Origin of the sequence: Sphingopyxis microcysteis (assembly GCF_012274265.1) — a bacterium.
Lineage (GTDB): Bacteria > Pseudomonadota > Alphaproteobacteria > Sphingomonadales > Sphingomonadaceae > Sphingopyxis > Sphingopyxis microcysteis.
The window spans coordinates 447,079-502,081 of the sequence record NZ_JAANYY010000004.1; the positions used below are offsets into that span (position 1 = coordinate 447,079).

At 65.1% G+C, this 55,003-nt stretch carries 58 protein-coding genes (1 of these 58 cut by a window edge); 40 read left to right on the top strand and 18 right to left on the bottom strand.

Features of this window, described 5'->3' with window-relative positions; genetic code table 11:
• Window positions 1–92 precede the first annotated feature (92 nt).
• From G9408_RS13555 to fghA, 8 genes are all read left to right on the top strand, one after another.
• Window positions 93–707: a superoxide dismutase gene (locus G9408_RS13555; RefSeq protein ID WP_168454506.1), complete on the top strand. Its 615-nt coding sequence runs from the start codon at window positions 93–95 to the stop codon at window positions 705–707.
• A gap of 214 nt (window positions 708–921) precedes the next feature.
• Window positions 922–2,301, top strand: coding sequence for an L-serine ammonia-lyase (locus tag G9408_RS13560; protein WP_168454507.1), 1,380 nt, complete (start codon window positions 922–924; stop codon window positions 2,299–2,301).
• A gap of 22 nt (window positions 2,302–2,323) precedes the next feature.
• Complete coding sequence (locus G9408_RS13565) at window positions 2,324–2,830, top strand: hypothetical protein (protein ID WP_210423368.1); 507 nt, start codon at window positions 2,324–2,326, stop codon at window positions 2,828–2,830.
• Window positions 2,831–3,837: 1,007 nt separating this feature from the next.
• Window positions 3,838–4,950: an S-(hydroxymethyl)glutathione dehydrogenase/class III alcohol dehydrogenase gene (locus G9408_RS13570; RefSeq protein WP_168454509.1), complete on the top strand. Its 1,113-nt coding sequence runs from the start codon at window positions 3,838–3,840 to the stop codon at window positions 4,948–4,950.
• 128 nt (window positions 4,951–5,078) lie between these two features.
• Entirely contained in the window at window positions 5,079–5,939 is an 861-nt protein-coding gene (gene purU, locus G9408_RS13575; protein ID WP_210423369.1) for a formyltetrahydrofolate deformylase, read from the top strand.
• Between the two features lie 51 nt (window positions 5,940–5,990).
• Entirely contained in the window at window positions 5,991–6,368 is a 378-nt protein-coding gene (locus G9408_RS13580; RefSeq protein ID WP_120217120.1) for a VOC family protein, read from the top strand.
• Window positions 6,369–6,389: 21 nt separating this feature from the next.
• Window positions 6,390–6,893, top strand: a complete 504-nt coding sequence (locus tag G9408_RS13585) for a prolyl-tRNA synthetase associated domain-containing protein (protein ID WP_168454511.1) — start codon at window positions 6,390–6,392, stop codon at window positions 6,891–6,893.
• The gene (gene fghA, locus G9408_RS13590; protein WP_168454512.1) at window positions 6,890–7,738 is read left to right on the top strand and encodes an S-formylglutathione hydrolase; all 849 of its coding nucleotides are present in this window, start codon (window positions 6,890–6,892) and stop codon (window positions 7,736–7,738) included. The genes G9408_RS13585 and fghA overlap by 4 nt, the downstream gene beginning before the upstream one ends.
• Window positions 7,739–7,912: 174 nt before the next feature.
• Here the strand turns inward: fghA and G9408_RS13595 are convergent, their stop codons facing one another.
• The 5 genes from G9408_RS13595 to G9408_RS13615 form a co-directional block, all read right to left on the bottom strand.
• Window positions 7,913–8,890 (bottom strand): quinone oxidoreductase family protein, encoded by a 978-nt coding sequence (locus G9408_RS13595; RefSeq protein WP_168454513.1) that lies wholly within the window; start codon window positions 8,888–8,890, stop codon window positions 7,913–7,915.
• A 163-nt stretch (window positions 8,891–9,053) separates the two neighbouring features.
• Complete coding sequence (locus tag G9408_RS13600; protein ID WP_168454514.1) at window positions 9,054–10,883, bottom strand: DEAD/DEAH box helicase; 1,830 nt, start codon at window positions 10,881–10,883, stop codon at window positions 9,054–9,056.
• Between the two features lie 67 nt (window positions 10,884–10,950).
• Window positions 10,951–12,129 carry a BaiN/RdsA family NAD(P)/FAD-dependent oxidoreductase gene (locus tag G9408_RS13605; RefSeq protein ID WP_168454515.1) on the bottom strand — a complete coding sequence of 393 codons (1,179 nt, stop codon included), beginning with the start codon at window positions 12,127–12,129 and terminating at the stop codon, window positions 10,951–10,953.
• 118 nt (window positions 12,130–12,247) lie between these two features.
• The gene (locus G9408_RS13610) at window positions 12,248–12,427 is read right to left on the bottom strand and encodes a hypothetical protein (RefSeq protein ID WP_168454516.1); all 180 of its coding nucleotides are present in this window, start codon (window positions 12,425–12,427) and stop codon (window positions 12,248–12,250) included.
• On the bottom strand, window positions 12,424–12,900 hold the full coding sequence (locus G9408_RS13615) for a GreA/GreB family elongation factor (protein WP_168454517.1): 477 nt from the start codon (window positions 12,898–12,900) through the stop codon (window positions 12,424–12,426). The genes G9408_RS13610 and G9408_RS13615 overlap by 4 nt, the downstream gene beginning before the upstream one ends.
• Before the next feature lie 162 nt (window positions 12,901–13,062).
• Between G9408_RS13615 and G9408_RS13620 the strand changes: the two genes are divergently transcribed.
• From G9408_RS13620 to G9408_RS13660, 9 genes are all read left to right on the top strand, one after another.
• Entirely contained in the window at window positions 13,063–13,356 is a 294-nt protein-coding gene (locus tag G9408_RS13620) for a BufA1 family periplasmic bufferin-type metallophore (RefSeq protein WP_168454589.1), read from the top strand.
• A gap of 5 nt (window positions 13,357–13,361) precedes the next feature.
• Window positions 13,362–14,228, top strand: coding sequence for an MNIO family bufferin maturase (bufB, locus tag G9408_RS13625; RefSeq protein ID WP_168454518.1), 867 nt, complete (start codon window positions 13,362–13,364; stop codon window positions 14,226–14,228).
• On the top strand, window positions 14,221–14,922 hold the full coding sequence (locus G9408_RS13630; RefSeq protein ID WP_168454519.1) for an HvfC/BufC N-terminal domain-containing protein: 702 nt from the start codon (window positions 14,221–14,223) through the stop codon (window positions 14,920–14,922). Before bufB ends, G9408_RS13630 begins: the two co-directional genes overlap by 8 nt.
• The gene (locus tag G9408_RS13635; RefSeq protein ID WP_168454520.1) at window positions 14,919–15,377 is read left to right on the top strand and encodes a DoxX family protein; all 459 of its coding nucleotides are present in this window, start codon (window positions 14,919–14,921) and stop codon (window positions 15,375–15,377) included. Before G9408_RS13630 ends, G9408_RS13635 begins: the two co-directional genes overlap by 4 nt.
• Window positions 15,374–15,895 (top strand): sigma-70 family RNA polymerase sigma factor, encoded by a 522-nt coding sequence (locus G9408_RS13640; protein WP_168454521.1) that lies wholly within the window; start codon window positions 15,374–15,376, stop codon window positions 15,893–15,895. The genes G9408_RS13635 and G9408_RS13640 overlap by 4 nt, the downstream gene beginning before the upstream one ends.
• A 1-nt stretch (window position 15,896) precedes the next feature.
• Entirely contained in the window at window positions 15,897–16,547 is a 651-nt protein-coding gene (locus G9408_RS13645) for an NrsF family protein (protein ID WP_168454522.1), read from the top strand.
• A gap of 59 nt (window positions 16,548–16,606) precedes the next feature.
• Window positions 16,607–17,374, top strand: coding sequence for a head GIN domain-containing protein (locus tag G9408_RS13650; protein ID WP_168454523.1), 768 nt, complete (start codon window positions 16,607–16,609; stop codon window positions 17,372–17,374).
• A gap of 43 nt (window positions 17,375–17,417) precedes the next feature.
• Complete coding sequence (locus tag G9408_RS13655; protein WP_168454524.1) at window positions 17,418–18,128, top strand: head GIN domain-containing protein; 711 nt, start codon at window positions 17,418–17,420, stop codon at window positions 18,126–18,128.
• Window positions 18,129–18,212: 84 nt separating this feature from the next.
• Window positions 18,213–18,593 carry an SCO4402 family protein gene (locus tag G9408_RS13660; protein ID WP_168454525.1) on the top strand — a complete coding sequence of 127 codons (381 nt, stop codon included), beginning with the start codon at window positions 18,213–18,215 and terminating at the stop codon, window positions 18,591–18,593.
• 44 nt (window positions 18,594–18,637) lie between these two features.
• Here G9408_RS13660 and G9408_RS13665 read toward each other — a convergent pair whose 3' ends face one another.
• The gene (locus G9408_RS13665) at window positions 18,638–19,441 is read right to left on the bottom strand and encodes an SDR family oxidoreductase (RefSeq protein WP_168454526.1); all 804 of its coding nucleotides are present in this window, start codon (window positions 19,439–19,441) and stop codon (window positions 18,638–18,640) included.
• A 110-nt stretch (window positions 19,442–19,551) separates the two neighbouring features.
• Between G9408_RS13665 and G9408_RS13670 the strand changes: the two genes are divergently transcribed.
• The 4 genes from G9408_RS13670 to G9408_RS13685 all read left to right on the top strand — a co-directional run bounded on the left by G9408_RS13670 (window position 19,552) and on the right by G9408_RS13685 (window position 24,013).
• Complete coding sequence (locus tag G9408_RS13670) at window positions 19,552–20,067, top strand: hypothetical protein (RefSeq protein WP_168454527.1); 516 nt, start codon at window positions 19,552–19,554, stop codon at window positions 20,065–20,067.
• A gap of 471 nt (window positions 20,068–20,538) precedes the next feature.
• A complete protein-coding gene (locus tag G9408_RS13675; protein ID WP_168454528.1) occupies window positions 20,539–20,811 on the top strand; it encodes a hypothetical protein in 273 nt (90 codons plus the stop codon).
• 107 nt (window positions 20,812–20,918) lie between these two features.
• A complete protein-coding gene (gene secA, locus G9408_RS13680; RefSeq protein WP_168454529.1) occupies window positions 20,919–23,654 on the top strand; it encodes a preprotein translocase subunit SecA in 2,736 nt (911 codons plus the stop codon).
• Window positions 23,654–24,013, top strand: coding sequence for a winged helix-turn-helix domain-containing protein (locus tag G9408_RS13685; RefSeq protein WP_168454530.1), 360 nt, complete (start codon window positions 23,654–23,656; stop codon window positions 24,011–24,013). Before secA ends, G9408_RS13685 begins: the two co-directional genes overlap by 1 nt.
• Here the strand turns inward: G9408_RS13685 and G9408_RS13690 are convergent.
• The gene (locus G9408_RS13690) at window positions 23,990–24,436 is read right to left on the bottom strand and encodes a hypothetical protein (protein ID WP_168454531.1); all 447 of its coding nucleotides are present in this window, start codon (window positions 24,434–24,436) and stop codon (window positions 23,990–23,992) included. The genes G9408_RS13685 and G9408_RS13690 overlap by 24 nt on opposite strands.
• Window positions 24,437–24,500: 64 nt before the next feature.
• Between G9408_RS13690 and G9408_RS13695 the strand changes: the two genes are divergently transcribed.
• The 6 genes from G9408_RS13695 (at window position 24,501) to G9408_RS13720 (ending at window position 30,722) form a co-directional block, all read left to right on the top strand.
• A complete protein-coding gene (locus G9408_RS13695) occupies window positions 24,501–25,235 on the top strand; it encodes a sulfite exporter TauE/SafE family protein (protein WP_168454532.1) in 735 nt (244 codons plus the stop codon).
• 188 nt (window positions 25,236–25,423) lie between these two features.
• Window positions 25,424–26,821, top strand: coding sequence for a circularly permuted type 2 ATP-grasp protein (locus tag G9408_RS13700; RefSeq protein ID WP_171005326.1), 1,398 nt, complete (start codon window positions 25,424–25,426; stop codon window positions 26,819–26,821).
• Between the two features lie 130 nt (window positions 26,822–26,951).
• Entirely contained in the window at window positions 26,952–27,893 is a 942-nt protein-coding gene (locus tag G9408_RS13705) for an alpha-E domain-containing protein (protein ID WP_120217100.1), read from the top strand.
• 11 nt (window positions 27,894–27,904) lie between these two features.
• Entirely contained in the window at window positions 27,905–28,708 is an 804-nt protein-coding gene (locus G9408_RS13710; RefSeq protein ID WP_168454533.1) for a transglutaminase family protein, read from the top strand.
• A gap of 48 nt (window positions 28,709–28,756) precedes the next feature.
• Window positions 28,757–29,488, top strand: coding sequence for a peptidase (locus G9408_RS13715; RefSeq protein ID WP_137871364.1), 732 nt, complete (start codon window positions 28,757–28,759; stop codon window positions 29,486–29,488).
• A 46-nt stretch (window positions 29,489–29,534) separates the two neighbouring features.
• Window positions 29,535–30,722, top strand: a complete 1,188-nt coding sequence (locus G9408_RS13720) for a serine hydrolase domain-containing protein (RefSeq protein ID WP_168454534.1) — start codon at window positions 29,535–29,537, stop codon at window positions 30,720–30,722.
• A 98-nt stretch (window positions 30,723–30,820) separates the two neighbouring features.
• On the opposite strand, the gene acs is transcribed toward G9408_RS13720, so the two are convergent.
• The gene (acs, locus tag G9408_RS13725; RefSeq protein ID WP_408021881.1) at window positions 30,821–32,788 is read right to left on the bottom strand and encodes an acetate--CoA ligase; all 1,968 of its coding nucleotides are present in this window, start codon (window positions 32,786–32,788) and stop codon (window positions 30,821–30,823) included.
• A gap of 101 nt (window positions 32,789–32,889) precedes the next feature.
• On the opposite strand from acs, the gene amaB reads away from it, so the two are divergent.
• Window positions 32,890–34,389, top strand: coding sequence for an L-piperidine-6-carboxylate dehydrogenase (amaB, locus tag G9408_RS13730; protein ID WP_210423370.1), 1,500 nt, complete (start codon window positions 32,890–32,892; stop codon window positions 34,387–34,389).
• Here amaB and G9408_RS13735 read toward each other — a convergent pair.
• From G9408_RS13735 to G9408_RS13755, 5 genes are all read right to left on the bottom strand, one after another.
• Entirely contained in the window at window positions 34,386–36,500 is a 2,115-nt protein-coding gene (locus G9408_RS13735; RefSeq protein ID WP_168454536.1) for a beta-propeller domain-containing protein, read from the bottom strand. The genes amaB and G9408_RS13735 overlap by 4 nt on opposite strands.
• A 72-nt stretch (window positions 36,501–36,572) precedes the next feature.
• The gene (locus G9408_RS13740) at window positions 36,573–38,069 is read right to left on the bottom strand and encodes an acetyl-CoA acetyltransferase (protein WP_168454537.1); all 1,497 of its coding nucleotides are present in this window, start codon (window positions 38,067–38,069) and stop codon (window positions 36,573–36,575) included.
• 7 nt (window positions 38,070–38,076) lie between these two features.
• Window positions 38,077–38,871 carry a crotonase/enoyl-CoA hydratase family protein gene (locus G9408_RS13745; protein ID WP_168454538.1) on the bottom strand — a complete coding sequence of 265 codons (795 nt, stop codon included), beginning with the start codon at window positions 38,869–38,871 and terminating at the stop codon, window positions 38,077–38,079.
• A 201-nt stretch (window positions 38,872–39,072) separates the two neighbouring features.
• A complete protein-coding gene (gene fsa, locus G9408_RS13750) occupies window positions 39,073–39,723 on the bottom strand; it encodes a fructose-6-phosphate aldolase (RefSeq protein WP_168454539.1) in 651 nt (216 codons plus the stop codon).
• 88 nt (window positions 39,724–39,811) lie between these two features.
• Complete coding sequence (locus G9408_RS13755; protein ID WP_168454540.1) at window positions 39,812–40,261, bottom strand: DUF1801 domain-containing protein; 450 nt, start codon at window positions 40,259–40,261, stop codon at window positions 39,812–39,814.
• A gap of 58 nt (window positions 40,262–40,319) precedes the next feature.
• Between G9408_RS13755 and radA the strand changes: the two genes are divergently transcribed.
• From radA to G9408_RS13775, 4 genes are read left to right on the top strand one after another with little or no spacing between them, the layout of a single operon-like run.
• A complete protein-coding gene (gene radA, locus G9408_RS13760) occupies window positions 40,320–41,693 on the top strand; it encodes a DNA repair protein RadA (protein WP_168454541.1) in 1,374 nt (457 codons plus the stop codon).
• A 10-nt stretch (window positions 41,694–41,703) separates the two neighbouring features.
• Entirely contained in the window at window positions 41,704–42,234 is a 531-nt protein-coding gene (locus tag G9408_RS13765) for a CvpA family protein (protein WP_210423371.1), read from the top strand.
• A complete protein-coding gene (locus tag G9408_RS13770; protein ID WP_168454542.1) occupies window positions 42,231–42,659 on the top strand; it encodes an iron-sulfur cluster assembly scaffold protein in 429 nt (142 codons plus the stop codon). Before G9408_RS13765 ends, G9408_RS13770 begins: the two co-directional genes overlap by 4 nt.
• On the top strand, window positions 42,656–44,530 hold the full coding sequence (locus G9408_RS13775) for a monovalent cation:proton antiporter-2 (CPA2) family protein (protein WP_168454543.1): 1,875 nt from the start codon (window positions 42,656–42,658) through the stop codon (window positions 44,528–44,530). Before G9408_RS13770 ends, G9408_RS13775 begins: the two co-directional genes overlap by 4 nt.
• 131 nt (window positions 44,531–44,661) lie before the next feature.
• Here G9408_RS13775 and aroB read toward each other — a convergent pair whose 3' ends face one another.
• Both aroB and G9408_RS13785 read right to left on the bottom strand, forming a co-directional pair.
• On the bottom strand, window positions 44,662–45,765 hold the full coding sequence (gene aroB / locus G9408_RS13780) for a 3-dehydroquinate synthase (RefSeq protein ID WP_168454544.1): 1,104 nt from the start codon (window positions 45,763–45,765) through the stop codon (window positions 44,662–44,664).
• On the bottom strand, window positions 45,753–46,343 hold the full coding sequence (locus G9408_RS13785) for a shikimate kinase (RefSeq protein WP_168454545.1): 591 nt from the start codon (window positions 46,341–46,343) through the stop codon (window positions 45,753–45,755). The genes aroB and G9408_RS13785 overlap by 13 nt, the downstream gene beginning before the upstream one ends.
• Before the next feature lie 126 nt (window positions 46,344–46,469).
• Between G9408_RS13785 and G9408_RS13790 the strand changes: the two genes are divergently transcribed.
• The 4 genes from G9408_RS13790 to G9408_RS13805 all read left to right on the top strand — a co-directional run bounded on the left by G9408_RS13790 (window position 46,470) and on the right by G9408_RS13805 (window position 51,859).
• On the top strand, window positions 46,470–48,284 hold the full coding sequence (locus G9408_RS13790) for a hypothetical protein (protein ID WP_168454546.1): 1,815 nt from the start codon (window positions 46,470–46,472) through the stop codon (window positions 48,282–48,284).
• Window positions 48,285–48,310: 26 nt separating this feature from the next.
• On the top strand, window positions 48,311–49,240 hold the full coding sequence (locus tag G9408_RS13795; RefSeq protein ID WP_168454547.1) for a tyrosine recombinase: 930 nt from the start codon (window positions 48,311–48,313) through the stop codon (window positions 49,238–49,240).
• 10 nt (window positions 49,241–49,250) lie between these two features.
• On the top strand, window positions 49,251–50,198 hold the full coding sequence (locus tag G9408_RS13800; RefSeq protein WP_168454548.1) for an acetyl-CoA carboxylase carboxyltransferase subunit alpha: 948 nt from the start codon (window positions 49,251–49,253) through the stop codon (window positions 50,196–50,198).
• A gap of 149 nt (window positions 50,199–50,347) precedes the next feature.
• Window positions 50,348–51,859, top strand: a complete 1,512-nt coding sequence (locus G9408_RS13805; RefSeq protein ID WP_168454549.1) for a M48 family metalloprotease — start codon at window positions 50,348–50,350, stop codon at window positions 51,857–51,859.
• 58 nt (window positions 51,860–51,917) lie between these two features.
• Here the strand turns inward: G9408_RS13805 and G9408_RS13810 are convergent, their stop codons facing one another.
• Both G9408_RS13810 and G9408_RS13815 read right to left on the bottom strand, forming a co-directional pair.
• A complete protein-coding gene (locus G9408_RS13810; RefSeq protein WP_168454550.1) occupies window positions 51,918–52,085 on the bottom strand; it encodes a Flp family type IVb pilin in 168 nt (55 codons plus the stop codon).
• 146 nt (window positions 52,086–52,231) lie between these two features.
• Window positions 52,232–52,402: a Flp family type IVb pilin gene (locus G9408_RS13815; protein ID WP_120217082.1), complete on the bottom strand. Its 171-nt coding sequence runs from the start codon at window positions 52,400–52,402 to the stop codon at window positions 52,232–52,234.
• 65 nt (window positions 52,403–52,467) lie between these two features.
• Between G9408_RS13815 and G9408_RS13820 the strand changes: the two genes are divergently transcribed.
• Window positions 52,468–52,896 carry a (deoxy)nucleoside triphosphate pyrophosphohydrolase gene (locus tag G9408_RS13820; RefSeq protein ID WP_171005334.1) on the top strand — a complete coding sequence of 143 codons (429 nt, stop codon included), beginning with the start codon at window positions 52,468–52,470 and terminating at the stop codon, window positions 52,894–52,896.
• On the opposite strand, the gene G9408_RS13825 is transcribed toward G9408_RS13820, so the two are convergent.
• Complete coding sequence (locus tag G9408_RS13825) at window positions 52,893–53,684, bottom strand: methyltransferase domain-containing protein (protein WP_235957802.1); 792 nt, start codon at window positions 53,682–53,684, stop codon at window positions 52,893–52,895. The genes G9408_RS13820 and G9408_RS13825 overlap by 4 nt on opposite strands.
• A gap of 102 nt (window positions 53,685–53,786) precedes the next feature.
• On the opposite strand from G9408_RS13825, the gene G9408_RS13830 reads away from it, so the two are divergent.
• The 3 genes in view from G9408_RS13830 to G9408_RS13840 are tightly spaced (at most 3 nt apart) and all read left to right on the top strand, a layout consistent with a single transcriptional unit that may run on beyond the window.
• Window positions 53,787–54,650 carry a ComF family protein gene (locus G9408_RS13830; RefSeq protein ID WP_168454552.1) on the top strand — a complete coding sequence of 288 codons (864 nt, stop codon included), beginning with the start codon at window positions 53,787–53,789 and terminating at the stop codon, window positions 54,648–54,650.
• Between the two features lie 3 nt (window positions 54,651–54,653).
• Entirely contained in the window at window positions 54,654–54,914 is a 261-nt protein-coding gene (grxC, locus tag G9408_RS13835) for a glutaredoxin 3 (RefSeq protein WP_137871500.1), read from the top strand.
• A 2-nt stretch (window positions 54,915–54,916) separates the two neighbouring features.
• Window positions 54,917–55,003: the 5' end (the start) of a DUF1178 family protein gene (locus G9408_RS13840; RefSeq protein WP_168454553.1), read on the top strand. The gene runs 387 nt beyond the window's last position; the window shows 87 of its 474 coding nt (coding positions 1–87); the start codon lies at window positions 54,917–54,919; its stop codon lies off the right edge, out of view.

A 55,003-nucleotide genomic window follows, 5' to 3' on the forward strand; every position in this document is an offset into this window, starting at 1 on the left:
CGAGAAAATTTCCCCGCGCAAACCTTGCAACCTGCCGCCCCGATACCGAGTTTAACCCCTCATCCCCTCTGATAAACATAATGGAGACTGCCATGACGATCGCCCATCCGCCCCTGCCATACGCTCAGGATGCGCTGGAGCCGCATATCTCGGCCGACACGCTGGCGACGCACCATGGCAAGCATCACAAGGCCTATGTCGACAAGACCAACGCCGCGATCGAGGGTACCGAACTTGCCGACAAGAGCCTCGAGGAAATCATCCACCACGCCGAAGGATCGGGCAACAAGGGGCTGTTCAACAACAGCGCCCAGTCGTGGAACCACGCTTTTTACTGGGAAAGCCTGAGCCCGACCAAGACCGAGCCCAAGGGCGACCTCGCCGCCGCGATCGAGCGCGATTTCGGGTCGCTCGACGAACTGAAGAAGAAGCTCAAGGACACCGCGGTCAACCATTTCGCGTCGGGCTGGGCATGGCTCGTCTCGCGCGACGGCACGCTGTCGGTGACCGACACGCACGATGCGGGAACCGAGCTGACCGCGGGCATCAAGCCTTTGCTCGTGATCGACGTGTGGGAACATGCCTATTACATCGACCGCAAGAATCTGCGCCCCGCCTATGTCGATGCGGTGGTCGACGAACTGCTCAACTGGGATTTCGCGGCGGAGAATTTCGCGCGCGAGGCGACCTGGACCTATCCGGCCTGACCTGAATATCCTCCCAGCGGCGAAGCCGTGGGGAGGGGAACCGTCGCCGGAGGCGATGGTGGAGGGGCAGAGACGGTAGCGTTATCGCCCCTCCGTCAGCGCTCCGCGCTGCCACCTCCCCATCGCTTCGCGACAGGGAGGATTTCGCGGATGCCGTAACGAAATTTGAACTGGTATCTATCGTGATGACGGTGCCGCCTCTATAGGCGCCGTCATGACGATCAGCCTGTTCGAACTCTTCAAAATCGGTGTCGGTCCTTCCAGCTCGCACACGGTCGGGCCGATGGTCGCGGCGCGGCGTTTTACCGTCTGGCTCGACGAGTCCGAACTGCTCACGAAGACGGCGCATGTCGAGGCCGACCTCTACGGCTCGCTCGCGCTGACCGGCAAGGGGCACGCCGCCGACACCGCGGTGGTGGCGGGGCTCGCGGGCGAAATTCCCGCCTCGACCAGCCTTGCCGCGATCACCGCGCATTGGGATCGCGCGACGAACGAGGGCTTTCTCTACCTTCTCGGCCGCCAGCGCGTGCGCTTCCAGCCGGCGCGCGACCTGCATTTCCAGATGCGCCAGCGCCAGCCCTTCCACAGCAACGCCTTGAGCTTCACCGCGCGCGACAGCGACGGCGAGATTTTGGCGAAGCGCATGTATTTCTCGATCGGCGGCGGCTTCGTCGTCGACGAGGACGAGGCGGGGCGCAACAGCCGCGGCGCCGAGGACGAGGTCGAACTGCCCCACGCCTTCACCTCGGGCGCCGACCTGCTGACCATGGGTGCGGCGGCGGGCAAGAGCTTTGCCGAAATGATGCTCGAAAACGAGCTTGTCCACCGCAGCCTCGATGAAGTGAACGCCGGACTCGATGCCATCGCCGCGGCGATGGACGCCTCGATCGACGCCGGTTGCTGCAGCACCGGAATCCTGCCCGGCGGGCTCAAGGTCAAGCGCCGCGCGCCGCAGATCGCCGCCGACATCCGCGAACGGCACGAGGCCAATTTGTCGGACCCGATGGCGATGATGGACTGGATCAACCTGTGGGCGATGGCGGTGAACGAGGAGAATGCCGCGGGCGGCAAGGTCGTCACCGCGCCGACCAACGGTGCGGCGGGAATCATTCCGGCGGTGATCCGCTACTATAAGCGCAGCTATCGCGGCGACGCGGCGGGGGTGCGCACCTTCCTGCTCGCCGCGGGCGCGGTCGGCGCGCTCTACAAGCGCAACGCCAGCATTTCGGGCGCCGAGGTCGGCTGCCAGGGCGAGGTGGGCGTCGCCTGCTCGATGGCGGCGGCGGGTCTGACCGCGGCGCTCGGCGGCACCAACGCGCAGGTCGAAAATGCCGCCGAGATCGGCATGGAGCATAATCTCGGGCTCACCTGCGATCCGATCGGCGGGTTGGTGCAGATCCCGTGCATCGAGCGCAACGCGATGGGCGCGATCAAGGCGATCGACGCCAGCCGCATCGCGATGATCGGCGACGGCACCCATGTCGTCAGCCTCGACACGGTAATCGCGACGATGCTGCAGACCGGCCGCGACATGCGCGACAAATATAAGGAAACGTCGAAGGGCGGGCTGGCGGTTAGTGTGGTCGAGTGTTGAGAGAAGCTGGATGGGAACGTCATTGTTTCGCCTCCTGATCCTGTTGGTCGTCGCCTTTCTGGGCTTCGCAAATGCGGTAGCGTGTGAGGTGGCCGACGAGCCAAAGACCTCGAAAAGGTTCGATGAGGACGCTCGCCAACAATTCGAGAATGCTGGTGGGGTGTACGAGGGAATTATCCTCGCGAGTCCGGATGATCGCCATGGCGGGACATTCTGGGTGGTCAAAACTTTCAAAGGGCAGGGTAGGAGTCTTCAGCTACTTAAATTGCCGATTGCGGGCGGTTGTATTGGCGCGCTGGGACCAAGCGGGTTGGCCGATTCTGGATTCCTAACGATTTCAGCCGGATCCGGCGCTCACTTCGACGGGTTGGTGATGCCTCAAACAGTTGACAGTTGGGAGCGACAGGGCTTCGTGGATCAAGTCAGGGTCACGACCGTCAAAGTCGTGGCAGCTTTTGGTGGCGTGTTGCTTATTCTCCTTGTCGGCTTGATTTGGTGCCTCAAGCAGCGAGTTACGAGGGCGAAATAGTCCTTTAATGAAGCGCGCAGGGCAACTTGCGCCCCTCACTCCGCCGTAGCGCCCACGCCACCTCCACGCGCAATTTGTCGATTAGCAACCGCACCTTCGGTAGCAGATGGCGGCGCCGCGCATGGACGGCCCAGATCGGCTCCTCCTGCGGGCGGAGCGGGTCGAGGAGCGAGGTGAGCGTGGCATCTATCTCATCGTCATCCCGGACTTGATCCGGGATCCATGACGTCGGCGCAGCAATGGACCCCGGATCAAGTCCGGGGTGACGAGGGTGGGGAGGGCAGTGACGACGGGGGCAGCGACCACGCCCCTTTTTCTCGTCACCCCGGCTCCGGCGATGGCCTCGCTGTTTCAGGGGCCATGGCCTGCCTTTTCCTCCGATGCCGTGTTTTTGTTTCGCACAAAGACACAAAGCCACGAAGAGGTCGCGCCGACCGCGAAGCGGCTTTCCCCTGCAACGCTATGGCCAGTCGCGCCCTTGATGGAGGAATGGGCCTGTCAGCCCAAGCCCACGTCTTCGTGCCTTTGTGACTTTGTGCGAAAAACAACTGGCGCCGCCCTGATTGACGAGCGCCGGGCCATGGATGCTGAAACGCGTTCAGCATGACGAAAACGGTGGAGCGGCGCTCAACTCCGAGGCACGGACGCGTGCCGAAAATTAGCGCTTTCCTACATTATTTCGCTGTGTCAGCCTGCAATTTCGGCCCTTTGGTCCGCCGATATTCGCGGTTCGACTTAAAGCCACAAAGGACACAGTTTTGACGCGCGCATGCGGGGCTTTTGTGGCTTTAGGGGCGAAGCAGCGCCGTCAATCCTCCCTGTCGCGCAGCGATGGGGAGGTGGCAGCGCGAAGCGCTGACGGAGGGGCAATGACGCGCCGTCACGGACCCTCCACCATTCGCTTCGCGAATGGTCCCCCTCCCCATGGCCTTCGGCCCCAGGCAGGATCAGTATCTTGCATTGCCGCCCCATTTGCCTGATTGGGACGCCCGAGAAGGAGACCCGCCATGAAGACCCGCGCCGCCGTTGCGTTCGAAGCGAAAAAGCCGCTCGAAATCGTCGAACTCGATTTGGAAGGCCCGAAGGCGGGCGAGGTGCTGGTCGAGATCATGGCGACGGGCATCTGCCACACCGACGCCTACACGCTCGACGGCTTCGACAGCGAGGGCATCTTCCCGAGCGTCTTGGGGCACGAGGGCGCGGGCGTCGTGCGCGAGGTCGGCGCGGGTGTCACCAGCGTGAAGCCCGGCGACCATGTGATCCCGCTCTACACCCCCGAATGCCGCCAGTGCAAAAGCTGCCTTTCGGGCAAGACCAACCTCTGCACCGCGATCCGCGCCACCCAAGGAAAGGGGCTGATGCCCGACGGCACGACGCGCTTTTCGTACAAGGGCCAGCCGATCTTCCACTATATGGGCTGCTCGACCTTCTCGAACTTCACCGTGCTGCCCGAGATCGCGGTCGCGAAGATCCGCGAAGACGCACCCTTCCAGTCGAGCTGCTATATCGGTTGCGGCGTGACCACCGGCGTCGGCGCGGTGATCAACACCGCGAAGGTGCAGGTTGGCGACAATGTCGTCGTCTTCGGTTTGGGCGGCATTGGCCTCAATGTGATCCAAGGCGCGCGGCTCGCCGGTGCCGACAAGATCATCGGCGTCGATATCAACCCCGACCGCGAGGAATGGGGCCGCAAGTTCGGCATGACCGAATTCCTGAATTCGAAGGGCATGAGCCGCGAGGATGTCGTCGCGGCGATTGTCCAGATGACCGACGGCGGCGCCGATTACACCTTCGACGCGACGGGCAATACCGAGGTGATGCGCATCGCGCTCGAAGCCTGCCACCGCGGCTGGGGCACCTCGATCATCATCGGCGTCGCCGAGGCGGGCAAGGAGATTGCGACGCGCCCGTTCCAGCTGGTCACCGGCCGCAACTGGCGCGGCACCGCCTTCGGCGGCGCCAAGGGTCGCACCGACGTGCCGAAGATCGTCGACATGTATATGACCGGCAAGATCGAGATCGACCCGATGATCACTCATGTGATGGGCTTGGAAGAGATCAACAAGGGCTTCGACCTGATGCATGCGGGTGAGAGCATCCGTTCGGTGGTAGTCTTCTAACCCTTATTTTCCGTTCGCCCCGAGCTTGTCGAAGGGCCGCTCTTGCTTCATGCGGCGGCCAAGGAAAGAACGGTGCTTCGACGGGCTCGGCACGAGCGGTTGTGGGGGTACGCCGAGGGAGGAAGAATTTGACCGGACCCTATGTCCTGACCTTCAGCTGCGTCGACGCGGTGGGCATCGTGGCCGCAGTCACCGGGCTGCTGGCGGAGCGCGACGGCTTCATCCTCGACAGCCAGCAATATGCCGACCTCGATTCGGGGCGCTTTTTCATGCGCGTCGAATTTCGCGGCGCGGGGCCGCGCTTTCCCGAGGGGCTGGCGGGGGTGCAGGCAGCCTTCGCCCCGATCGTCGAGCGTTTTCAGATGGACGCGCGGATCAGCGACAGCGCCGCAAAACCGCGCTTCGTGATCGCGGTGTCGCAGGGCAGCCATTGCCTGAACGACCTGCTCCACCGCTGGTCGACCGGCAATCTCGCGATCGACATTGTCGCCGTGGTGTCAAACCACGAACATCAGCGGCGCCTCAGCGAATGGCATGGCGTGCCGTTCCACCATTTCCCGGTCAGCGACGCCAATCGCGCCGACCAGGAAGCGCGCATCCTCGACCTGATGGCGCGCAGCGGCGCCGAATATCTGGTGCTGGCGCGCTATATGCAGGTGTTGTCGCAGGACTTGTCGGCGGCGCTGGCGGGACGCTGCATCAATATCCACCACAGCTTCCTGCCCGGTTTCAAGGGCGCCAAGCCCTACCACCGCGCGCAGGAACGCGGGGTCAAGCTGATCGGTGCGACCGCGCATTTCGTGACCAGCGATCTCGACGAAGGGCCGATCATCGAACAGGCGGTCGAGCGCGTCGATCACCGCGACAGCGTCGAGGATCTCATCCGCATCGGCCGCGATGTCGAGGCGCAGGTGCTGGCGAAAGCGGTCCGCTGGGTCGCCGAACAGCGCGTGCTGATCGACGGGCGCAAGACCGTGGTGTTTCGCTGACAAGGCTGGCAGAACATCGGTATCGATTCGCAACGAAAAAAGGAGAGAGCGGTGTATAGTCACAATATGGTCGGCACGAACGACGTCGCGAAAGCGAAGGCATTCTACGATGCGACCTTCCAGGCGATCGGCGGCAAGCCGGGGATCGAGGACGACAAGGGCCGCCTGATCTATATGCACAATGGCGGATTGTTCCTGGTCACCCCGCCGATCAACGGCGAGCCGGCGACGGCGGGCAATGGCTGCACCATCGGTTTCGCGATGGAGGACGAGGCGCAGGCGAAGGCATGGCACGACGCTGGGGTCGCCGCGGGCGGCACCAGCATCGAAGACCCGCCGGGTGTGCGCGAAGGCGGCTTTGGCAAGCTGTACCTTGCTTATCTGCGCGATCCCGATGGCAACAAGCTGTGCGCGCTGAAGCGTCTGTAAGCCGCAGCTGAAAGATTGACGATGCGCGGCGAAGCGGGATTGCTGGCGGACCTCGGCACGCTCGCCATCCCTTTCGCCGCGCACGAACATGATGCGGTGTTCACGGTTGCGGAAAGCGATGCGGTGAACGCCGATATTCCCGGCGCGCATACCAAAAACCTGTTCCTGAAAGACAATGGCGGCGCCTTTTGGCTCGTCACCATGCCGTCGGAGGCGCGGGTAGACCTGAAGGCGCTGCCCGCCGCGATCGGCAGCAAGCGGGTGAGCTTCGGCAAGGCCGACGACATGGACCGGCTGCTCGGCATCGCGCCGGGATCGGTCACCCCGCTCGCCGCGATCAACGCGGCGCCGGGCAGCATCACCGTCGTGCTCGACCGGGGGCTTGCTGTCGCCGACCGGGTGAATGTCCATCCGCTGCGCAATACCGCGACGCTGGGGCTGGCCGGGGCAACGATCGTCGACCTCCTGCGTCATTGGGGGCATCAGCCCCTTGTCGCCGCCATCCCTGTTCAGGATCCCGTATGACCATCGAAACCCTTTCTACCGTTCGCAGCCACGGCGGGACGCAGGGCGTGTACAAGCATGCGAGCACGACGACCGGCACGGACATGGTCTTTGCGGTATTCGTCCCCGACCATGAACCCGGCGCCAAGCTGCCGGTGCTCTGGTATCTGTCGGGGCTGACCTGCACCCACGCCAATGTGATGGAGAAGGGCGAATATCGCGCCGCCTGCGCCGAGCATGGGGTGATCTTTATCGCGCCCGATACATCGCCGCGGGGTGAGGAGGTTCCTGACGATCCCGACGGCGCGTGGGATTTCGGGCTGGGCGCTGGGTTCTACGTCGATGCGACCGAGGAACCATGGGCGAAACATTACCGGATGCGATCCTATGTCGAGGACGAGCTGCCCTCGCTGATCCTGCGCAATTTCCCGAGCGCCGACCTGACGCGGCAGGGCATCACCGGCCACTCGATGGGCGGCCATGGCGCGCTGACCATCGGGCTGCGCGGTCAGGACCGCTTCCGCTCGGTCTCGGCCTTTTCGCCGATCGTCGCGCCGCTGCAATGCCCATGGGGTGAGAAGGCGCTCGGCCATTATCTGGGGCAGGAGCGCGAGGATTGGCACGCCTATGACGCGTGCGCGCTACTCGACCAGGGGCTGCGTGTCCCCGACCTGCTCGTCGATCAGGGCGAGGCCGACAATTTCCTGGCCGAACAGCTGAGGACCGAATTGCTGGTCGCGGCGTGCGAGCGGAACGGGCAAAAGGCCGAGATCCGGATGCAGCCGGGGTATGACCACAGCTATTTTTTCATCTCGACCTTCATGGCCGAGCATGTTGCGTGGCATGCGGCGCGGTTGAAGGCGTAGCATAAGCCCCTCTCCTTCAGGGGAGGGGCAACGAAGACTTGGCAGCTTGCTGCCTAGTCGTAGTGGGGTGGGGGCTAGCGGCCTTGCGCAAGGCCGCTGGCCCCCACCCGCTGCGACTAACGAACAAGTTCGTAAGTCTCGCTGCCCTCCCCTGAAGGGGAGGGCGTTTTAGGATCACGGAATCAGCAGGCTGGATCCCGTCGTCCTACCCGCTTCCAGATCGGCATGCGCCCTTGCCGCATCCTGCAATGAATAGCGCTGCCCCACCGTGACCGCCACCGCGCCGCTTTCGATCATCTCGAACACGCGGGCCGCGCCCGCGGCGCGCTCGCCGGGGAGGTGGTAATAATCGAACAAAGTCGGGCGGGTGACGAACTGCGACCCATGCTGCGCGAGGACGCCAAGGTTGACCCCGGTCACCGGGCCGCCAGCATTGCCATAGCTGACGATCAGCCCGCGCCGTGCGGTGGCCTTCAGCGATACGTCCCATGTCGCCATGCCGATGCCGTCGAAGGTGACGGGAACGCCCTGGCCGTCGGTGATTTCGCGGACGTGCGCGGCGACATCGTCGGTTTTGTAGCGGATGACATGATCGGCGCCCGCCGCGCGGGCGGCATGTTCCTTCGCCTCGGTGCTGACGGTGCCGATCACCGTCGCCCCGATCGCCTTCAGCCACTGGACGAGGATCAGCCCGACCCCGCCCGCGGCCGCGTGGACCAGCACGGGCCACCCGGCCTCCACCTTGGCGCAGCGTTCGACGAGCATTTCGACGGTGCAGGCCTTCAGCAGCGCAGCAGCGGCGGTTTCGTCGTCGATGGCGGGCGGCAGCTTGAACAGGGATGCCGCGCCGACCAGTCGCGCGCTGGCGTAAGCGGTGCGTTCGGGACCAAAGGTCGCGGCGCGGTCACCCGGCTGAAACCCGTGGACGCCCTCGCCGACGGCGATCACCTCGCCTGCCGATTCAAGTCCCAGCCCGCCCGGTACCGGCACGGGATAAGTGCCGTCGCGGTGATAGATGTCGATGTAATTCAGCCCGATCGCCGTCTGGCGCAGCAGCACCTGGCCGGGGCCGGGTTTGTCCAGCGTCACTTCGCGCCAGTCGATGACCTCCGGTCCGCCCTGGCTTTCGATAAACGCTTCGATGGCTTGCATGGCGCGCGCTCCTGCTGTCCCGTCCATCTGGGATGGCTGGGCGGGAGGCGCAAGGGTAAGTGATGATCGACATCGTCATTGCGAGGAGCCGCAGGCGACGCGGCAATCCAGAGCCTGCGTAAACCGCTCTGGATTGCTTCGCTCCGCTCGCAATGACGAGGGGTTATTTCGGACGCCGCGGGCTGCGCTGGCCGTAGGGCTTGGGCTTGTAGCGTTCGTTCTTGTCGCGCGGGCCGCGATCGCCGCTCCGGTCGCCGCCGGGCCCGGCGCGCATCGGGCCACGCGGGCCGCGCGGGGCGCCGTCGCGCGGTCCGCCATGGCCGCCCTTGTCGCGGCGCGGCGGATAGGTCGGGCCGTCGGGCGCCGGGGTGATCGCGACGCCGCTGTCATCCTCACCATCGGCATTGGCGCTGCGCTGCACCGCTTCCATGAAGCGGTCGGCAATGCCGCGCGGGATGTTGAACATCGTTTCTTTCGGGCCGATGCGGATCGCGCCGATCTCGTTCTTGCTCACATGCCCGCGGCGACAGAGCAAAGGCAGGATCCAGCGCGGGTCGGCATTCTGGTGGCGCCCGATGTTCAGGCGGAACCAGACGCTATCCTCGAACCCTTCGCGGCGGTCGGCGCTGCCGCGCTCCGGTCGCTCGAAACGCTCGCCGCGCTCGGGACGATCGCGGCCGCGCGGGCCGTTGTCGATCAGATCCTCGGGCGGCGGCATCAGTGCGCGGTGGGCGCGGACGAGCGACGCGGCGATGTCTTCGGCGCTCCGTTCGGCCATCAGGCGCTGCGCCAGTTCGACATCTTCGGGTTCATGCTCGACGGGGGCGAGCAATTTTTCGATCAGCCGTTCCTGATCCTTTTGGCGCACGTCGGCGGCGGTTGGCGCGTCCATCCAATCGGCCTCGATCTTCGCCCCGCGCAGCATGCCGTCGACGCGGCGGCGGCGCGGATAGGGGACGATGAGGACCGCGGTGCCCTTTTTGCCCGCGCGGCCGGTGCGGCCCGAACGGTGCTGGAGCGCTTCGGCATCGCGGGGGATTTCGACGTGGATGACCAGGCTCAGCGTCGGCAGGTCGATGCCGCGTGCGGCGACGTCGGTTGCGACACAGACCTTGGCGCGGCGATCGCGGAGCGCCTGCAACGCCGCGTTGCGCTCGTTCTGGCTATGCTCGCCCGACAGCGCGACCGCCGCGAAACCGCGCTCGACCAGGCTGGCGTGCAGGCGGCGGACATTGTCGCGTGTCGCGCAGAACAGCATCGCGGTCTCGGCGTCGTGCAGGCGCAGCAGGTTGATCACCGCGCCCTCGATGTCGGCGGGTGCGACGGTCACGACCTGATAGCTGATGTCGCCATGGCCGCGGTCTTCGCCGACGGTCGAAATGCGCAGCGCATCGCGCTGGTACCGCTTGGCAAGCTGGACGATCGGTTTGGGCAGCGTCGCCGAAAACAGCAGGGTCCGGCGCGTTTCAGGGGTGGCGTCGAGGATTTCTTCCAAATCGTCGCGAAAGCCCATGTCGAGCATCTCATCGGCTTCGTCGAGCACCGCGACACGGAGAGCGGTCAAGTCGAGCGCACCGCGCTCCAGATGGTCGCGCAGGCGCCCGGGGGTGCCGACGACGATCTGCACACCTTGGCCCAGCGCGCGGCGTTCCTTGCTGGCGTCCATGCCGCCGACGCAGGTCGCGATGCGCGCGCCGGCCTTGCCGTAAAGCCAGCCGAGCTCGCGGCTGACTTGCATAGCGAGTTCGCGCGTCGGCGCGATGATCAGCGCGAGCGGCGAGGTTGCGAAGGGCAGGCGCCCGTCCTCGATCAGTTCGTCGGCCATGGCGAGGCCAAAGGCGACGGTCTTGCCCGACCCGGTCTGCGCCGAAACCAGCAGATCGCGGCCCTTGGCCTCATCCTCGGTCACATGCGTCTGGACGGGGGTCAGCGCTTCATAGCCGCGCGCGGTAAGGGCGTCCGAAAGGACGGGCGAAAGATTTTCGAAAGGCATTTATATCTCAATAATATGGGCGGTCACCGGTGCGGTGACGGGCCGACGGAAAAGGGGCTCAATGGGCTCAAATCACCTGTCCGGCAGCGTGTCCGCTTGCCCAGGCCCATTGAAAATTATAGCCGCCTAACCACCCTGTGACATCTACGGCCTCGCCGACCGCATAGAGGTTTGGAACGGTTTTGGCCACCATTGTTTGCGATGACAGGCCCACGGTCGAGATTCCGCCGACCGTAACCTCGGCTTTGGCAAAGCCCTCGGTGCCGTTTGGATGGAAAACCCAGCGTTTGAGGCGTGCTTCGGCGTCGGCGAGCTTGCGGTCGGTCTGGGCGCCGAGCTCACCGGGCAGCGCAAGGCGTTCGGCAAGCGTTTCGGCGAGACGGTCGGGGAGCAGCGCGCCGAGCGTGGCGCGAAGCGTTGCCTGCGGACGGGTGCGCTTGGCCTCGAGTAGCCAGCCGGGCGGCGCATCGGGCAACAGATTGATGGTCACGGGCTCGCCGTGGCGCCAATAGCTGCTGACCTGCAGGATCGCGGGTCCCGACAGCCCGCGATGGGTGAACAGCGCCGCTTCGCGGAACGCCGCCTTGCCCGCGCGCGCTTCGACCGGCGCGGCGATTCCGGACAATTCGCGGAACAGCACATCGTCACCGCCAAGCGTGAGCGGAACGAGCGCCGGGCGCGGTTCGACGACCTTGAGGCCGAACTGGCGGGCGAGGTCGTAGGCAAAGCCCGTCGCGCCCATTTTGGGGATCGACGGACCGCCGGTGGCGATGACCAGTGCCGTTGCGGAAAAGCTCGCTTCTCCAAATTGCACCCGGAATCGGCCATCGGCGTGGTCGACCGCGCGAACGGGCTGCCCGGTGCGGATTTCAACCCCCGCCGCAGCGGCTTCGGCCAGCAGCATCGCGACGATCGCTTTCGCCGATCCGTCGCAGAACAGCTGGCCCAGCGTCTTTTCATGATAGGCGATGCCATGGCGCTCGACGAGCGCGATGAAATCGGCGGGCGTGTAACGCGCGAGCGCCGATTTGGCGAAATGCGGGTTCGCCGACAGAAAACGGTCAGGCGCGGTGTTCACATTGGTGAAGTTGCAGCGCCCGCCGCCCGAGATCAGGATCTTCTTGCCCACCTGATCGGCATGGTCGAGCAGCAGCACGCGCTTGCCGCGCTGTCCCGCGACCGCTGCGCACATCAGCCCGGCCGCGCCGGCGCCCAGCACGATGGCGTCGTAAGGGGATGTGGTCATGCCAGTTGAATCGTCATCCCGGCGAAGGCCGGGATCTCGCCGGTGCGTTGACAAGCGAGGTCGAGATCCCGGCCTTCGCCGGGATGACAGGCAAGAGAAGAAGGCTGATCGGTCATGCTCAGTGCAGCTTGGCGATCGACAGGCCGTCGGCCTTGGCGCGGGTCTTCACCGATTCCTCGCTGCGGGTCAGCGCCTTGGCGATGGCTTTCAGCGCCATGCCCTTTTTCGCCAGCATGTGCAGCTTGTCGATCTCGGCCGCGGTCCACGGCTGTTTGTGGCGTTCGAACTTGTCCTTCATGCCATGACCTCCGGGTCGGGTTCGACGGCGATGATCGCGATCGCGTCGTCGCGATCCTGATATTCGACGCTCTCGCCCACCTCGGCGCCCATCAAGGCGCGCGCGAGCGGGGCGGAAAAGGCGATGTGGCCGCGCGCCGGGTCGGCCTCGTCGCCGCCGACAATGGTGATCGTCTTTTCGGTTCCGTTCAACCGATAGGCCACGCGGCTGCCGATCCCGACGCTGCCATCGGCGGGCGGCGTCTGCACCTCGGCAGTCGATTGGCGGGTGAGGAAATAGCGGAGGCGCCGCTGCAATTTCTTGCGCGCTTCCTCGTCGGCCGTCCCGGCGATGTCGGCTTCGATCCGCGCGACCTCTTCGCCGAGCAGGCGCAATCCGCGCGGGGTCACCAGATTCGGGCCGACCGCAATGGGCAGCTCATACTCGGGTTCCTTATGTTCGTCGTCGCTCTCGCGGCGAAACGCTACGCTCATGCTCTGCTGTCCGGTCGAAATCGTAAAAGCAGCCCTTGGGCGCCGAAGGTGGCGACAAAATGGCGCAGCCCACCGCGCCGGGCGTAACCTTCGGCGGGCGCCGCGCGAAACTCCTGTCGATGCCATCCCCCGCATCACCCATTTCCCAAGGGAGTATTCATGATGACGAATAGTTTGAAACTGTCGCTCGCCGCCTCGGCCGTCCTTGCCATGGCGGCTGGCACGCTCGCGACCCCAGCCGTTGCCGCCGATGGCCCCAAGGAAAAATGCTATGGCGTGGCATTGAAGGGCAAGAATGACTGCGCCGCGGGTCCGGGCACCAGCTGTGCTGGCACCTCGACCGTCGATTACCAGGGCAATGCCTGGAAATATGTCGCCAAGGGCAGCTGCGAAAAGATGGGCGGCACGCTGGCGGCGCACAAGGGCAACGCCAAGCCGGTCGCTAAGAAGAGCTGAGGCAAGTGCCCCCCCGCCCGCTCCGCGACTTGCCGCAGCGCGCCGGTTTCGGGCTGAAGCCCGAACATTATGGCGATGTGCTGGCGGCGGCGGAGCGGGGTGCCCCGCCCGCCTGGGCCGAAGTCCACCCCCAAAACTACTTCGGCGCAGGCGGGCCTCCGCATCGTTGGCTGACCGCGATCGCGGACCATGTTCCGCTCAGCTTTCATTCGGTCGGGCTCTCACTGGGGTCGGCGGGGGGCGTCGATCGCGATGAACTCGCCTCGCTCGCCGCGCTGTGCGAGCAATATGAACCGGCAATGGTTTCGGATCACCTCAGCTGGAGCAACGGACCCGACGACAAATTCCCCGATCTGCTGCCCATTCCCTACAGCCACGCGGCGCTCGCGCATTTCGTCGGCGAAGTCGGACGGGTGCAGGACCGGTTGCGGCGATCGATGCTGATCGAAAATCCGTCGCGCTACCTTGCCTATGCCGCCGACGATTGGGGCGAGGTCGATTTCCTTCACGAACTGTGCCGCCGCAGCGGTTGCGGGCTGCTGCTCGACGTCAACAATGTCGAGGTATCGGCATTTAATCTCGGCCTAGACCCGGCGCCCTGGCTCGACGCCTTTGATCCGCGATTGGTCGGCGAGGTGCATGTCGCGGGGCACAGCCGCAAGGACGATGGCGTCGGCGGGACGATCGCGATCGACGATCATGGATCGGCGGTCCGGCAAAGCTGCTGGGATTTGCTCAGCGCCTTCCTGCGCCGCGCGGGCCCAAGACCGGTGTTGGTCGAATGGGACAGCGATGTTCCCGATTATGCGACGCTGAGCGCCGAAGTGGCCCGGGCCGATGCGCTGCTCGCGTCGGAGCCGGTCGATGCGTGACGCGCAGGCGGCGATCGCCGCGACGTTGCTCGGCGGACCCGATCATCTGCCGCACGGACTGTTCGCGGGCGGTAGCGCCGCGGTGCTGCGCGGGCTGAGCGTGCATGCCAACACCATATCGCATGCGCGGCTGGTTGCGCTGGAGGACAGTTTTCCGCGTACCCGCGACCATCTGGGCGCCGCCGAGTTCAACCGCGTTTCGCGCGCCTTTGTCGATAGCGGCGGTGCGCAGGGCCGCGCGCTCGCGCTGATCGGTGCGGCGTTTCCCGATTGGCTCGCCGATCCGCTCGCCGCCGATCTGGCGCGCGCCGAATGGGCGTGGCTCGAAAGTTATCACGCCGCCGACGCACCGGCGCTGGCGCTTGCCGACCTCGCCGGGCTGGACGAAGCGGCGCTGCTCGGCCTCGTCGTGCGGCGCCACCCGGCGGTGCGCGTCGTTGCGCTCGCGCATCCGTCCGCGCCGCTGCTCGATCCTTGCCTGCCGCGCGGCGCCCGCGCGCTGCTGATCGCGCGGCCCGATGCCGCGGTGCGGGTCCTTGCGATCGATGCGGCCGATGCTGCCGCGGTCGATCTGGCGCACGAAATTGTCCCGCTCGGTAACCTCATCGTGCATCTTGCCGAAACCCATCCCGATGGCGGCGCTGCCGTCGCGGCGCTGATCGGCGCTGGTGCTTTCGAAAGGCTTGCGGAATGAACCGGGTGGTTGGACTTTACGATCGCAGCGTTGCGCTGATCGAGGGGCGGGTGCCCGAAGCGTTCGCATTGCTGTTGCTGCGGATCGCACTCGCTGGGGTGTTCTGGCGATCGGGGCAGACCAAGACGGTCGAGGGCGCGTTTCTGACGATCGATCCGGTGCAATATGACCTGTTCGCGTCGGAATTTTCGGGCCTGCCGCTCGATCCCGTTATCGCGGTCCCCCTGACCACCTATGCCGAGCATATTTTCCCGGCGCTGCTGCTGCTGGGGTTGGCGACGCGATTGTCGGCGGGCGCGCTGCTGGTGATGACGCTGGTGATCCAGCTGTTCGTCTTTCCCGATGCCTGGTGGCCGGTGCATTCGCTGTGGGCGGCAATGGCGGCGATCCTGATCGTGCGCGGCGGCGGGCTGTTTTCGCTCGATGCCCTAGTTGCTAGACTGCGGCGCAGATGAGCATCGACGAACCCTCGCTGGCGCGCCTGATGACGGCATCGCAGCGCGGCGACCGCGCCGCTTACCGCGCGCTGCTGGGCGATTCAGGCAAATGGCTGGCACGCTATTTCGCGCGGCGGATCGCGCCGCACCAGGTCGACGATCTGGTGCAGGAGACTTTGGTATCGATGCATCGCAAGCTGGCGACCTGGGACAATAGCCGGCCGTTCCTGCCCTGGCTGGCGGCGATCGCGCGCTATCGCTGGATCGACCTTTTGCGCCGCCAGCGCGACGAGGTCGAGCTGGGCGAGGGCGACGCGGCGGTCGGGGCCGAGGACGAGGTCGTCCACGCGCGCCTCAGCCTCGACCGCATGCTCACGCTGCTGCCCCCGGGGCAGGCACAGGCGATCACGCTGGTCAAGATCGAGGGTGCCTCGATCGCCGAAGCGTCGCGGATTTGCGGGCAGAGCGAGGCGCTGGTGAAGGTGAATATTCATCGCGGGCTGAAAAAGCTCGCGCAATTGATTGAAAGCGAATGAGATGAGCGACGCCGCGATCGACGACCTGATCGACAATCTTGCCGACGAGCTGGAGCCGGTGCGCCCGCGCCGGGTCGCGCGCGGATCGCTGTGGGTTGCCGCGGGCTGGGCTGCGGGCGCCGCAATCTTGTTCGGGCTGGGCGGGATGCGGCACGATCTGGCCGAAGGCGTCATGATGCCCCCGCTGCCGCTGCTCGCCTTCTGGTTGATCGTGGCGTTGGGTTTCGCCGCGGCGTGGAGCGCGCTGCGGATGGGATTGCCGGGGGTCGGGCGCGATTACAGCGGCTGGCGCTGGGCTGGGCTGGCGGCGCTCGCTTTGCCTTTGTCGGCGCTGGTGATGGCGATGGACGATAGCCATGCGGCGCTGGAAGCGGCGCATCCCGAAAATGGCCTGCATTGCCTGATGCAGGGGGTGCTCGCGGGGCTTGGCGTCGGCGCGGCGCTGTTTGGCTGGCTGAAGCACGGCGCGCCGACGTCGCCGGAACGCGCCGGCTGGGTGGTCGGTATCGCGGCGGGCGCTGCGGGGGCGACGATCGTCGCGCTGCATTGCGCATCGAACGACATGATTCATATCGCGCTGTGGCACGGGCTCGCGGTGCTGTTGTCGGGCATTGCGGGGCGCGTGCTGCTGGCGCCGCTGCTGCGCTGGTAGGATCGCTGGACAGCATATCTTCTGTGTGTTATACGTGTAATACACAAAGGAGATTTGCGATGCGTAACTGGACGATGGCGGCGCTGCCGCTGGCCTTGGCGATGACCGTCACCGCGTGCAGCGGCGCCGACCGCAAGGACGGCGCTTCGGCAGGCAAGGGCGACGCGGCGCAGCCCGCCGATGCAGGCCCGACCACCACCCAAACCTATGCGCTGACCGGATTTACCGAGGTCAAGGTCGCCGGTCCCGACGACGTGACCATTCGCCGCGGCGATGCCTTTTCGATCAGCGCCAAGGGGCCGCAGGCGGTGCTCGACCGGCTCGAGATCGAGGTCGACGGCCCGACGCTGTCGATCGGACGCAAGCGCGAAGGCTTCAGCTTTTCGAGCCGCGAGGACAATGATGTCGAAATCACGATCACCATGCCGCGTCTGACCGGCGCGCGGCTGACCGGGTCGGGGTCGATCGATGCCGACAGCATGGACGGCGATGCGGTCGAGGCGGTGGTCACCGGTTCGGGCGACCTCAAGGTCGCGAAGCTGACCGCCAAGCGTGTCGACATCAGCGTATCGGGATCGGGCGACATCGAAATCGGCGGCGGCACCGTTGATGCCGGCGAATATGGTATCACCGGATCGGGTGACATCGACGCCGACGGCCTTGTCGCGCGGACGCTGGAGGTGTCGGTTACCGGATCGGGTAATGTCGAGGCGCAGGCGTCGGGCACCGCCGATGTCAGCATCCTGGGATCGGGCGACGTGACGCTGGGCGGCGGCGCAAAATGTTCGTCGCGCGAAGTCGGATCGGGGACCGTTACCTGCAAATGATGCGGTGCTGGTACCGCCTGCCCGGACCGGGTAAGGCGGTGCCATGACCCTTGCGCTTCGAAACGCCGCACTGGCGGCCTCCGTCCTTTTGGCCATCGCCCCCGCGACGGCAGCCGAAAAACGCTTTGGCCTCACCAGCTTCGAGGCGATTGAGGTCAACGCCGATTATGTGATCGAGGTGACGACACGCGCTCCCGTCGGCGCCGTCGCGACCGGGCCGCAGGATGCGCTCGACCGGCTGAGCCTCGAGGCGCGCGACGGACGGCTGGTGATCGGGACACGCCAGTTCGCGGGCGACGAAAAACGCCGCGCGCCGCGCGGTGCGGTGACGATCCGGATCAATGTTGCGGGGCTGCGATCGGCGACGATGGGCGGGGCGGGATCGCTCAGCATCGACCGGATGAAGGGCAATCGCGTGTCGATCGCGCTGCGCGGGCCCGGGACGGTTTCGGTCGGCGCGATCGCCACCGACCGGCTTTCGGTCGCGATGATCGGCAACGGCACGATCACGCTGGGCGGAACCGCAAAACAGGCGCAAATGACCGTGTCGGGCGCGGGGCTGTTCGACGCGGGCGCACTGGCAGTCGACATGCTGACCTTCGACGGCGAAGGCGCGGGCGAGAACCGACTGCTTGCGGTAAAGACCGCGGGAGTGACGGCGCGGGGGGTCGGCAAGACGGTGGTGCTGGGCAAGCCCGTGTGCACGGTGCGCAATGTCGGCGGCGGGTCGGTGCAGTGCGGGGCGGCGAAGTAATAGTATAGCGTGTAAAGCGGGAATGTCGGGTATCGACCAATTGCAGACATTGCGGTCAATTGCGATCGTAGATACCCTCGCAATATGACGGATAACCACTCATTCATGCCTTCTTCGCTCGCCAACCCGGAAAAGCGAAAAGAGCTCATTCTGTATCTCGAAGAGCTAGCGGCGGATGATCCGGAAGAACTTTGGCGCAATGAGCGCAAACAAGGGCTGGTGTCAGATATCGATCAGATTTTTCATTTCTTCTTTGACGACAACGATTTTGATGAAGGCGCGATCGGCGAAAGTCTTTTGGACTCGAAAGAAGCCAAAGCCATCGACGAGGTGAAGGCCCTGTTGACCACGATGCTTGTAGACCTACCCAACGGCGATGACGCAGCATTCGTCAGCCATCACTTATGGCGACGGCTACGGACTAGGGCGCAAGCGGCACACTCTGCTTTTGAAGCGCGGAGCTAAACGTCCGCTCCCCACCCCAAAGCTGACCTTCGGCGGCAGGCCGCTTACTGCCCGGCTGTCCCCAACCCGTCGATCTTCTTCGACTGGCGGATGATCAGTCCGGGGAACCAGCGCGCGAGGCGCGCCAGCCGCCTGGCCATCTTGCCGACGGTCACATGGACCTTGTCGCCGTGGACCGCCGCCCACGCCGCTTCGGCGACACGCTCGACCGGGACGATCTCGAATCCGCTCTGCGACAGGCGGTCGCGCGCGGGTTCGTTGCTGTCGGCGCTGACCTGGTCGAGCAGGGGGGTGTCGATGAAGCCTGGCATCAGTGAGCGGACCTTGATGCCATATTTCGCAAATTCGATTTCCAGCGCCTCGGTCAGCCCGCGCACCGCGAATTTGGTCGCCGAATAGACGGCCAGCCCGGCGACCCCGTAAAATCCCGATGCCGACCCGGTGTTGAGGATCGCCGATCCCGGTGTGGCGCGCAGTAGCGGGAGCGCCATATAGATGCCGTTGACGACGCCGCCGAAATTGATCGCGATCAGCCGATCGGCCTCCTCGGGCGGCATGTCGGCAAACTGACCGCCGGTACCGATCCCGGCATTGTTGAACAGGACGTCGAGCCGGCCGCCGCTGGCGGCGGCAAATTCATCGAGCGCCGCCTTCCACTGATCACGGTCGCGCACGTCCATGACATGGCGCGAGGATGCGCCATCGGGGAGAAGCGCGGCGGTTTCGTCGATCCCGGCGCGGTTGACGTCGGCGATGCCGACGAACCAGCCCTGCGCCGCGAAATGGCGCGCGACCGCGCGCCCGATGCCCGAACCGCCACCGGTAATGAAAATCGCCTTTCGAGCCATCCCGCCCCTCCTTACATTCTTGTCAGTCCGACAAGATGCCAAGTTGACGTGCCGGTCAAGCGACAATGACGGCTTGGCAAGCGGGCGGGCGGCTGGCTAAGAGGGCGGCGATGACCCGCGGCCTCCGCCTGATCCTCCTGTTCCTGTTGCTGTTTTGCGCCGGACTGACCGCTCCGGCGCGTGCCGAGGTGGTCGTGAGCTTTTACAGCCATGATTTCGGCGACCGCTTTCCGCACGCCTTCATCGTCATGAAGGGCAAATTGGATGCGACGGGCGAGGCGATCGACGCCAATTACGGCTTTACCGCGACAACGGTCAGTCCGGCGATCCTGTTCGGATCGGTCAAGGGCAAGGTGGAATCGTCGGAGCCCGATTATATCGCCAAGAGCGATCGCCAGTTCGATGTCGTCATCGACGATGCAACCTATGCGCGGCTGATCGCGAAAGTCGTCGAATGGCGCGACCGCGAGCAGCCGAGTTACAGCCTGAACAAGCGCAACTGCGTGCATTTCGTGATGGAATTGGCCGAGTCGGTCGGGCTCAAGGTCAATCGCAAGAGCAAGCTGTTCAAGAAACCGAAGAGTTTTCTGATCGAGGTGAAGGGGTTGAATCCGGCGCTGGGGTGACGACGCGTTGCGACCGGAGCTGCCGGTCAATCCAGTCCCCGTTCGTATCGAGCGAAGTCGAGATACGCGTGGCTTGGCGTGAGTCTTCGGCGTGTCTCGACTTCGCTCGACACGAACGGAGGTTGGAGACGGTCGGGAATCCACCCAAAACAGACGCCTTCAAACAAGCCTTTCCTATTATTCTCCGCCGTGCAAGCCTTGCTTCCGGCGCCTTCATGCGCCCCGCCCACGGGTTTTGCGGGCTGGCTTGCCGGCGCGGTTGCGCCCCATTGTTGCGGACCCGCCAGATCATCATGGGTCCAAATTGGGGACGCCATTGGGCTGACCTTTACTGACCTTTGGAATATTTGCGGCTGACGGAATACACCCCATGCCGACGATTTACTCCCCCTAGACGCCGCGCCGCTTTCACCCTATGTTCAGGGAACGGGGCGCAATATGTTACGCTCCGATGCATAACAGGGGCGATTCTTGCGGTTATTGCTGACCCTTTTGGCATTGCTGACCGGTCTGGCGACTGCCGACCGGGCGGTTGCCGCGCCTGCCGTTCCGGCGGCGATGGGGGCGCTGGTCTTGCTCGCCGAAACCGCGGGCCAGGCCGAGGTCAGCGATAGCGAACGTCGTCCTTCTGCGACAACGCCGACCCGGCGATCGAGTGGCGGCGGTACGGGCCGCAAGCCGCGTAAGGCGCCGCCTCCGCATCTTCCCGGTCTCCTCACCGGCAGCGACCGCGCGCTCGAATAGAGTGCCGGTTTAGCGTCCTGTTCTTGCAGGCGCCGCCCCGTGATGGGGCTTTGCATATTCTTGCGGCCTCTGGGCCGCCCATTCATTCATATTCCAAGGAATCCTAGATGTTTTCTGGCCTCGCCAAGAGCCTGTTCGGCTCGTCCAACGACCGTTATGTGAGCTCGATCCGCAAGATCGTCGACAAGATCAACGCTTTCGAACCCGCGATGCAGGCGCTCGACGACGCGGGATTGCAGGCGCAGACGCAGAAGTTCCGTGACCGGCTCGCGGCGGGCGAGACGCTCGACGATATCCTGCCCGAAGCCTTTGCGACGGTGCGTGAGGCAGCGGTGCGCACTTTGGGCATGCGCCATTTCGACGTCCAGATGATCGGCGGCGTCGTCCTGCACCGCGGTGAAATTGCTGAGATGGCGACGGGCGAGGGCAAGACGCTGATGGCGACGCTGCCTTGTTATCTCAACGCCTTGGAAAGCAAGGGCGTCCACGTCGTCACGGTCAACGACTATCTGGCGCGCCGCGACGCCGAATGGATGGGGACCGTTTATGGTTTCCTGGGCCTGACGACCGGGATCATTGTCCCCAACCTCAACGAAATGCAGCGCCGCGACGCTTATAACAGCGACATCACCTATGCGACGAACAACGAGCTGGGGTTCGATTATCTGCGCGACAATATGAAATTCGACCGCGAGCAGATGGTCCACCGGCCGTTCAATTTCGGCATCGTCGACGAAGTCGATTCGATCCTGATCGACGAAGCGCGGACCCCGCTGATCATCTCCGGCCCGACCGACGACAAGTCTGAGCTATATATCCGCGTCAACGAGATCGTCCTGCAGCTTACCGACGAAGATTATGAGAAGGACGAAAAGTCCAAATCGATTAGCCTGACCGAAGAAGGCACCGAACATGTCGAACGGCTGCTCGAAGCCGCGGGGCTGCTCCAGGGCAGCAACCTTTATGACATCGAGAATACCCAGGTCGTCCACCACGTCAATCAGGCGCTGAAGGCGATCCAGATGTTCCGCATCGACACCGACTATATCGTCAAGGACGGCAAGGTCGTCATCATCGACGAATTTACCGGGCGCATGATGGACGGCCGCCGCTGGTCAGACGGTCTGCACCAGGCGGTCGAGGCCAAGGAAGGCGTGCAGATCGAGCCGGAGAACCAGACCCTCGCGTCGATCACCTTCCAGAATTATTTCCGCATGTATCCCAAGCTTTCGGGCATGACCGGGACGGCCGCGACCGAGGCACCCGAATTTTTCGACATCTACAAGATGAATGTCGTCACCATTCCGACCAACCGCCCGATTGCGCGGATCGACGACGAGGATGAGTTTTACAAGAATATCACCGACAAGTTCGGCGCGATCGCCAAGACGATCCGCGAGGCGCAGGAGCGCGGCCAGCCCGTGCTCGTCGGCACCGTGTCGATCGAAAAGTCCGAACTGCTGTCGTCCTTCCTCGAAAAGGAGAATGTCGCGCACAGTGTGCTCAACGCGCGTTTCCATGAAAGCGAGGCGCATATCGTTGCGCAGGCGGGTCGCACCGGTGCGGTGACCATCGCCACCAACATGGCGGGCCGCGGCACCGACATCAAACTCGGCGGCAATGAGGAATTCCGCATCGAGGACGAGCTGAAGGACATGCCTGCCGGTCCCGAGCGCGACGCCGCGGTCGAGCGGATCAAGGCCGAGGTCGCCGCCGAGCGCGAGGCGGTGAAGGCGGCGGGCGGGCTGTTCGTCCTTGCCACCGAACGCCACGAGAGCCGCCGCATCGACAACCAGCTGCGCGGTCGTTCGGGGCGTCAGGGCGATCCCGGCCTGTCGAAATTTTACCTCTGTCTCGACGACGACCTGCTGCGCATCTTTGGCCCCGACACGCTGTTTTCCAAGATGATGAACAAGAATCTGGAGGATGGCGAGGCGATCGGGTCGAAATGGCTGTCGAAAGCGATCGAGACCGCGCAGAAAAAGGTCGAGGCGCGCAACTACGACATCCGCAAGCAGGTCGTCGAATATGACAACGTCATGAACGACCAGCGCAAGGTCATTTACGAACAGCGCGGCGACATCATCGACAGCGAGACCGTCGACGACGTGATGGCGGCAATGCGCGCCGAAACGGTGAACGCGATCGTCGCCGACGCCTGCCCACCGGGCAGCTATCCCGAGCAATGGGACATCGAGACGATGAAGGAGCGCGTCGCCAATATTCTCGATCTCCACCCGCCGATCGACGAGTGGATGCAGGAAGATGCCGTCGATCCCGAGATTTTCGAACAGCGCATCCAGGCGATGGCCGACGCGGTCGCGGCGGAAAAGGCCGCGCAGGTCGATCCGGACACTTGGAAAGGGATCGAGAAATCGGTGCTGCTCCAGACGCTCGACCATCAGTGGAAAGACCATCTGGCGACGCTCGACGCGCTGCGTCAGGCGATCTTCCTGCGCGCCTATGCCCAGAAACAGCCGATCAACGAATATAAGCAGGAGGCGTTCGCACTGTTCGAGCGCATGCTGTCGAACATCCGCGAGGATGTGACGCGCACGGTCGCGCGCATCGACCTGCGCTTCGAAGAGCCCGAGCCGATGCCGCTTCCCGATCTGCCCGATTTCCTGACGACGCATATCGATCCGTTCACGGGTGAGGACAACAGCGCCGACATCGACAGCGGCGGACTGGGCGTGATCGCCAACACGCTGCCCCCGATGCAGATCCCGCGGCCCGACATGCCGGAAGGTGAGAACCCCTATGCGGCGCTGGAAATCAGCCGCAACGCGCCATGTCCGTGCGGTTCGGGGCGCAAATACAAGCATTGCCACGGCGCGATCTGATGGCGGACGTCGGGCGGATCGAGCTGCGGCTGCGGATCCGGCTCGGCGATGCCATTGCGATGGGGCCTGGCAAGGCCGACTTGCTCGACGCGATCGACGCGACCGGCTCTATCTCGGCAGCGGCGCGCCAGCTGGGCATGAGCTATCGCCGCGCGTGGCTGCTCGTCGAGGAGATGAACAGCTGTTTTGCCGCCCCGCTGGTCGAGGCCAGGCCGGGGGCCGGTGCGCAGCTGAGCGTTTCAGCCCGCGCGGTGCTTGCCGCTTACCGGGCCAGCGATGCTGCGGCGCAGGCGGCGGCGACCCGGGCCGCTGGGTCGATCATTGCTGCCCTGCGATCAGGGAGCTCGGACGATCAATAGCCGGACGCACGCGACTTCGGCTTTCGACAAGGCGAGCTCGTAAGCCCCAGCCGACAGATTGAAGCAGACGATCTTGCGAATGCCCGAACAGGCGGGGCCATGGCCGTGCCCGATCGATGACACGGGTGCGGCGTTCGTAATGACATCGATCCAGACTTTTCCATCGGCGGCGATGCCATAGCGACCCGCCTCGGTGATCGCGATCTGCCGCGATGTGCCGCCATTTTCGAGGGCTAGCACCGTCGGGCGGCCGATTTCGGGGATCGCCGCGTGGTTTTCATCGGGCAAGGCCCATCCGGCAAACGGGGTAGCCCGCAGGTCCGCCGGGGCAGTGCAAGTCGCAGCGACCGGCTCTGGCGCGGCGGGTGTCGCTGCAACGATCTGCAGCGCGAGCAAGGTGGCGTGCAGCGGCATGGCGATCATTCTCTCCCTCTGGCCAATCTATATCCTGCTGTATATGGCTTGACGCATCAGGCAAGGGGGATTCATGGGCGGACTGGCAATAGCGTTCGGTTTCACGGCGCTGCTCTATGCGGCGGTCGGGTTCGGTGGGGGGTCGACCTATACCGCGCTGCTGATCCTCGGGGGCGTGGCGGTGGGGCTGGTTCCGGCGATCAGCCTCGCGTGCAACGTCATCGTCGTCAGCGGCGGGACGATCCGGTTCGCGCGGGCCGGGGTGATGCCGTGGGCGAAGGCGCTGCCGCTGATCGCGGTCGCCGCGCCGCTGGCCTTTCTTGGCGGGCTGACCCCGGTGAAGCAGGGTATGCTTGTCACGCTGCTGGGATTGTCGCTGCTCGCGTCGGCGCTGGCGCTGCTGATCCAGCCGCGGACCGCCAAGCCTGTGCTGCTGCGGCCCGCGCTCTTGCTGCCGATCGCCGCGGCGCTCGGCTATCTTGCGGGCGTGGTCGGCATTGGTGGGGGGATTTTTCTGGCGCCGATCCTGCACCTCATCCGCTGGGCCGAGGAACGGTCCGTCGCCGCGACTGCGAGCCTGTTCATCCTCGTCAACAGCCTGTTCGGGCTGACCGGCCAGTTGATCAAGGGTCAGGGCAACGCGATGGTCGGCGCGGTCGCCAGCCACTGGCCGTTGCTCGTCGCGGTGTTGATCGGTGGCGCGATCGGAACCCAGCTTGCGGTCAAGAGCGGACCCGCGGCGCTGATCCGGCGGCTCACCGCCGTGCTTGTCGGCTTTGTCGCCATCCGTCTGTTATTTGGTTTCTAACGCTTTTTTGTGCGCTTGCCTTCCCGTGCGGCGGTGCTAGCATCATTCGCATAAGCTTGGTGGCCACGTAGCCGACAAGCGGCGCAGCAGCTGGAACAGGATGCGCCGTGCAAGCCCAGGACATTGGGCGCGCGGCATGGGTTGGCACGTTGCGTGGAAAGGGCAGGCGCATTTCCTTTTTTGACGAAATGAACAGCCATGGCGGCGAGACCCGGTCGCCCTATCGCGAATATTGCGACTGGTTCGAAGCCGAGGATGTGGCGCGCATCCAGCACAAGGCGGTTCAGGCCGAGGCGCTATTCCGTACCACCGGCATCACTTTCAACGTCTATGGCGCCGTAGACGGCGACGAGCGGTTGATCCCCTTTGACGTCGTGCCGCGGATCATCTCGGCCAGCGAATGGCGCCGCCTGTCGCGCGGCATCGAACAGCGCGTGCGCGCGCTCAACGCCTTCCTCTACGACATCTATCACCGGCAGGAGATTTTGCGCGCCGGGCGGGTGCCGACCAAGCTGATCGCCGACAACGACGCCTTTCTGCCGATGATGATGGGGCTCGACCCGCCGGGCGGCATCTATACGCATATCAGCGGCACCGACATCGTCCGCACCGGCGCCAACGAGTTTTACGTGCTGGAGGACAATGCGCGCACCCCGTCGGGGGTGTCGTACATGCTCGAAAACCGCGAAACGATGCTCCAGATGTTTCCCGAGCTGTTCGCGAAAGTGCCGGTGCGCGAGGTCAGCGATTACCCGATCAACCTCTTGAAATCGCTCGCCGCCTGCGCGCCGCCGGCATGCGGCGGGACGCCGACGGTCGCGGTGCTGACCCCGGGTATCCACAACAGCGCCTATTATGAGCACAGCTTCCTGGCCGATCATATGGGCGCCGAACTGGTCGAAGGCCATGATCTGCGGGTGGTCGACGGCCGCGTCGCGATGCGCACGACGCAGGGGTATAAGGCGATCGACGTGCTTTATCGGCGCGTCGATGACGACTTCCTCGACCCGCTGAATTTCCGCCCCGACTCGATGCTGGGGGTGCCGGGGATCTGGGACGTCTATCGCGCCGGGGGCATCACCATCGCCAACGCGCCGGGAACGGGCATCGCCGACGACAAGGCGCTGTACAGCTATATGCCCGACATCATCGAATTTTATACCGGCGAAAAGGCGCTGCTCCCCAATGTGCCGACCTGGCGCTGCTCGGAGCCCGAGCATCTGCGCGAAGTACTCGATCGCCTGCCCGAACTGGTGGTGAAGGAAGTCCACGGATCGGGCGGATACGGGATGCTCGTCGGCCCCGCGGCGAGCAAGAAGGAACTGGCGGCGTTCCGCGCCAAGCTGGAGGCGAACCCCGGCAATTATATCGCGCAGCCGACGCTGTCGCTGTCGACGGTACCGATCTTTACCAAGAAAGGGCTGGCGCCGCGCCATGTCGATTTGCGTCCGTTCGTGCTGATGTCGCCGCAGGGGATCACGATCACCCCGGGCGGGCTGACGCGCGTTGCGATGACCCGGGGATCGCTGGTGGTGAATTCGAGCCAGGGCGGCGGGACCAAGGATACGTGGGTGTTGGAGGATTGATGCGCGCGCAGACGATCCTCTTCCGTCATTGCGAGCGACGCGAAGCAATCCAGTGCGGTTTGCACCGCCCCTGGATTGCCGCGTCGCCTTCGGCTCCTCGCAATGACGATGCGTTTGGAAGCACGCCCCCATGCTAGGCAAGACCGCAGGCAGCCTCTTCTGGATGGCGCGCTACCTCGAACGCAGCGAGAATAACGCGCGCCTGATCGACGCGGGGTTTCGCATCGCGCTCACCCGCTCGCAGACCGCGGCCGCCGAGTGGAAGTCGGTGCTGGTGACCGCCGGGGTGAATCAGGCGTTTCAGGCGGCGCACGGCGATTACAGCTCGGCGCGGGTGATCGACTTCCTGCTGCGCGACCCGGCCAACCCGTCGAGCATATTGTCAGTGATCCGTCAGGCGCGCGACAATGCGCGCACCGCGCGCACCGCGCTGACCCGCGAAACATGGGAGGCGGTCAACACCAGCTGGATGACGCTCGTCGCGCTGCTCAAGCGGCAGGTGCGCGAGGACGACCTGCCCGATGTGCTGACGACGATCCGCCAGCAAAGCGCGCAGGTGCGCGGAGCATTGAACGGCACGATGCTGCGCAACGACGGCTATCATTTCGCGCAGCTCGGGACCTTTCTGGAACGCGCCGATAACACCGCCCGCATTCTCGACGTGAAATACTACCTCTTGCTTCCCTCGGTCGCGCATATCGGCACCTCGATCGACAATGTGCAGTGGGAAACGATCCTGCGGTCGGTGTCGGCACACCGTGCCTATCGCTGGCTCTATGGAGCGGAAATCAGCGCGCTGAAGATTGCGGAATTCCTGATCCTCTATCGCCAGATGCCGCGCAGCCTGACCTTTTGCAGCGAGCGCATGGAAAATCACCTGAACGAATTGCAACGCCACTATGGCGACGAGACCGAGGCGTGGCGGATGGCGCATGCGCTGGTTCACGACAAGCTGAACGCCCCGATCCAGTCGATCTTTGACGGCGGCCTGCACCAATATGTCACCGGCTTTCTGCGCGACACCGCGGCGCTCGCGCGGCAGGTCGAGCGCGATTACCGATTTGTGGAATAGGGCGGCCGGTCATGCGTTTGTTCGTCGAACATATCACCCGCTATCATTATGACGCCCCGGTGCGTTACGCGCTGCAGCAGCTGAAACTGACGCCCAAGGATCGCCCGGGGCAGCAGCATGTCGTCAATTGGGCGATCGATATTGAAGGCGGTACGCAGCAGCTTCATTACACCGATCATCACGGCAATGGTGTCGACCTGATCGCGGTCGAGGGGGGCGCCAGCGAACTGATGATCCGCTGCCATGGCGAGGTCGAACTGCAAAGCTGGGATGGGGTGATCGGCGCGCACCGCGGCGCCATGCCCTTGTGGACCTTTCTGCGCCCAACGCCGCTGACCCGCGCGGGACGGGGGGTGCGCGGGCTGGTCGCGCAGCTTGGCCGCGATCATGCGAGCGACATCGAACGCGCGCACGCGCTGTCGACGCTGATCATCGACCGGCTGGCGTACCGGATCGGGGTCACCAATGCCGAAACGACCGCCGAACAGGCACTCGCCGGAGAAGGCGGGGTGTGTCAGGACCATGCCCATATCTTCATCGCCGCGATGCGCCATCTCGGCCACCCGGCGCGTTATGTCTCCGGTTATCTGATGATGAATGACCGGACGCAGCAGGATGCGACGCACGCCTGGGCCGAGGCGCATTTCGACCATATCGGGTGGATCGGATTCGACGTCAGCAACGGCCATTCGCCCGACCAGCGTTATATCCGCGTCGCCACGGGGCTCGATTACCGCGACGCAGCCCCGGTTCGCGGCATGCGCTATGGTGCGGCGCAGGAAAATCTGGTTGTTCAATTGCAGGTCCAGCAATAAGCGGACTGCGGGGACACAGGACGATCCGGGGCGGGGATACGGGATTCGATGACTTATTGCGTGGGAATGCGGCTCAACAAGGGGCTGGTGTTCATGTCGGACACCCGCACCAATGCGGGCGTCGACGATATTGCGCAGGTGCGCAAGATGCGCAGCTGGCACGTCCCCGGCGAACGCGTCATCACGTTGATGTCGGCGGGCAACCTCGCGACGACGCAGGCGGTCGTCAGCCTGCTCGACGAGCGCACCAAGGCGCCCGAAGATCGCCATCCGTCGATCCTGGCGGCGCCGTCGATGTTCCAGATCGCGACGATCATCGGCGAAACGCTGCGTCAGATCGTGATGCGCTATAACAGCGAGGGGCCGGCCGCGGCGGCCGCGTTTCGCGCCTCGCTGATCGTCGGCGGGCAGATCAAGGGCGCCGAACCACGCCTGTTCCTGATCTATCCCGAGGGCAATTTTATCGAGGCGGGCGAGGATAATCCCTTCTTCCAGATCGGTGAAACCAAATATGGCCGCCCGATCATCGTGCGCTCTTATGACCCGGCGATGTCGTTCGAGGATGCGGTCAAACTGCTGTGCGTGTCGTTCGATTCGACGATTCGCGCCAATGCCGGGGTCGACTTGCCGATCGACCTCAAGATTCACGAGCGCGATGATTACACGACCGTGCGCGAGCGGCGGTTCGAGCGCGGCGATCCCTATTTTGACAGCGTCGCCAACGGCTGGGCCGAAGCGCTCGGGATCGCGCTGGCGGAACTTCCTGACTTTCATTTCTGACCGACTTCGGCCACCGTCCGCCAGCACCGGATCGGGAGGGATCGCCATGATGCGCTGGATCGCCGCTGCGCTTGTTCTGACAGCCACGCCCGCCGCCGCCGACGAGGCGCGTTTCGCCAAGGCGCTCAGCGATTTTCGCGAACTGCATCGCGCCGAAACGCGCAAAGCGAACATTGCGGGCAGCAGCTTTTATGTTGTGCGGGGCGGGCAGACGGTCGCCGCCGACCATCTGGGCGAGCAGGATGCCGATGCGAAGGTTCCGGTCGATGCGCGGACCATCTATCATTGGGCGTCGGTGACCAAGACGATGACCGGGATCGCGATCATGCAGCTGCGCGATCGCGGGCTGCTGTCGCTCGACGATCCGATCGTCAAATATGTCCCCGAACTCGCGGCGGTGCATAATCCCTATAGCGACACCGGCGCGATCACGCTGCGCCAGCTGATGAGCCACAGCGCGGGGTTTCGGAGCGGAACATGGCCATGGCGCGACCATGACTGGCAGCCGTTCGAGCCGGCCGGCTGGTCGCAACTGGTGGCGATGCTTCCGTACACGGCGGTCGAGTTTAAGCCGGGCAGCCGCTTCGGCTATTCGAACCCCGGCATCGTCTATCTGGGGCAAGTGATCGAGCGGCTGTCTGGCGAGGATTATGAGGTCTATATCGACAAGAATATCCTGAAGCCGCTGGCCATGCACGCCAGCACTTTCGACCGCACCCCGCCGCATCTGCTGCCGTTTCGGTCGCACAGCTATTATATCAAGGACGGCAAGCGCGCCGCCGCGCCCTTCGATGTCGATACCGGCGTCACCGTGTCGAACAGCGGGCTCAATGCGCCGATGCCCGACATGGCGAAATATGTGGCGTTCCTGCTCGGCGATCCGGCGCGTGCCGCCGATTACGATCTGGTGCTGAAACGGTCGTCGCTCGAGGAAATGTGGGTGCCGCAGATTGCGGCGGGCGCGGACTTCACCCAGGGCCGCATGGCGACGACGACGCAGAGCGCGCTGTCGTTTTTCGTCGACCGCAGCCGGGGGGTGCGTATCGTCGGGTATAATGGCGATCAGAACGGTTTTCGCGCCTATCTGAGCTTTTGTCCCGACCAGCGCGTCGGCAGCCTGCTCGCGTTCAACACCGAAACGCAGGGCGTGCAGAATAGCGCGGCCAATCGCGACACCGCGGAATCGCGCATCGCGCTGGCGACTGACGGCTTGTGCGAGGCGCTGTCGGAATAGCGACCATCACCGTAGCCCTGAGCCTGTCGAAGGGCGCTTCTCGGTGAAGCGCCCTTCGACAGGCTCAGGGCTACGGTTCCATTTTTCCAAGGCCGGTTCTATCGGTTCTTCCGTCCTTCGATCAGCCCGTCGACAAGGCTCGGGTCGGCCAGCGTCGACGTATCGCCCAATGACCCGAAGTCGTTTTCTGCGATCTTGCGCAGGATACGGCGCATGATCTTGCCCGAACGCGTTTTGGGCAGGCCGGGGGTCAGGTGGATGTGGTCGGGCGTCGCGATCGGGCCGATTTCCTTGCGCACCTGCTGCTTCAGCGCCGCAGCCACCTCGTCGGTGGGTTCGACCCCGGCGTTCAAGGTGACATAGGCGTAGATGCCCTGACCCTTGATGTCGTGCGGGAAGCCGACGACGGCGGCCTCGGCGACGTCCTCGTGCAGCACGAGCGCGCTTTCGACCTCGGCAGTGCCCATGCGGTGGCCCGAGACGTTGATCACGTCGTCGACGCGGCCGGTGATGCGCCAATATCCGTCGGTATCGCGGCGGCAGCCGTCGCCGGTGAAATATTTGCCCTTGTAGGTCGAGAAATAGGTTTCGGCGAAGCGGCCATGATCACCGTAAATCGTCCGCGCCTGACCGGGCCAGCTGTGCGTGATGCAGAGATTGCCCTCGGCCGCGCCGCCGGTCTGTTCGCAGACGAGCTTGTTGCCCTCGGCGTCGACGAGTTCGGGCCGGATACCGAAGAAGGGCTTGCCCGCGCTGCCGGGCTGCATGGCATGCGCGCCGGGCAGGGTCGTGATCATGATGCCGCCGGTTTCGGTCTGCCACCAGGTGTCGATCACCGGGATGCGGCCCTTGCCGACGGTCTCGTGATACCAGCGCCACGCTTCGGGATTGATCGGTTCGCCGACGCTGCCGAGCAGGCGAAGCAACGACAGGTCGTGACGCGTCACATAATCGTCGCCCTCGCGCATCAGCGCGCGGATCGCGGTCGGCGCGGTGTAGAGGATATTGACCCGATGCTTGTCGACGACCTGCCAGAAGCGGTCGTGGTCGGGATAGTTGGGGACGCCCTCGAACATCAGCGTCGTCGCGCCATTTTGGAGCGGGCCATAGACGACATAGCTGTGCCCGGTGACCCAGCCGATGTCGGCGGTGCACCAGAAAATCTCGCCGGGACGATAATCGAAGCCGTAATGAAAAGTCGTCGCGGTCCACACGCTGTAGCCGCCGACGGTGTGCAGCACCCCCTTGGGTTTGCCAGTCGATCCCGAGGTGTAGAGGATGAACAGCGGGTCCTCGGCGTTCATCGGTTCGCACGGGCAGTCCGCACCGACATCGGCCGACAGCGCGTCATACCAATGGTCGCGGCCCTCCTTCATGCTGACGTCGCCGCCGGTGTGCGCGATGACGAGCACGGCCTTGACGTCGATGCGCTCCAGTGCCTTGTCGACATTGGCCTTGAGCGGCACCACCTTGCCGCCGCGCAGTCCTTCGTCGGCGCAGATCACCCAGTCGCTCGCGCAATCCTCGATCCGCCCGTGGATCGCCTCGGGCGAGAAGCCGCCGAAGACGACGCTATGCACCGCGCCGATGCGCGCGCAGGCGAGCATCGCCACGGCGCCTTCGGGGATCATCGGCATATAGATGGTGACGCGATCACCCTTCTGGACGCCCATCTTCTTGAGCGTATTGGCAAAGCGGATGACGTCGGCGAGCAGCGCGGAATAGCTGATCGTTCGCGTCTCGCCATCGGGTGCGTCGGGCTCAAAGATGATCGCGGTACGGTCGCCACGGCCTGCCGCGACATGGCGGTCGAGGGCGTTGTGACAGAGGTTGAGAACGCCATCCTCAAACCATTTGATTGCGACCGGGTCGTAGGACCAGTTGCCGATCTTCGTCGGCGCCTTGATCCAGTCGACGCGTTTCGCCTGTTCGGCCCAAAAGGCGTCGGGGTCGGTGACGCTCTGCGCATACAGCCGATCATAGTCAGCGGCGGTGCAGTGCGTGTCGACCGCGGCATCGCCGGGAACGGGAACGAACGGTTCTGACGGCGGCAATTCGGACGACACGGTTGATTCTCCCGTATGGCTTTCGATACTGGGCGGTCAGATAGCCGCCTCACGAAAATATGCAAATGCTTGGGCCGCGATCGATGAAAGGAAATTACGTGATGGTGATCGCGGACGAAGTCGGACGATTGCTGGACCGAATCGAGGTCGATCGCGCGCTGTGGACCGACGGATCGATGCCGTCGACGACGCCGCTGACTGGCGAACAAATCGCGATGGTGCAGGTCGCTGATGCTGCGGCGATCGACGAGGCGCTGGGCAAGGCTGCGGCCGCTTTTCGCGCTTGGCGCAATGTCCCTGCGCCGCGGCGCGGCGAGCTGGTGCGGCTGCTCGGCGAGGAACTGCGCGCGTCGAAGGACGACCTCGCGCGGCTGGTGACGATCGAGGCGGGCAAGGTGCCGTCCGAAGGCGCGGGCGAAGTGCAGGAGATGATCGACATCTGCGATTTCGCGGTCGGGCTGTCGCGCCAGCTCTATGGCCTGACGATCGCGACCGAGCGGCCGGGGCACCGGATGATGGAGGTCTGGCATCCGCTGGGCGTCGTCGGGGTGATTTCGGCGTTCAATTTCCCGGTCGCGGTATGGGCGTGGAACGCGGCGATCGCGCTGGTGTGCGGCAACAGCGTGGTGTGGAAACCGTCCGAAAAGACGCCGCTGACCGCGCTGGCGGTGCAGGCGATTTTTGACCGCGCGGCGGCGCGCTTCGGTGATGCGCCGCAAGGCCTCGCGCAACTGCTGATCGGCGGGCCCGAAGCGGGGGAAGCGCTGGTCGACGACCGGCGCGTCGCGCTCGTTTCAGCGACCGGATCGACGCGGATGGGGCGCAGCGTGGCGCCGCGGCTGGCGGCGCGTTTTGCGCGCGCGATCCTCGAGCTCGGCGGCAATAATGGCGCGATCGTTGCGCCGTCGGCCGACCTCGACCTCGCGCTGCGCGGGGTGGCGTTCGGCGCGATGGGGACCGCGGGGCAGCGCTGTACGACGACGCGGCGATTGTTCGTCCATGACAGCATCTACGAAGGTTTTGTTGCCCGGTTGAAGGCGGCCTATGGCAGCGTCGCGGTCGGGAATCCGCTGGAAAGCGCGGTGCTGGTGGGGCCGTTGATCGACCGGGCGGCCTTTGAGATGATGCAGCAGGCGCTGGCAGCCGCAAAAGCCGCTGGCGGTGTCATACTGGGTGGCGAGCGCATTGGCGAGGGCGCGAGTTTCTATGTGAAGCCCGCGCTGGTCGAAATGCCCGGACAGGTCGGGCCGGTTCTGGAGGAGACGTTCGCGCCGATCCTTTATGTCATGCGCTATTATGATCTCGATGCCGTTATGGCGCAGCATAACGATGTCGCAGCAGGGCTGTCGTCGGCAATCTTCACGACCGATGTGCGCGAGGCCGAACGCTTCCTTGCCGCGAGCGATTGCGGCATCGCCAACGTCAATCTCGGGACCAGCGGCGCCGAAATCGGCGGCGCATTCGGCGGCGAGAAAGAGACGGGTGGAGGGCGCGAGAGCGGGTCGGATTCGTGGCGCCAATATATGCGGCGCGCGACGAACACGGTGAATTATTCGGACGCACTGCCACTGGCGCAGGGCGTCAGCTTCGATCTGCCCTAACGCTGTGGCAGCGGGGCGGTCAGGTCGACCCGCGCGATCTCGCCGATCTTGCCCCGATCGATGCGGGCTTCGACCAGATGCGTCCCCATGAGGCCAAAGATCCGGCCGGCCAGGAAGACGGGGCGCGAATTGCCGTACCAGTCGATGCACGACACCTCGCATTTATAGGACGGGTGCGTTTCGACCTCGTCGGCGGACACCGCGACGAGTTCGCCGACCGGCGCGAGCTTGCCCGCAGGCGATTTGGTCAGGAAACTGAGGTCCGACGTGTCCGACCGCCACCACCCTCGGCCCGATTCCTCGGACCCCTTGACCGTCGGCACGCCGATGATGCCGTTGCCGTCGGCGTCGACGACGCTGTTGAACGCATGGCTGCGCCCTTCGCTTTCGTAGCGGCGCTCAAGGAATGTGGTCGACAGGATGCGCGCATCCTTGCCGAGCCCGATCAGCGTCAGGTTCAACCCCTTGTCGTCGCGATAGCCGTTGACGATGATGTCATTGCCGACGCGCTCGGTGCGCACGGCATTATGCGGAATATCGATCACCACCGCATCGCGCGGCCGTTTGACCGGCACCGCCACCGCCTTGCTCGACTGCGGCCCGTCGTCGGCGTCGGGCGGATAGCCCCACCAGCCGTTGCGGCCGCCAAACACTAGCCAGTCGTCGGCGAAGCGGTTTTCCACCACCGGCTTGCCCGTCGAGGGCAGCGCGGTGAAGGCGCTGTCGCCGACGGGCTCGAACAAGGTGCCGAAGGCGCCAGTGCGGATTTTCAGAAAGGCGTTTTCGGCTGGCGCACGGTGGGCGCCGTTGCAGCGGAACGATCGCCAGTCGACGAGCGCGCGAAATTCACCATCGCGCTCGTCCATCGACAGATGGTCATAGGGAACCCCCGATACGCCTGCGACAGTGGCATCGCGACTGCTGATGGGCAGACGGTAGAGCGCGCCGGGGGCGACGTCGCGCCGTTCGGCGCGCGGCAGCGCGGGATAGGGCGTGTCATAGCTCCAGTTTTCAACACAGTCCGGGAACCGCCACCGGTCGATGTCGCCGATCGACGAGTTCCAGAGATAGACGGTTTCGGGGGATACGAACATTTCGGCGGAGCGCGGACCGACGAAGCCGGTGGTGCGGCATTCGAGGTTGCGCTTGCGGGCGAAATCGCCGAGCGGACATATTGAAATCGCATGGATCGTCGGCTCAAAGGTGCGCAGAACGGGCTTATAGATCGACCGGACGTCGAGCAGCGGCACACCCTTTTCCTGACGCTTCTTGCGCTCCGCCGCGGGTACCCAGCGTCGCAGGACGGGCCGCGATTCGAGCTCCTCAAACTGTTCGGGCGAATAGGGCGTGTAGACGACCAGCTTGTCGCCGACGATGCGGGTCGCATAATTGTCGACGTCATAATAATCGTCGGAGGTGATGAGGAAAACGCCCTCGCTCGACACTTTGCCGCTCGCCTGATCGAGTTTGAAGATCGACATTTCGCTCGCATCATCGGCGTAGCTGTAGGCGGTGATGATGATATGGTCGCCCTGGACCAGCATCTCGTCGTACCAGTCGGCGCCCTCGAAATCATCGTCCCAGCGCTGCTTGCCTTCGCGGTCCGCGGGTAGGCGGCGATAGACGTCGGCGCGGTCGGTCAGCTGCATTGTCTTCACATTGATCGCAAAGATGCGGCCGTCCTGCAGCACGAGCAGATAGTCGCCGATCTGTTTGACGATGTCGCCCTCATCGACTCCTGCGGTCTGGACGTTGGTGATCGACGTTGGCGCCGCCGCCCGTGTCCCGGTCACGACGACGTTGTCGGCTTCGGCCGGACAGTCCTCCGGCTTTTCGCACAGCGGCTCGCTTTCCTGCATTGCCGCCGCGACGACGATTTCGTCCGTTTCGCCCGCGCGCGCCTGCGCGCGATCGCGGAGGCGTTCGACCGTCTTGAGATAGGTCCGGAACTCGTTTTCGCTCGCGTAACGAACGAGTTCGGGCGAGGTTACGCGGTCGAGCCGGCGGTCCTCGATTGCGGGTGGTACGATCGTCTTTCCGGCCTGCTCCGGCACTGTGGCGCAGCCCGCCACCGACGCCGCGACCCCCAGCAGCAACAGCCCCCGCATCATAACGCCTCCCGGTTTTGACAGTCGGGGGGATAACATCAACGACGGCGGGCGGTTAGCCCAAATGCGTACCAGTCACGCGGGGCGCCAGCCGAAACCTTCGGCAAGCGGCACGACCTGTCCCGGTGTGCCGACGGGCTCGACCGTGCCTTCGGTCAGAAAGGCGAGCATCGCCGCGTCGGTCACATCGACATGCGCAAGCGTGCGTTTATTGTCGGGGGTGCGCGCGGCCACGACTCCGGCTTTCGGCGCGCCATCGCGTCCATAGAAGACGGTATAGCTTTCGATCGTCGCCGGCCCGGCATAGTCCTCGACGAGTTCGGGGACGGGGCCGCGCTTCGCTTCGGCCTCGGCCTGATAGTCGAAGTCTTGCGGGAATTGCGCCGCCGCGATTGGCTCGCGGCTCAGCACGATACAATGATTGTCGGTCGCGAAGCCGCCATTGGCGAAGAGAAAGCCCGTGCGGCCTTCCGCGCGCAGCTTTTGGGTCATCGAGACGATCGCATGGCTCATATAATTGGCGATCGGACCACCACCAAAGGTCAGCCCGCCGAACACGGTCGCGGGGCGATCCCACGGCCAGCCGAGGATGCGCCGCGCCATCTTGGGGACGCACGGGAAGCAGCTGTAGAGTTCGACATGGTCGAAATCCTCGACCGTGATGCCGTTCAACGCGAGCGTGCGCGTGATCGACGTTTCCATGCTGACGCTGCCGTCATACCGGTCGCGGTGAAGGATGCTCGCGGGTTCCTTCGCGGCGGCACCCATGCCGACGTAGATCAATCGGTCCTCGGCGACACCGCGGCGGCGCGCTTCGGCAAGGCTTGCGACGATGAAGCCGGCGCCCTGATTGACCGAGGAATTGGCGACCATCAGCTTAGAATAGGGAAAGGCGATTGGGCGGTTGCGCTCGTCGATGCGCAGGATGTCTTCGGGTGACGCAGGTTTACGGATCCACGCCCCTTCGTTTGCCGCCGCGACCTCGGAGAAGCGCGACCAGATTTCGGCGCTTTCGAACTGCGCGTCCGCCAGACTTTCGCCCCACGCGGCGCGCGTCGCGTTTTCGTAGAGCGGATAGACATCTACCGGCGCGGCGAGCCCGTGCTTCTGCGCATAGTTGGGCTCGCGGCGCGTCGCGACCTTGCGGATTGCGTTATAGCTTTTGTCTTCGCCGCTCGCGGCCTTGACGGCGCGGCCCGCGGCGGTGCGCAGCGCCTCGCCGCCGACGATGGCGGCGAGTTTGACCTCGCCTGCGCCGATGCGGTTCGCGGCTTCGTTGAGCAGGCGGACGGGGGTGTCGCCGTGCGGCGCGGCGGACTGATAGTTGATCGCCGGATTGGCGCCGATCGCGGCGGCGAGCGGTTCGCATAGCTTGCCGAGGTGGTGGAAGCTGATCTGATCGACGATCGCGAGGCTGTCGATGTCGGCGAGTGGGACGCCGGCATCTTTTGCCGCGAGTTCCAGCGCGGCGACCATCAGCCCGAGCGAATCGAGTCCCTCATCGGGATCGTCGGGCCTGTCGTTGACCTGTCCGACGCCGATGATGACGGGAATGCGCTCGGGATCAGTCATGACCATCTCAGCGCGCTTTCCATTCGGGTTTGCGCTTCTGGGCGAAGGCGAGGGGGCCTTCGCGGGCGTCTTCGCTGCGCATCAGGACGCCGCGTTCGCGGGTGTTGTGGTCCCAATAGGGAGCGTCGGCGGCGATGCGGCCGTCCTCGATGCCGAGCGCGACGCGCTTCGATGCCTGCACCGACAAGGGGGCGTTGGCGGCAATCTTTTCGGCGAGCGCGAGCGCGGTGGGCATCAGCTCGGCGAGCGGTACGACATGGTTGACGAGGCCGAACTCGGCGGCGCGCGCAGCGGGGATCGGGTCGCCGGTCAGCATATATTCCATCGCGAGCTTGCGCGGCAGCTGCTGCGCCAGTCGGAACGCGCCGCCCGCCGCAGCGAATAGCCCGACCTTGACCTCGGGCAGCCCGAATTGCGCGTGATCGGCGGCGACGATGATGTCGCTCATCAAGGCGATCTCGCACCCGCCGCCGAACGCAAACCCATTGACCCCAGCGATGATCGGTTTCGAGATCGGGTGCGACACCATGCCGGCAAAGCCCCATGCCTGCTGCGCCGGATCGTCGGGATAGAGGCTTTCGCCGCGCGATAGCGCAACGAGGTCGGCGCCGGCGCAAAAGCTCTTGTCGCCCGCGCCGGTGATGACGACGACGCGGATTTCGGGGTCATTCTCGGCCTCTTCCAAGGCGCTGCCGATGCCGAGGTGGACCGCGGCGTTGACCGCGTTGCGCGCTTCGGGCCGATTGATCGTGACGATCAGCACATGGCCGCGGCGTTCGGTGAGGATGGTGGTGTCGGTCATCGCGAATCTCTCCCTTTCGAGGGAGTATCGCGGTTGGTTGACGTTTACGTCAACTGTAATCCTCCCCGGAATGGGGAGGGGGACCGCCGCGAAGCGGCGGTGGAGGGGGCATGCGGCCTGAAGCCGCGTCGCGTCAGGACGCCACCCCCCTCCGTCAGCGCTGCGCGCTGCCACCTCCCCACAAGTGGAGAGGATTTGTCGTCAGATCGACTGCCCGGTCTTCGCCCAGTCGGCGAGGAAGCCTTCGATGCCCTTTTCGGTCAGGATATGCTTGAACAGCCCCTTGATCACCGACGGCGGCGCGGTCATCACGTCGGCGCCGATCTTGGCGGCTTCGAGCACATGGATGCCGTGGCGGACGCTCGCAACGAGGATCTCGGTTTCATAACCATAATTGTCGTAGATCAGCCGGATGTCGGAAATCAGCTGCATGCCGTCGAAGCCATTGTCGTCGTGGCGGCCGACGAAGGGCGAAACAAAGGTTGCGCCGGCTTTGGCTGCCAACAGGGCTTGGGCCGCCGAGAAGCAGAGCGTGACGTTGACCATCGTGCCCTCGCTGGTCAGCGCCTTGCAGGTCTTGAGCCCGTCGATCGTGAGCGGCACCTTGATGCAGACGTTGTCGGCGATCTTGCGGAGGATTTCTGCCTCTTTCATCATCGTGTCATGATCAAGCGCGACGACTTCGGCCGACACGGGGCCGGTCGTCAGCGCGCAAATCTCGCGGGTCACTTCCTTGAAATCGCGCCCCGACTTGGCGATCAGCGACGGGTTGGTGGTCACCCCGTCGAGCAGGCCGGTCGCGGCGAGTTCCTGGATGTCGGCGATTTCGGCGGTGTCGGCGAAGAATTTCATGAGATGGGCGATCCTGCTGAGCCGCCGGTTGATGGCGGGCGATTCGGTGGGCTCGCTATAGCGCGGCGCGCCCGGGGTCGCCACCGGGTCAGCCAGGGCGGCGCGGGCGTTGCTTCGCCGAGATCGACTTGATGACGAGCGGGGCGGGACCATCGCCGGGGATCGGCGGTTCGGCAGCCGCAATTGCCTGGGCGATCAGCGGCTCGACGGCAGGGGCGTCGAAGTCGTCAACGGCATGAAGCTTGATGTGGCGGACCTGGCTGCCTTCGCCGAGCAGGATGCCCGCTGGGTCGTCGAGCATCGCACCCTTCAGAAAGAAGAGATTGACCCAGCGCGGCATCACCGCGAGCGAGAGGATCGCGTGATTGGCCTTGTCGTCGCCGCCATAGCCGATCACCAGCCCGTTGTAATTGTCATAGACCGTTCGAGTTGCGCCAGGCATCCGCGCATCCATTCGCCTCTTGAGCGCGCGCGCCAGCGCTTCGATCGTGGGGTCATATCTGGCCAGAAAAATGTCGAGTTCGGTCGAAGCGGTCATATCGCATCTCCACTCAAAAAGCTGGCGTTCCTTTTTTGTTCCGACTATGCGAAGTCGCATGGCCAAAGCGAAGCGTCAATATGTCTGCCAGAATTGCGGCTCTGCCACCTATCGCTGGCAGGGGCAATGCGCCGATTGCGGCGAATGGAACACCTTGGTCGAGGAAGCGGGCGAGACCGTCTTTTCCGCCAAGCACGACCTGAGCAAAGGCGGACGGACGCTGGCGCTCGAAACACTCGATGCGGTCAGCAAAATGCCCGGACGGATGCTGTGCGGGATTGCCGAATTCGACCGCGCGCTCGGCGGTGGATTTGTCGCGGGATCGGCGACGCTGATCGGCGGCGATCCGGGGATCGGCAAATCGACCTTGCTGCTGCAGGCGGCAGGGCGGCTCGCGAAGGCCGGGAAGTCGGTCGTCTATATCAGCGGCGAGGAAGCGGCAGCGCAGGTGCGGCTGCGCGCGCAGCGACTGGGGCTGGGCAACGCGCCGGTTGCGCTGGCGAGCGCGACGTCGGTGCGCGACATATTGGCGACGCTTGAAAACTTTGGCGACCGGCAGACGGCCGATTTCGTCGTGATCGATTCGATCCAGACGATGCACAGCGATCTGATCGACAGCGCGCCGGGAACCGTGAGCCAGGTCCGCGCGAGCGCTCAGGAACTGATCCGCTTCGCCAAGGACAGCGGCGCGGCGCTGGTGCTCGTCGGCCATGTCACCAAGGACGGGACGATCGCGGGCCCGCGCGTGCTCGAACATATGGTCGACACGGTGCTGGCGTTCGAGGGCGAGCGCAGCCACCAATATCGCATCCTGCGCGCGGTGAAGAACCGTTTCGGCGGCACCGACGAGATCGGGGTGTTCGCGATGGGCGAGGAGGGGCTGGGCGAAGTGGCAAACCCGTCGAGCCTGTTCCTGACCGACCGCAGCCGCGACGTGCCGGGGTCGGTGGTGTTCCCCGCATTGGAAGGCACGCGCCCGGTGCTGGTCGAGGTGCAGGCGCTGACCGTGCGGCTTGCGAGCGGCGCGACGCCGCGCCGCGCCGTCGTCGGCTGGGACAGCGGGCGCCTCGCAATGGTGCTCGCGGTGCTCGAGGCGCGCTGCGGGCTCCAGATGGGCGGCGCCGAAGTCTATCTCAACATCGCGGGCGGTTATCGCCTGACCGACCCCGCGGCCGACCTGGCGGTCGCGGCGGCGCTGATCTCGGCGTTCAGCGAACGGCCGGTCCCTGCCGACGCTATCGTCTTTGGCGAGCTGTCGTTGTCGGGCGAGGTGCGGCAGGTTTCGCACGATGGGCTGCGCCTGCGCGAAGCGGCGAAGCTTGGTTTTTCGCGCGCTTGGGGGCCAAAGGGGCTGAAGCCCGTCGGCGGAATCGCGGTGACCGGTTTCGACCGGCTCGGCGAACTCGTTGACCTGATGCTCGGTCGCGACTAGCCACCCCTGAATGGGAAGTCTGACAGCTCTGGACATACTCGTACTGACGCTCGTCGGCGGCAGCGCGGTGCTCGGTTTTTCGCGCGGCCTGGTGCAGGAAGTGACATCGTTGCTTGCCTGGATTCTGGCGATCGCGGCGGTGCGGTTTTTCCATCCGGTCACGACCGACCTGCTGACCGGCTGGGTCGGCAGCGATGGCGGCGCCGCGATGCTGGCGTTCGTGCTGCTGTTCGGCGGGGTGTTCGCCTTTGCCAAATGGGGATCGCGCGCGATGGGACAGCGCAGCCGCGCGTCGCTCGTCGGCGGTTTTGACCGCGGCCTCGGCGCCGGCTTCGGCGCGGTGAAGGGGCTGATGATCGCGGCGCTCGGCTTCATGGTGGTGACGCTGCTGTACGACATTGGCTATGGCAATGCGCAGCGCCCGGTGTGGATGACCGAAAGCCGCACCTATCCCGCGCTCAATGCGACGAGCGCGGCGCTGAGCAAGGTGATCGCCGAACGCCGCGCCGCGGCGCGCGAAGCCGAAGCGACATCGTCATGAGCGCGCCGCTCTACAATCGCGACATTTTGGCGCTGGCGGTGGCGACCGCCGACCACCTGCCCAAACCCGATGCGGGGTATCATGCGACGGCGCGGGCGCCGCTGTGCGGGAGCCGCATCCTGCTCGACCTTGACGCCGACGACCATGGGCGGGTGACCGCGATCGGCATGCACGTCGAAGCTTGTGCGCTAGGACAGGCCGCCGCGACGCTGTTGGCACGCCACGCGCCGGGGCGCAGTGGCGACGAGATTCGCGCCGCACGCGATGCGATCGCTGGCTGGTTTGCCGGCAGCGGCAACACGCCCGACTGGCCGGGTTTCGACCTGCTCGCCCCGGCGCGTGACTATCCCGCGCGGCAGGGCGCGATCCTGCTGCCGTTCGACGCCGCGATATTGGCGCTCGAAAAACAAGGTGCGCGGGTATGAACCTGCTCGCGCTCAGCGCGGTGGCAACCGAAGTGGCGGCCGAAAGGGTCGTCGATACCGCGCTGATCGAGGGCGCAATCTTGCTGGGCGTTGCGACTTTGTTCGTGCTGCTTTTCCGTCGTTTGGGGCTGGGCGCAGTGCTCGGCTATCTGATCGCGGGTTCGCTGGTCGGCCCCTACGGCCTAGGCTTGGTCGGCGGCGGTGAATCGAAGCTTGCCTTTGCCGAAATCGGCATCGCCTTTCTGCTCTTTCTCGTCGGGCTCGAACTGCATCCGCGCCGCTTGTGGGATATGCGCCGCGCGATTTTCGGGCTGGGGCTGGCGCAGGTGGCCATCACCGGTGTAATCCTGTCTGGCCTGATTATGGTGACGCTGGGGTTCAGTTGGCAGGCGGCGCTGGCGCTCGGGCTGCCGCTGGCTTTGTCGTCGACCGCGCAGGTACTGCCTAGCCTGAAAAGTTCGGGGCGGATCAATTCGCCCTTTGGCGAAAAGGCCTTTTCGATTCTGCTGTTCCAGGATCTCGCGATCGTGCCGATGATCACGATCATAGCGGTGCTGTCGCGCGCGCCCGCCGACCCTTCGGCGCCGCCGGGGTGGCAGATGGCGCTTTACACCGTCGTCGCCATCATCGTCCTCGTCGTAGTCGGACGCTTTGTCCTCAACCCGCTGCTGCGGATCATCGGCCGTTACGGTGAGCGAGAACTGTTCGTCGTCGTCGGGCTGCTCGTCGTGCTGGCCAGCGCCGCCTTCATGCACAGCATGCACCTGTCGACTGCGCTCGGCGCCTTCATCGCCGGGGTGATGCTTGCGGATTCGCCGTACCGGCACGAGATCGAGGCCGATATCGAACCCTTTCGGCTTGTGCTGCTCGGATTGTTTTTCCTCGCAGTCGGCATGGTGCTCGACCTCAATGTCATTCGCGACGATCCGCTCCGCGTCGTGGCGCTGGCTGCGGGGCTGGTGGTGGTGAAGGTCGCAGTGCTAACCGTCCTTGTCCGCCTGTTCGGCAAGCCGTGGAGCGTCGCGCTCGGGCTTGGCCTGCTGCTCAGCCAGGGCGGCGAATTCGGCTTTCTGCTGTTCACCCAGGCGACCGAAGCCCAGCTGATCGCCCCCGAGGCGGCGAGCCTGTTCAGTGCCGTCGTGACGCTGTCGATGATTTCGACCCCGTTCCTGATGCTGTTCGCGCGCAATCTGGAATTTGCCCCCGATAGCGTCGCGGCTGAGCTCGATGACCCCGAACATGCGCCGCGCGGATCCGCGATCGTCGTCGGTTACGGTCGGTTCGGCCAGATCGTGACGCAGATGCTGCACGCGGTCGATTGTTCGGTGACGCTGATCGACAAAAAGGCCAGCCAGATCGAGACGTCGGGGCGCTACAACACCAAGGTCTATTATGGCGATGGACTGCGCATCGACGTGCTGCGCCGCGCCGACGCCGAACAGGCGCGGCTGATCATTTTCTGCACCGACGACCGCAGTTTTGACGCGGCGGTGCTGGCGCCGATCGTCAAGGCGTTCCCGAATGCGAAGATCCTGACCCGCGTGTTCGACCGCCGCCAGCTGATGGCGATCGACGGCGCCGGGGTCGACGGTGCGGTGCGCGAAACCTTTGAAAGCTCGATCGCGCTGGGGCTGCTGGCGCTGCAGCAGATCGATGTCGGTGCCGACGAGATCGCCGACGTCGAACAGGCGCTGCGACACCTCGATGCGGAGCGTCTGCGCGCGCAGATGAGCGAAGGCGATCTGACGGCGGGGATGGACCACCGGTTCATCGCCGGCGGCGGACGGCAGGCGGCGAGCGTTCTGGAAACCCTGCGCGAACGGCGGAACGCAGCGAAGCTGGCGAAAGAGGCAGGCGAGACAGTCGGGTAAAGCGCTGCGTCCTCCATCTTCCGTTTGTGCTGACCTTGTCGAAGCACCGTCTTTCGTTTTTGCGGCGTCGCGAAGAAGGAGCGACCCTTCGACAAGTTCAGGGCAAACGGACTTGGGACTGTTTGCCTTCTCTAGCGGTTTTCCCGGTCCAGAAACGCCGCCACCGCATCCAGTCCGTAGGCGTCGGTAACAAAGCTCTGCCCGATGCCGCGGCTCAGGATCAGCGGCAGTTTGCCGCCGCGCACTTTCTTGTCATGCGCCATATGGGCGGCCAGCGTCGCGCCGGTGGCGTCGATCCGGGCGCTGGCGAGGTCATGCGGCAGCCCGACTGCGGCCAGATGCGCTGCGACCCGTTCGGCGTCGGCGGCCGGACACAGGCCTTGCGCTGCCGAGAAACGATGCGCCAGCGCCATGCCCGCGGCGACGGCCTCACCGTGGAGTAGCCGGTCGGAATAGCCGGTCTCGGCTTCGAGCGCGTGGCCAAAGCTGTGGCCGAGGTTGAGCAAGGCGCGAATATCCTGCGTCTCGCGCTCGTCGGCGGCGACGATACGGGCTTTTGCGGCGACACTGTGGGCGATCGCCTTGTGCCGCGCGGCACCGTCGCCTGCGAGCAGCGCGTCGCCGTTCACCTCGCACCAGGCAAAGAAATCCGCGTCGTCGATCAGGCCATATTTGACCACCTCGGCATAGCCTGCGGCCAGATCGCGGCGCGGCAGCGTGTCGAGCGTGGCGGGGTCGATCACGACCAGCGCGGGTTGATGAAAAGCGCCGATCATATTCTTGCCTGCGGCAACATTGATCGCGGTCTTGCCGCCGACGCTGCTGTCGACCTGCGCCAGCAGGGTGGTTGGCACCTGAATGAAGTGGCAGCCGCGTTTGACGATGCTGCACGCAAAGCCGACGAGATCGCCGATCACCCCGCCGCCGAGTGCGATGACATGGTCGCTGCGCTCGACACCTTCGCCGATCAGCCATTCGGTCAGCCGAGCGAGCCCCGCCCAGCTTTTGGCGGCTTCACCGGGGTCGAGGACGAAGGACGAAAAGGAGATATTCTCCATCGCCAGCGCGGTGCCGAGCGGCACCAGATAATGGTCGGCGACATGGGTGTCGGTGACGATCATCGTCCGCGGGCGTTTGAGCAGCGGGGCGACATGCGCGCCGATCTCGCGGATGAGCCCATCGCCGATCAGCACCGGATAGCTGCGCGCGCCCAGTTCTACGGTCAGCTGTTCCATTGCGGATCTTCCCACTTCGACAGAGCTTCCAAAATCGCGCGGACCGTCTGGTCATGCGGCGTGCTCGCCGAACTGACGCGCAGATGCGCTTCGGCGTAGATGGGGTTGCGGACCGCGGCTAGCTCGCGCAGCACCTCGCCGGGGTCGCGGTTCTTGAGCAGCGGACGATGGCTGCGGCGCCCGACGCGCTCGACCAGTGTCGGGATGTCGGCGTCGAGCCAGATGCACAGGCTGTCCCGGAGGATCAGCGCGCGTGTTTCGGGGTTGATGAACGCGCCGCCGCCGGTTGCCAGCACCATCGGTTTTCCCGCCAGCATGCGCGCGATTACGCGCCGCTCGCCGTCGCGGAAATGCGCTTCGCCAAAGCGTTCGAAAATGTCCGAGATCGTCATGTCGGCGGCGCGTTCGATTTCATCGTCGGCGTCGGCGAACCGCATCCCGAGCCGCCCCGCCAGACGGCGGCCGACGGTCGATTTTCCCGACCCCATCAACCCGACGAGCACGATCGAGCGCTCGCGAATTGCGGCGGGGATCGCGCTGGAGCTGTTTGGTACCGGGCTTTTCGGGTTTCGCGACATGGTGCGCGCGGCTATACCGCCCGCTACGCGCGGAACAACGGTTTTCGGCGATAGTGCAAGCCCGATCGCGCGGGCGTGAACGATAGAGGTGGACGTGGCCGACAAGATTGGCGAAAGCGCGGCGCAATGACGAAGAAATTGCTGACGCTGACCTTGGGCCTGTCGGGCTCCGCGCTCGCTGCCGCGCTGGTGTTACCGGCGATCGCGCAGGAATCGCTGCTGCCCGAAGGTTTCGGCAACCCAGCCGACACCCCCGCGCCGCGCCCCACGCCAACGCCGTCGCAAACCCCCGCGCCGACATCGGCACCGAAAAACGGCACGGCCCCGCGGCTGGTCACCCCGACCGTCGGTTCGACCGACACCGCCGGGGCGACCGATGACGCCGACGAAGACGATGTCGATGACGAAACGGTTGAGCCCGGCACGCTGAAATATGACCTGCCCCCGGGGGCGCGTCGGCTGCTCACCCGCATTGGGCCACTGACGCCCGAAACCGGCGGGCTCGGTCCCGATGCGTTCGGGGTGCGCGGTCAATATGCAGCCGCGATCATGCGGCGAACCAACGGCCAGTTCGCGTCGCGCTGGGGCCAGATATTGCTGCGCCGTTCGCTCGTCTCGGCGATCGATACGCCCGCAACGATCAACGGCGCCGACCTTGCCGCCGACCGCGCCTCGCTACTCTTGCGGATGGGCGAATCGATTGCGGCGCGCTGGATCGTCCAGTCGGTCGATTATGACCGCGCGAGCCCGCGGCTGGTCGCCGCCGCGCAGCAGACTTACCTGGCCAATGCCGATCCGGCGGGCCTGTGCGCCTATGTTCCCGCGGGGCTGGCGCATGGCGACGAGCAGGCGTGGCGGCTGGCGTCGGCAATCTGTTCGGGCCTGTCGGGCGAGGCGGGGCCGGCGGGCTGGGCGATCGGTCGCGTGCGGTCGAGCGGCAGGATTTCCAATTTTGACATATTGCTTGCCGAGCGCGTGCTCGGCGCGACGGGCAGCGGACGCCGGTCGACAACGATCGAATGGGACAATGTCGATCGGTTGACCAGCTGGCGGTTCGGCATGGCGACGGCGACCGCGGTTCCCGTTCCCGAGGCGCTGCGCACTGCCGCGCCTGCGAATATGAAGGGCTGGACGGTGCTTGCGCCGATGACCGACATGGCGAGCCGCATCGCCGCTGCGCCCGAAGCCGCTGCGCGCGGCGTCCTGTCGAGCGATGCCTATGTGTCGTTGCTGAGCGCTGCGGCGGGGGAAGAGGAGCCGTCCGAAGCGCTCGCGGCGCAAACCGACCAGCTCCGCGCGGCCTTCGGCTCGGCACGCCGCGCCGATCGTTATGCAGCGATGGAGGCGATCTGGGCCGCTGGCAGCACACCGGTGCAGCGCTACGCCGCAATGGTGTCGACCGCGCGCGCTGCCGCAGCGTTGCCGGTGAACACAGAAATCGGCGACGATCCGTGGCAGTTGCTGGGGTCGATGCTCGCGGGCGGCTATGACGCCAATGCGATCGCGTGGGTGCCGACGGTCACCGTGGGCAGCCGCGCCTGGGGCGTACTCGCGGTCGGATCGCCGCGGCCACTCAATGGCACGACGGCGGGAACGGTTGGACAATTTTCGGGCAATGACGACAGCGCCGACTATCTCCGGTCGAAATTCCTGCTCGCGGGGCTCGCAGGGCTCGGACGGATCGATGCCGGTGCCGCGGCGTCGGCGGCGAGCGATCTGGAAGTCGATCTGGGCAAGCAGACGCGCTGGTCGCGCGCGATCATGGCGGCGGCCGAACGCCGCGAACCCGGCATGGTCGCCTTGCTCGCCGCGGCGGGGATGCAGGGCGAATGGTCGAAAGTCCCGCCCTATCATCTCTATTATATCGTCCGCGCGCTGCGCGAGGTCGGGCTGGCGTCCGAAGCGCGGATGATCGCCGCCGAAGCGCTGGTGCGTGTCTGAACCGGCCAACGCGACTGGTATCGACCATGTCTGACGGCGCCGCCATCGACCGCTTTCTGGAGATGATGGCGGCCGAGCGCGGTGCTTCGCGCAACACGCTGGTCGCATATCGCCGCGATCTGGAGCAGGCGGCAGAACGGGTCAAAGGCCCGCTCGCCGGTGCCGATGTCGCGGCGTTGCGCCAGTTGATGGCCGATTATCAGTCGCTTGCGGCGAGCAGTGCGGCGCGCAAGCTGTCGGCGCTGCGCCAGTTTTTTGCCTTTCTGCAGGGTGAGGGCGACCGGGTCGACAATCCCGCGCTCGACATTGCGCGCCCGGCGACGCGCCGCGCGTTGCCGCGCATCCTGACCCACGCGCATGTCGAGCAATTGTTCGCGCAGGCCGAGGCGGAAGCGGCGGGCGACGTCCCGCCCGCGGCTGCGGTCCGCATGCTGCTGCTGCTCGAACTCCTCTATGGTTCGGGGCTGCGCGCGAGCGAGCTGGTGACGCTGCCGCGCCGCGCGATCGGCGGCGCACGCGAATTTCTGATCGTCAAGGGAAAGGGCGACAAGGAGCGGCTGGTGCCGCTGTCCGATCGCGCCCGCAGCGCGCTCGACCGCTGGCTTCCGCTGTTCGTCGACGGATCGCCCTGGCTGTTTCCGTCGGGAAAAAGCCATGTGTCGCGCGTCCGGCTGTTCCAGATGCTGCGCGACCTTGCGGGCCGGGCGGGGATCGATCCCGCCGCGGTCAGCCCGCATGTTTTGCGCCACGCCTTTGCCACCCATTTGCTCGAAGGCGGGGCTGACCTTCGCGCGCTGCAGCTGATGCTGGGCCATGCCGACATCGCGACGACCGAAATCTATACCCATGTCGACAGCCGCCGGCTGGTCGAACTGGTCAACCGTCGCCATCCGCTCGCGCAGATGGACGCGGGGCAGGGATCAGCAGACGTTGACGTCGCGGCACCATCGGCTTAGCGGTCCGACGATGACAGCCTTTCTGGACTTCGAAAAACAGGTCGCCGCGCTCGATCGGCAGATTGCCGAACTGCGCGACATGGGGGACGACCCCACCCTCAACATCGACAATGACATCGCGCGGCTGGAGGACAAGTCCTCGAAATTGCTGCGTGATATTTATGCGAAGCTGACCCCTTGGCAAAAGACGCAGGTGGCGCGTCACCCCGACCGCCCACATTTCAAACATTATGTCGCGGGGCTGTTCGACGACTGGATGCCGCTCGCCGGTGACCGCAATTTTGGCGATGATCAGGCGATTTTGGGCGGCCTCGCCCGCTTTCGCGGTCGCCGCGTCATGGTCATCGGGCATGAAAAGGGCGACGATATTCCGTCGCGGATGAAGCATAATTTCGGAATGGCCAAGCCCGAGGGCTATCGCAAGGCGATCCGCCTGATGCAGCTCGCCGACCGGTTCGGCCTGCCGGTGGTGACGCTGGTCGACACGTCGGGCGCCTTTCCGGGCATTCAGGCCGAAGAACGCGGCCAGGCCGAAGCGATCGCGCGTTCGACCGAACAATGCCTGGCGCTGGGCGTGCCGATGGTCGCGGCGATCGTCGGCGAGGGCGGCTCGGGCGGCGCGATCGCGCTCGCCGCGGCGAACCGCGTGCTGATGTTCGAACATGCCGTCTATTCGGTGATCTCGCCCGAAGGCTGCGCGTCGATCCTGTGGCGCACGTCGGACAAGGCCGCCGATGCCGCTGCCGCGATGAAAATGTCGGCGCAGGATCTGCTGGGCCTGAAGATCATCGACCGCATCGTCGCCGAACCGGTTGGGGGCGCCCACCGCGCGCCCGAGGTTGCGATTGCGTCGCTGGGCGATGCCATCGCGCTGGAACTCGACGGCCTGTCGGGGCTGCCGCGCGATGCGATCCTCGCGGCGCGCGAGGAGAAATTCCTCGCCATGGGTCGCGGCTGAAGCCCCTCGACGGAACCCGATCGTCGCGATTTGCGTTCACCCTCAAGACAGGGCTCCTGACGCACATCAGGCCGCGTTCGACAACGGCTTGTCTCGCCGCGAATAGGGAATATGCCCTGATAAATGCATGGCTTGTGGGAGGCGCATCGATGATCCGAAGAAAGAAGACCGGCCTTGCCGTCAAACTCGCAGCGACTGTGGCGCTCGGCAGCCTTGCCCTCACCGGGGCCGCCGATGCTCAGCTCAAGGCGATCAAGACCGCGACCAATATCACGCCGTCCGAACGCAAGCAGGGCGACGAGGCACATCCGCAGCTGATGGCGGAATTCGGCGGTGCTTACAGCGGACCGCAGACCGCTTATGTCGTCCGCGTCGGCCAGAATATTGCGCTGCAATCGGGGCTGTCGAACGCGCGCAGCGATTTTACCGTCACCCTGCTGAATTCGCCGGTGAACAACGCCTTCGCCATCCCGGGCGGCTATGTCTATGTCACCCGCCAGCTGATGGCGCTGATGAACGACGAGGCCGAGCTTGCCGGGGTGCTGGGGCATGAGGTCGGCCATGTCGCGGCGCAGCACAGCAAGAAGCGTCAGTCGGCGGCGACGCGCAACCAGATACTCGGCGTGCTCGGCGCGGTGCTGGGGGGTGCGATCGGCGACAGTGGCGGCGTGCTCGGCGGGCTCGGCGGCTTGCTCCAGAACAACGCAATGCAGGTCGCGCAGCTCGCGACCCTGGGCTTTTCGCGCAGCCAGGAATTGCAGGCCGACCAGTTGGGCGTCCAATATTTGCGCAGCGCGGGCTATGATCCGCTCGCGCTGTCGACGATGCTCGCCAGTCTTGCCAATCAGACCAACCTCGACGCCCGACTGTCCGGCGGCGATGCGCGTTCATTGCCCGCATGGGCGAGCACCCACCCAGACCCCGCCTCGCGCGTCCGCAACGCCCAGACGCTGGCAAGCCGCGTCGGCGGCACCGGCGGAACCCGCAATGCCGATGCGTTTCTGGCGGCGGTCGATAATGTGCTGTACGGCGACGATCCGGCGCAGGGCGTCGTCGAGGGCAATGAATTTCTCCACCCCGACCTCCGGTTGCGCTTTGCGGTGCCCGGCGGTTACGGGATGCAGAATGGCACCACCGCCGTCACGGTCAGCGGCAATGGCGGTCAGGCGCAATTTACCACCGGCCCGTACAGCGGCGACATGAATGCCTATATCGCCGCGGCGTTCAAATCGGTGGCGGGCAACACCGCGATCACCCCGGGCGCGGTTCAGCGCACCACGGTGAACGGCATCCCCGCCTCTTACTCGACCGCGCGCGTCGCCAGCCAGTCGGGGCAGATCGACGTCACCATCTTTGCCTATGAATTTTCGCGGAGCAGCGCCTTTCACTTCGTCACATTGACCAAGGCGGGCGGAACCGGGGTGTTCAATTCGATGTTCAACAGCGTCCGTCGGCTCAGCACCGCCGAAGCGGCGGCGATCAAGCCGCGGCGGATCGATGTGGTGACGGTGGGGCGCGGCGACACGATGGCCAGCCTGGCGCGGCGTATGGCGTACAGCAATTATCAGGCCGAACGGTTCCAGGTGCTCAACCGCCTGACCGCGTCGAGCCGACTGACGCCCGGGCAAAAGGTGAAAATCGTCGTTTACGCCAGCCGGTGATCGGACAAAAAAAGGGGCGGTGTTTCCACCGCCCCCTTCTGTTTGGTTGATCGCGCTATTACGGCGTGGTCAGGTTGGTGTTCACCTTGTTGAAGGTGTTGCTGACGCTGTTGCCAACGGCGCCCATCGCGGTGATGCCGGCGACGGCGATCAGGGCCGCGATCAGACCATATTCGATGGCGGTTGCGGCTTTGGTATCGCGAACGAATTTCTTGATGAACTTCATGACTGGTCTCCTGATTTCACTTACCCTGTTGACGGTCTGGTCTGGGTCAACAGTGGCTGGTTTAGGACGAATAGGTTTTGAAAATCTTAATGGCTGACGGCGAAAGGATCGGTCGCAAGTCCAGAAAAGGGACAGTCGCCGCGGCGCTACATGTTGGTCTGGGCCGCGGTGGAGACGTTGTTCCACATGAGGCCCGTACTGTTCGCGACATTTCCGACGGCGCCGACGGCGGCGATGAAGATGAGGGCCAGTATCAGCCCATATTCGACGGCTGTAGCGGCCCTGGTCGACCGCATCAGCCTGTAAAGGTTGCGCATTGTTCCACCCCTGCTTGAAGTGTAGTTCCCGAGGATGCCGATGATCGCACAGGAAGGTTAACAATTTGTCCGTCGCCAGCCCCGGAAAACCGCCAAAAAATGACCTGGTCGTGGTCGCTGCGGCGCTCGTCGATCGCGACGGCCGCCTGCTCGTTCAGCAGCGCCCAGAGGGTCTGTCGATGGCGGGGTTGTGGGAATTTCCCGGCGGCAAGGTCGAACCCGGCGAAACGCCCGAACAGGCGCTGATCCGCGAGTTGGCGGAGGAACTGGGCATCGACGTCGAACAGGCCTGTCTGGCCCCCGCCTGTTTCGCCAGCGACATGCTGGGCGACCGGCATCTGTTATTGCTGCTCTATGTCTGCCGCAAGTGGCGGGGCACCCCGGTTGCGCACCATGCGAGCGCGCTGCGCTGGGTGCGTCCGGTCGAACTGCACGGACTGGCGATGCCGCCGGCCGACAAGCCGTTGATCGGTCTGCTGGAAGCGCTCGTTTAGCCCTTCGGCTTCAGCGCTTCGGTCAGCGAAGCGGTGCCGCTGCCGCGCCGCGCGGGCTGCGGTTGATCGGGATGCGGCGCCCACCCGCTGAAATGGACGATGCGCAGGCTTTCGGCGACGCGACCGTCGGGGTCGGCTTGCGCGGCGAAGGCGGCGGCGATCTGCGCTGTCTCGGCGCGCGTCAGCGGCGGCGGGGTGGGCACGAGGCGGCTGGTGAGCCCGACCGCGCGCAGGTCGCGGACCAGCGCGAACCAGTCGCCATAACGCACGGTGAGCGCCTCGACATCGACCACCGGCAAGGCAAAGCCGACGCGTTGGAGCAGATTGCCCATCGCGGCGAGATCGATCTGGGGGTGCATCCGGGCGATCGGGCGCACCGCGCCGACCATCATCGCGCGGCGAAGCCGCGGCAGGCTGCCGTCGCCGACGAACGCACCCAGCAGCAAGCCGTCGGGCGCGAGCAGGGCGCGCAGTCGGAGCAGCGCGCCGGGGACGTCGTTGACGCTGTCGAGGCCGCCCGGCCAGACGATCAAGTCGAAGCTGGCAAAGGGCAGGTCGAGCGCGTCGGCCTCGACAATGATCGCGCCGCTGGCTGCTGCCAGCTGCGGTCCGGCTTCAATGATGGTCAATTCCGTGCAGATGCCGCGGAGTCGATCGGCGAGCGCGGGATCGTGCGCGCCGATGAGCAGGACGCGCGGAAAGTTGCGGGTCACCATCGTCAGCCGGTCGAGCAGGGTTTCCGCGATGATCGGGGCGAGGAAGTTGGCGGACGCGGGCAGGCGTGCCATGCGATCGCGCTGGGCGCGGTGACGGGCGGCCGAAAAAAGCGGGTGGAGAGGCTGCGACATCCGCCGCTTGTGCCGTCCCCAGTCATGCTTCACAAGCGGCGGATGATCACCGCGACCGGGGATGTCGAAGAAAAACAGGCGCCGTCCGGGGCATTGTCTCGCGCCTTGCGAAGCGCGGCGCGCGCGATCGTCGATTATGCGCTGCCGCCGCGCTGCCCCGGATGCGGCGTGATCGTCGGCGACGACCGGCAATTTTGTCTGACCTGCTGGGCGTCGCTCGAATTTCTCGATGGACCCGCTTGTTCGCATTGCTCGATCCCGTTGCCAGCGGCGCTGCCCGGCGGGCCGATCGCCTGCGGTGCCTGTCTCGCCAGCCCGCCGCCCTTTGATGGCGCACCTGCCGTCGTTGCTTATGGCCCGGTCGCCCGCACCGTTGCCCTGCGTCTGAAATATGGGCGGCGCACCGGCCATGCGCGGTTGATGGCGCGGTTGATGGCGCGGCGACTGGCGGCGCTCGGCGATACCGCAAACATGCTGATCATACCCGTGCCGCTGCACCGCTGGCGGCTATGGTCGCGCGGTTTCAACCAGGCCGCGCTGGTCGCCGATGAACTGGCGCGCACCAGCGGCGCGCCGCGCGACCATCACCTGCTGCATCGCGTCAAATCGACCGCATCGCTGCGCGGCAAGGGGCGGCGCGAGCGTGAGCGGATCGTTGCCGGAGCGTTCGCGCTGGCCGCCGATGCCAAAGCGCGTGCGGCGGGGCGCCACATCATTCTGGTCGACGACGTTCACGCCAGCGGCGCGACCCTGCGCGCCGCGGCCAAGGTGCTGCGGCGCAGCGGCGCGGCGCGCGTATCGGCGCTGACCTGGGCGCGCGTCGTTCCCGAGGCGCTGATGACGAGCAACATATTTGACTTTGCTTCGTTGGATTCCGATATGTCGGACCAGATGATGACAGGATAGGTCATGGCCAAGATCGAAGTTTTCACCAAATTCCTCTGCCCCTATTGCTCGCGTGCGAAAGCGCTGCTCGATCGCAAGGGCGCGGAGTATCAGGAGATCGACGTGACGATGGACCGCGCCGGGTTCGACGCCATGGTCGAACGTGCCGGCGGCGCGCGCACCGTGCCGCAGATTTTCATCGACGGGAAACATATCGGCGGCAGCGACGATATGGCGGCGCTCGACGCGCGCGGCGGGCTGGATCCGCTGCTCGGCCTCGCCTGACCTTGATCGTTTTCGATCTTTGCTGCGCCGCCGGCGATCACCGGTTTGAGGCCTGGTTCGCAAGCAGTGAGAGCTTTACCGAACAGCGC

What these genes read in the sequence shown, in the direction of transcription:
- G9408_RS13555 (WP_168454506.1), top strand. Translation starts at nt 93, where the DNA reads ATGACGATCGCCCATCCGCCCCTGCCATACGCTCAGGATGCGCTGGAG.
- G9408_RS13560 (WP_168454507.1), top strand. Translation starts at nt 922, where the DNA reads ATGACGATCAGCCTGTTCGAACTCTTCAAAATCGGTGTCGGTCCTTCC.
- G9408_RS13570 (WP_168454509.1), top strand. Translation starts at nt 3,838, where the DNA reads ATGAAGACCCGCGCCGCCGTTGCGTTCGAAGCGAAAAAGCCGCTCGAA.
- G9408_RS13585 (WP_168454511.1), top strand. Translation starts at nt 6,390, where the DNA reads ATGCGCGGCGAAGCGGGATTGCTGGCGGACCTCGGCACGCTCGCCATC.
- fghA (WP_168454512.1), top strand. Translation starts at nt 6,890, where the DNA reads ATGACCATCGAAACCCTTTCTACCGTTCGCAGCCACGGCGGGACGCAG.
- G9408_RS13595 (WP_168454513.1), bottom strand. Translation starts at nt 8,890, where the DNA reads ATGCAAGCCATCGAAGCGTTTATCGAAAGCCAGGGCGGACCGGAGGTC.
- G9408_RS13600 (WP_168454514.1), bottom strand. Translation starts at nt 10,883, where the DNA reads ATGCCTTTCGAAAATCTTTCGCCCGTCCTTTCGGACGCCCTTACCGCG.
- G9408_RS13605 (WP_168454515.1), bottom strand. Translation starts at nt 12,129, where the DNA reads ATGACCACATCCCCTTACGACGCCATCGTGCTGGGCGCCGGCGCGGCC.
- G9408_RS13610 (WP_168454516.1), bottom strand. Translation starts at nt 12,427, where the DNA reads ATGAAGGACAAGTTCGAACGCCACAAACAGCCGTGGACCGCGGCCGAG.
- G9408_RS13615 (WP_168454517.1), bottom strand. Translation starts at nt 12,900, where the DNA reads ATGAGCGTAGCGTTTCGCCGCGAGAGCGACGACGAACATAAGGAACCC.
- G9408_RS13620 (WP_168454589.1), top strand. Translation starts at nt 13,063, where the DNA reads ATGACGAATAGTTTGAAACTGTCGCTCGCCGCCTCGGCCGTCCTTGCC.
- G9408_RS13630 (WP_168454519.1), top strand. Translation starts at nt 14,221, where the DNA reads ATGCGTGACGCGCAGGCGGCGATCGCCGCGACGTTGCTCGGCGGACCC.
- G9408_RS13635 (WP_168454520.1), top strand. Translation starts at nt 14,919, where the DNA reads ATGAACCGGGTGGTTGGACTTTACGATCGCAGCGTTGCGCTGATCGAG.
- G9408_RS13640 (WP_168454521.1), top strand. Translation starts at nt 15,374, where the DNA reads ATGAGCATCGACGAACCCTCGCTGGCGCGCCTGATGACGGCATCGCAG.
- G9408_RS13645 (WP_168454522.1), top strand. Translation starts at nt 15,897, where the DNA reads ATGAGCGACGCCGCGATCGACGACCTGATCGACAATCTTGCCGACGAG.
- G9408_RS13650 (WP_168454523.1), top strand. Translation starts at nt 16,607, where the DNA reads ATGCGTAACTGGACGATGGCGGCGCTGCCGCTGGCCTTGGCGATGACC.
- G9408_RS13655 (WP_168454524.1), top strand. Translation starts at nt 17,418, where the DNA reads ATGACCCTTGCGCTTCGAAACGCCGCACTGGCGGCCTCCGTCCTTTTG.
- G9408_RS13660 (WP_168454525.1), top strand. Translation starts at nt 18,213, where the DNA reads ATGACGGATAACCACTCATTCATGCCTTCTTCGCTCGCCAACCCGGAA.
- G9408_RS13665 (WP_168454526.1), bottom strand. Translation starts at nt 19,441, where the DNA reads ATGGCTCGAAAGGCGATTTTCATTACCGGTGGCGGTTCGGGCATCGGG.
- G9408_RS13670 (WP_168454527.1), top strand. Translation starts at nt 19,552, where the DNA reads ATGACCCGCGGCCTCCGCCTGATCCTCCTGTTCCTGTTGCTGTTTTGC.
- secA (WP_168454529.1), top strand. Translation starts at nt 20,919, where the DNA reads ATGTTTTCTGGCCTCGCCAAGAGCCTGTTCGGCTCGTCCAACGACCGT.
- G9408_RS13685 (WP_168454530.1), top strand. Translation starts at nt 23,654, where the DNA reads ATGGCGGACGTCGGGCGGATCGAGCTGCGGCTGCGGATCCGGCTCGGC.
- G9408_RS13690 (WP_168454531.1), bottom strand. Translation starts at nt 24,436, where the DNA reads ATGATCGCCATGCCGCTGCACGCCACCTTGCTCGCGCTGCAGATCGTT.
- G9408_RS13695 (WP_168454532.1), top strand. Translation starts at nt 24,501, where the DNA reads ATGGGCGGACTGGCAATAGCGTTCGGTTTCACGGCGCTGCTCTATGCG.
- G9408_RS13700 (WP_171005326.1), top strand. Translation starts at nt 25,424, where the DNA reads ATGAACAGCCATGGCGGCGAGACCCGGTCGCCCTATCGCGAATATTGC.
- G9408_RS13705 (WP_120217100.1), top strand. Translation starts at nt 26,952, where the DNA reads ATGCTAGGCAAGACCGCAGGCAGCCTCTTCTGGATGGCGCGCTACCTC.
- G9408_RS13710 (WP_168454533.1), top strand. Translation starts at nt 27,905, where the DNA reads ATGCGTTTGTTCGTCGAACATATCACCCGCTATCATTATGACGCCCCG.
- G9408_RS13715 (WP_137871364.1), top strand. Translation starts at nt 28,757, where the DNA reads ATGACTTATTGCGTGGGAATGCGGCTCAACAAGGGGCTGGTGTTCATG.
- G9408_RS13720 (WP_168454534.1), top strand. Translation starts at nt 29,535, where the DNA reads ATGATGCGCTGGATCGCCGCTGCGCTTGTTCTGACAGCCACGCCCGCC.
- amaB (WP_210423370.1), top strand. Translation starts at nt 32,890, where the DNA reads ATGGTGATCGCGGACGAAGTCGGACGATTGCTGGACCGAATCGAGGTC.
- G9408_RS13735 (WP_168454536.1), bottom strand. Translation starts at nt 36,500, where the DNA reads ATGATGCGGGGGCTGTTGCTGCTGGGGGTCGCGGCGTCGGTGGCGGGC.
- G9408_RS13740 (WP_168454537.1), bottom strand. Translation starts at nt 38,069, where the DNA reads ATGACTGATCCCGAGCGCATTCCCGTCATCATCGGCGTCGGACAGGTC.
- G9408_RS13745 (WP_168454538.1), bottom strand. Translation starts at nt 38,871, where the DNA reads ATGACCGACACCACCATCCTCACCGAACGCCGCGGCCATGTGCTGATC.
- fsa (WP_168454539.1), bottom strand. Translation starts at nt 39,723, where the DNA reads ATGAAATTCTTCGCCGACACCGCCGAAATCGCCGACATCCAGGAACTC.
- G9408_RS13755 (WP_168454540.1), bottom strand. Translation starts at nt 40,261, where the DNA reads ATGACCGCTTCGACCGAACTCGACATTTTTCTGGCCAGATATGACCCC.
- radA (WP_168454541.1), top strand. Translation starts at nt 40,320, where the DNA reads ATGGCCAAAGCGAAGCGTCAATATGTCTGCCAGAATTGCGGCTCTGCC.
- G9408_RS13765 (WP_210423371.1), top strand. Translation starts at nt 41,704, where the DNA reads ATGGGAAGTCTGACAGCTCTGGACATACTCGTACTGACGCTCGTCGGC.
- G9408_RS13770 (WP_168454542.1), top strand. Translation starts at nt 42,231, where the DNA reads ATGAGCGCGCCGCTCTACAATCGCGACATTTTGGCGCTGGCGGTGGCG.
- G9408_RS13775 (WP_168454543.1), top strand. Translation starts at nt 42,656, where the DNA reads ATGAACCTGCTCGCGCTCAGCGCGGTGGCAACCGAAGTGGCGGCCGAA.
- aroB (WP_168454544.1), bottom strand. Translation starts at nt 45,765, where the DNA reads ATGGAACAGCTGACCGTAGAACTGGGCGCGCGCAGCTATCCGGTGCTG.
- G9408_RS13785 (WP_168454545.1), bottom strand. Translation starts at nt 46,343, where the DNA reads ATGTCGCGAAACCCGAAAAGCCCGGTACCAAACAGCTCCAGCGCGATC.
- G9408_RS13790 (WP_168454546.1), top strand. Translation starts at nt 46,470, where the DNA reads ATGACGAAGAAATTGCTGACGCTGACCTTGGGCCTGTCGGGCTCCGCG.
- G9408_RS13795 (WP_168454547.1), top strand. Translation starts at nt 48,311, where the DNA reads ATGTCTGACGGCGCCGCCATCGACCGCTTTCTGGAGATGATGGCGGCC.
- G9408_RS13800 (WP_168454548.1), top strand. Translation starts at nt 49,251, where the DNA reads ATGACAGCCTTTCTGGACTTCGAAAAACAGGTCGCCGCGCTCGATCGG.
- G9408_RS13805 (WP_168454549.1), top strand. Translation starts at nt 50,348, where the DNA reads ATGATCCGAAGAAAGAAGACCGGCCTTGCCGTCAAACTCGCAGCGACT.
- G9408_RS13810 (WP_168454550.1), bottom strand. Translation starts at nt 52,085, where the DNA reads ATGAAGTTCATCAAGAAATTCGTTCGCGATACCAAAGCCGCAACCGCC.
- G9408_RS13815 (WP_120217082.1), bottom strand. Translation starts at nt 52,402, where the DNA reads ATGCGCAACCTTTACAGGCTGATGCGGTCGACCAGGGCCGCTACAGCC.
- G9408_RS13825 (WP_235957802.1), bottom strand. Translation starts at nt 53,684, where the DNA reads ATGGCACGCCTGCCCGCGTCCGCCAACTTCCTCGCCCCGATCATCGCG.
- G9408_RS13830 (WP_168454552.1), top strand. Translation starts at nt 53,787, where the DNA reads ATGATCACCGCGACCGGGGATGTCGAAGAAAAACAGGCGCCGTCCGGG.
- grxC (WP_137871500.1), top strand. Translation starts at nt 54,654, where the DNA reads ATGGCCAAGATCGAAGTTTTCACCAAATTCCTCTGCCCCTATTGCTCG.